This window comes from Chryseobacterium turcicum (assembly GCF_021010565.1).
GTDB lineage: Bacteria > Bacteroidota > Bacteroidia > Flavobacteriales > Weeksellaceae > Chryseobacterium > Chryseobacterium turcicum.
This window is the reverse complement of sequence record NZ_JAJNAY010000003.1, coordinates 57,672-115,342: the sequence shown is the minus strand read 5'-3', so window position 1 is coordinate 115,342 and position 57,671 is coordinate 57,672. Positions and strand designations below refer to the sequence as shown.

At 32.6% G+C, this 57,671-nt stretch carries 55 protein-coding genes and 2 pseudogenes (2 of these 57 cut by a window edge); 25 read left to right on the top strand and 32 right to left on the bottom strand.

The annotated features are described in order from the left end of the window. Positions 1-182, bottom strand: the 5' portion of a protein-coding gene (gene ilvD / locus LO744_RS20310; RefSeq protein ID WP_055133806.1) for a dihydroxy-acid dehydratase. It extends 1,495 nt beyond the left edge of the window; the window shows 182 of its 1,677 coding nt (coding positions 1-182); it begins with the start codon at positions 180-182; the stop codon falls past the left edge of the window. Then, the gene (locus LO744_RS20305) at positions 182-1,069 is read right to left on the bottom strand and encodes a branched-chain amino acid transaminase (RefSeq protein ID WP_034751611.1); all 888 of its coding nucleotides are present in this window, start codon (positions 1,067-1,069) and stop codon (positions 182-184) included. The genes ilvD and LO744_RS20305 overlap by 1 nt, the downstream gene beginning before the upstream one ends. Positions 1,070-1,437: 368 nt before the next feature. Between LO744_RS20305 and LO744_RS20300 the strand changes: the two genes are divergently transcribed. Both LO744_RS20300 and LO744_RS20295 read left to right on the top strand, forming a co-directional pair. After that, positions 1,438-1,755: a thermonuclease family protein gene (locus tag LO744_RS20300; protein WP_230672693.1), complete on the top strand. Its 318-nt coding sequence runs from the start codon at positions 1,438-1,440 to the stop codon at positions 1,753-1,755. 1,228 nt (positions 1,756-2,983) lie between these two features. Next, positions 2,984-3,379 carry a LexA family protein gene (locus LO744_RS20295; RefSeq protein WP_230672690.1) on the top strand — a complete coding sequence of 132 codons (396 nt, stop codon included), beginning with the start codon at positions 2,984-2,986 and terminating at the stop codon, positions 3,377-3,379. A gap of 12 nt (positions 3,380-3,391) precedes the next feature. On the opposite strand, the gene LO744_RS20290 is transcribed toward LO744_RS20295, so the two are convergent. Both LO744_RS20290 and LO744_RS20285 read right to left on the bottom strand, forming a co-directional pair. Further along, on the bottom strand, positions 3,392-4,306 hold the full coding sequence (locus LO744_RS20290; protein ID WP_230672687.1) for a helix-turn-helix transcriptional regulator: 915 nt from the start codon (positions 4,304-4,306) through the stop codon (positions 3,392-3,394). Positions 4,307-4,573: 267 nt separating this feature from the next. Then, positions 4,574-6,103 carry an ATP-binding protein gene (locus LO744_RS20285; protein ID WP_230672685.1) on the bottom strand — a complete coding sequence of 510 codons (1,530 nt, stop codon included), beginning with the start codon at positions 6,101-6,103 and terminating at the stop codon, positions 4,574-4,576. 46 nt (positions 6,104-6,149) lie between these two features. On the opposite strand from LO744_RS20285, the gene LO744_RS20280 reads away from it, so the two are divergent. Then, a complete protein-coding gene (locus LO744_RS20280) occupies positions 6,150-7,031 on the top strand; it encodes an IS982 family transposase (RefSeq protein WP_230672682.1) in 882 nt (293 codons plus the stop codon). 7 nt (positions 7,032-7,038) lie between these two features. On the opposite strand, the gene LO744_RS20275 is transcribed toward LO744_RS20280, so the two are convergent. The 5 genes from LO744_RS20275 to LO744_RS20255 form a co-directional block, all read right to left on the bottom strand. Beyond that, the gene (locus tag LO744_RS20275; protein WP_230672680.1) at positions 7,039-7,230 is read right to left on the bottom strand and encodes a hypothetical protein; all 192 of its coding nucleotides are present in this window, start codon (positions 7,228-7,230) and stop codon (positions 7,039-7,041) included. 55 nt (positions 7,231-7,285) lie between these two features. Continuing rightward, complete coding sequence (locus LO744_RS20270; protein WP_230672677.1) at positions 7,286-9,424, bottom strand: DUF262 domain-containing protein; 2,139 nt, start codon at positions 9,422-9,424, stop codon at positions 7,286-7,288. Then, on the bottom strand, positions 9,411-11,051 hold the full coding sequence (locus tag LO744_RS20265; RefSeq protein WP_230672675.1) for a DUF262 domain-containing protein: 1,641 nt from the start codon (positions 11,049-11,051) through the stop codon (positions 9,411-9,413). Before LO744_RS20265 ends, LO744_RS20270 begins: the two co-directional genes overlap by 14 nt. Next, complete coding sequence (locus tag LO744_RS20260) at positions 11,035-11,520, bottom strand: 3'-5' exonuclease (protein ID WP_230672672.1); 486 nt, start codon at positions 11,518-11,520, stop codon at positions 11,035-11,037. Before LO744_RS20260 ends, LO744_RS20265 begins: the two co-directional genes overlap by 17 nt. A 353-nt stretch (positions 11,521-11,873) precedes the next feature. Continuing rightward, a complete protein-coding gene (locus LO744_RS20255) occupies positions 11,874-12,962 on the bottom strand; it encodes a hypothetical protein (RefSeq protein WP_230672670.1) in 1,089 nt (362 codons plus the stop codon). A 107-nt stretch (positions 12,963-13,069) separates the two neighbouring features. Here LO744_RS20255 and LO744_RS20250 point away from each other — a divergent pair, with 107 nt between their 5' ends. After that, positions 13,070-13,273 (top strand): helix-turn-helix domain-containing protein, encoded by a 204-nt coding sequence (locus tag LO744_RS20250; RefSeq protein ID WP_230672667.1) that lies wholly within the window; start codon positions 13,070-13,072, stop codon positions 13,271-13,273. Between the two features lie 38 nt (positions 13,274-13,311). On the opposite strand, the gene LO744_RS20245 is transcribed toward LO744_RS20250, so the two are convergent. The 15 genes from LO744_RS20245 to LO744_RS20175 form a co-directional block, all read right to left on the bottom strand. Next, positions 13,312-13,755, bottom strand: coding sequence for a hypothetical protein (locus LO744_RS20245; protein WP_230672663.1), 444 nt, complete (start codon positions 13,753-13,755; stop codon positions 13,312-13,314). 148 nt (positions 13,756-13,903) lie between these two features. After that, positions 13,904-15,370 carry a hypothetical protein gene (locus LO744_RS20240; RefSeq protein WP_230672661.1) on the bottom strand — a complete coding sequence of 489 codons (1,467 nt, stop codon included), beginning with the start codon at positions 15,368-15,370 and terminating at the stop codon, positions 13,904-13,906. Then, a complete protein-coding gene (locus LO744_RS20235) occupies positions 15,367-15,627 on the bottom strand; it encodes a hypothetical protein (RefSeq protein ID WP_230672659.1) in 261 nt (86 codons plus the stop codon). The genes LO744_RS20240 and LO744_RS20235 overlap by 4 nt, the downstream gene beginning before the upstream one ends. Before the next feature lie 5 nt (positions 15,628-15,632). After that, entirely contained in the window at positions 15,633-16,202 is a 570-nt protein-coding gene (locus LO744_RS20230; protein WP_230672655.1) for a conjugal transfer protein TraO, read from the bottom strand. 5 nt (positions 16,203-16,207) lie between these two features. Beyond that, entirely contained in the window at positions 16,208-16,756 is a 549-nt protein-coding gene (locus LO744_RS20225; RefSeq protein ID WP_230672652.1) for a DUF4138 domain-containing protein, read from the bottom strand. A gap of 1 nt (position 16,757) precedes the next feature. Next, positions 16,758-17,783: a conjugative transposon protein TraM gene (traM, locus tag LO744_RS20220; RefSeq protein ID WP_230672650.1), complete on the bottom strand. Its 1,026-nt coding sequence runs from the start codon at positions 17,781-17,783 to the stop codon at positions 16,758-16,760. Further along, positions 17,783-18,475 (bottom strand): hypothetical protein, encoded by a 693-nt coding sequence (locus LO744_RS20215; RefSeq protein WP_230672648.1) that lies wholly within the window; start codon positions 18,473-18,475, stop codon positions 17,783-17,785. Before LO744_RS20215 ends, traM begins: the two co-directional genes overlap by 1 nt. 6 nt (positions 18,476-18,481) lie before the next feature. Further along, a complete protein-coding gene (locus tag LO744_RS20210; protein WP_230672646.1) occupies positions 18,482-19,282 on the bottom strand; it encodes a hypothetical protein in 801 nt (266 codons plus the stop codon). Then, positions 19,282-19,764 (bottom strand): hypothetical protein, encoded by a 483-nt coding sequence (locus LO744_RS20205; protein ID WP_230672644.1) that lies wholly within the window; start codon positions 19,762-19,764, stop codon positions 19,282-19,284. Before LO744_RS20205 ends, LO744_RS20210 begins: the two co-directional genes overlap by 1 nt. Positions 19,765-19,768: 4 nt before the next feature. Beyond that, on the bottom strand, positions 19,769-22,180 hold the full coding sequence (locus LO744_RS20200; RefSeq protein ID WP_230672642.1) for a TraG family conjugative transposon ATPase: 2,412 nt from the start codon (positions 22,178-22,180) through the stop codon (positions 19,769-19,771). Further along, positions 22,170-22,436 carry a hypothetical protein gene (locus LO744_RS20195; RefSeq protein WP_230672640.1) on the bottom strand — a complete coding sequence of 89 codons (267 nt, stop codon included), beginning with the start codon at positions 22,434-22,436 and terminating at the stop codon, positions 22,170-22,172. Before LO744_RS20195 ends, LO744_RS20200 begins: the two co-directional genes overlap by 11 nt. Next, complete coding sequence (locus tag LO744_RS20190; protein WP_230672638.1) at positions 22,436-22,729, bottom strand: hypothetical protein; 294 nt, start codon at positions 22,727-22,729, stop codon at positions 22,436-22,438. The genes LO744_RS20195 and LO744_RS20190 overlap by 1 nt, the downstream gene beginning before the upstream one ends. A 6-nt stretch (positions 22,730-22,735) precedes the next feature. Next, positions 22,736-24,379: a type IV secretory system conjugative DNA transfer family protein gene (locus LO744_RS20185; protein WP_230672637.1), complete on the bottom strand. Its 1,644-nt coding sequence runs from the start codon at positions 24,377-24,379 to the stop codon at positions 22,736-22,738. 184 nt (positions 24,380-24,563) lie between these two features. Continuing rightward, positions 24,564-25,463, bottom strand: coding sequence for a helix-turn-helix domain-containing protein (locus LO744_RS20180; protein ID WP_230672635.1), 900 nt, complete (start codon positions 25,461-25,463; stop codon positions 24,564-24,566). Further along, a complete protein-coding gene (locus tag LO744_RS20175; protein WP_230672633.1) occupies positions 25,456-26,025 on the bottom strand; it encodes a GNAT family N-acetyltransferase in 570 nt (189 codons plus the stop codon). The genes LO744_RS20180 and LO744_RS20175 overlap by 8 nt, the downstream gene beginning before the upstream one ends. A gap of 661 nt (positions 26,026-26,686) precedes the next feature. Here LO744_RS20175 and LO744_RS20170 point away from each other — a divergent pair. The 5 genes and pseudogenes from LO744_RS20170 to LO744_RS20150 all read left to right on the top strand — a co-directional run. Next, positions 26,687-27,469 (top strand): ParA family protein, encoded by a 783-nt coding sequence (locus tag LO744_RS20170; RefSeq protein ID WP_230672631.1) that lies wholly within the window; start codon positions 26,687-26,689, stop codon positions 27,467-27,469. Further along, entirely contained in the window at positions 27,450-28,244 is a 795-nt protein-coding gene (locus tag LO744_RS20165; protein ID WP_230672629.1) for a hypothetical protein, read from the top strand. The genes LO744_RS20170 and LO744_RS20165 overlap by 20 nt, the downstream gene beginning before the upstream one ends. Next, positions 28,245-29,489 carry a toprim domain-containing protein gene (locus LO744_RS20160; RefSeq protein WP_230672627.1) on the top strand — a complete coding sequence of 415 codons (1,245 nt, stop codon included), beginning with the start codon at positions 28,245-28,247 and terminating at the stop codon, positions 29,487-29,489. Continuing rightward, on the top strand, positions 29,482-30,498 hold the full coding sequence (locus LO744_RS20155; RefSeq protein ID WP_230672625.1) for a replication initiation protein: 1,017 nt from the start codon (positions 29,482-29,484) through the stop codon (positions 30,496-30,498). The genes LO744_RS20160 and LO744_RS20155 overlap by 8 nt, the downstream gene beginning before the upstream one ends. 790 nt (positions 30,499-31,288) lie before the next feature. After that, positions 31,289-31,453, top strand: a pseudogene (locus LO744_RS20150) (IS91 family transposase); the annotation flags it as partial. Positions 31,454-31,620: 167 nt separating this feature from the next. On the opposite strand, the gene LO744_RS20145 reads toward LO744_RS20150, so the two are convergent. Further along, positions 31,621-32,232 carry a recombinase family protein gene (locus LO744_RS20145; protein ID WP_034751495.1) on the bottom strand — a complete coding sequence of 204 codons (612 nt, stop codon included), beginning with the start codon at positions 32,230-32,232 and terminating at the stop codon, positions 31,621-31,623. A 124-nt stretch (positions 32,233-32,356) separates the two neighbouring features. Here LO744_RS20145 and LO744_RS20140 point away from each other — a divergent pair, with 124 nt between their 5' ends. From LO744_RS20140 to LO744_RS20120, 5 genes are all read left to right on the top strand, one after another. Next, entirely contained in the window at positions 32,357-33,784 is a 1,428-nt protein-coding gene (locus LO744_RS20140; protein ID WP_230672623.1) for a DUF4158 domain-containing protein, read from the top strand. An 83-nt stretch (positions 33,785-33,867) separates the two neighbouring features. Further along, entirely contained in the window at positions 33,868-34,140 is a 273-nt protein-coding gene (locus LO744_RS20135; RefSeq protein ID WP_230672621.1) for a helix-turn-helix domain-containing protein, read from the top strand. Between the two features lie 263 nt (positions 34,141-34,403). Continuing rightward, on the top strand, positions 34,404-35,990 hold the full coding sequence (locus tag LO744_RS20130) for a hypothetical protein (RefSeq protein WP_230672619.1): 1,587 nt from the start codon (positions 34,404-34,406) through the stop codon (positions 35,988-35,990). A 5-nt stretch (positions 35,991-35,995) separates the two neighbouring features. Continuing rightward, a complete protein-coding gene (locus LO744_RS20125; RefSeq protein WP_050378464.1) occupies positions 35,996-36,493 on the top strand; it encodes a hypothetical protein in 498 nt (165 codons plus the stop codon). A 74-nt stretch (positions 36,494-36,567) separates the two neighbouring features. Continuing rightward, positions 36,568-37,452, top strand: coding sequence for a T9SS type A sorting domain-containing protein (locus LO744_RS20120; RefSeq protein WP_050378465.1), 885 nt, complete (start codon positions 36,568-36,570; stop codon positions 37,450-37,452). A gap of 52 nt (positions 37,453-37,504) precedes the next feature. On the opposite strand, the gene LO744_RS20115 is transcribed toward LO744_RS20120, so the two are convergent. Beyond that, a complete protein-coding gene (locus LO744_RS20115) occupies positions 37,505-40,468 on the bottom strand; it encodes a Tn3 family transposase (protein WP_076452844.1) in 2,964 nt (987 codons plus the stop codon). Between the two features lie 154 nt (positions 40,469-40,622). On the opposite strand from LO744_RS20115, the gene LO744_RS20110 reads away from it, so the two are divergent. The 8 genes from LO744_RS20110 to LO744_RS20075 all read left to right on the top strand — a co-directional run bounded on the left by LO744_RS20110 (position 40,623) and on the right by LO744_RS20075 (position 47,985). Continuing rightward, a complete protein-coding gene (locus LO744_RS20110; protein ID WP_076452857.1) occupies positions 40,623-41,213 on the top strand; it encodes a recombinase family protein in 591 nt (196 codons plus the stop codon). A 134-nt stretch (positions 41,214-41,347) separates the two neighbouring features. Beyond that, positions 41,348-42,007: a DDE-type integrase/transposase/recombinase gene (locus LO744_RS20105; protein ID WP_230672618.1), complete on the top strand. Its 660-nt coding sequence runs from the start codon at positions 41,348-41,350 to the stop codon at positions 42,005-42,007. Between the two features lie 92 nt (positions 42,008-42,099). Then, on the top strand, positions 42,100-42,429 hold the full coding sequence (locus LO744_RS20100; RefSeq protein ID WP_139423225.1) for a hypothetical protein: 330 nt from the start codon (positions 42,100-42,102) through the stop codon (positions 42,427-42,429). Then, a complete protein-coding gene (locus LO744_RS20095; RefSeq protein ID WP_034751503.1) occupies positions 42,429-43,205 on the top strand; it encodes a GLPGLI family protein in 777 nt (258 codons plus the stop codon). Before LO744_RS20100 ends, LO744_RS20095 begins: the two co-directional genes overlap by 1 nt. Further along, on the top strand, positions 43,205-45,856 hold the full coding sequence (locus LO744_RS20090) for a beta-sandwich domain-containing protein (protein WP_034751506.1): 2,652 nt from the start codon (positions 43,205-43,207) through the stop codon (positions 45,854-45,856). The genes LO744_RS20095 and LO744_RS20090 overlap by 1 nt, the downstream gene beginning before the upstream one ends. Positions 45,857-46,088: 232 nt before the next feature. Next, positions 46,089-47,210 (top strand): pepsin/retropepsin-like aspartic protease family protein, encoded by a 1,122-nt coding sequence (locus tag LO744_RS20085; RefSeq protein WP_090002449.1) that lies wholly within the window; start codon positions 46,089-46,091, stop codon positions 47,208-47,210. Positions 47,211-47,353: 143 nt separating this feature from the next. After that, a complete protein-coding gene (locus LO744_RS20080; RefSeq protein ID WP_090002447.1) occupies positions 47,354-47,638 on the top strand; it encodes a type II toxin-antitoxin system RelE/ParE family toxin in 285 nt (94 codons plus the stop codon). A 38-nt stretch (positions 47,639-47,676) separates the two neighbouring features. Next, entirely contained in the window at positions 47,677-47,985 is a 309-nt protein-coding gene (locus tag LO744_RS20075) for a HigA family addiction module antitoxin (protein ID WP_090002445.1), read from the top strand. A gap of 356 nt (positions 47,986-48,341) precedes the next feature. On the opposite strand, the gene LO744_RS20070 is transcribed toward LO744_RS20075, so the two are convergent. The 3 genes and pseudogenes from LO744_RS20070 to LO744_RS20060 all read right to left on the bottom strand — a co-directional run bounded on the left by LO744_RS20070 (position 48,342) and on the right by LO744_RS20060 (position 52,069). Further along, positions 48,342-48,818, bottom strand: a complete 477-nt coding sequence (locus LO744_RS20070) for a hypothetical protein (RefSeq protein WP_115949231.1) — start codon at positions 48,816-48,818, stop codon at positions 48,342-48,344. Then, complete coding sequence (locus tag LO744_RS20065; RefSeq protein ID WP_157969142.1) at positions 48,811-48,978, bottom strand: hypothetical protein; 168 nt, start codon at positions 48,976-48,978, stop codon at positions 48,811-48,813. The genes LO744_RS20070 and LO744_RS20065 overlap by 8 nt, the downstream gene beginning before the upstream one ends. 131 nt (positions 48,979-49,109) lie before the next feature. Beyond that, positions 49,110-52,069 (bottom strand): annotated as a pseudogene (locus tag LO744_RS20060) (Tn3 family transposase). A 157-nt stretch (positions 52,070-52,226) separates the two neighbouring features. Here LO744_RS20060 and LO744_RS20055 point away from each other — a divergent pair. The 3 genes from LO744_RS20055 to LO744_RS20045 are packed head-to-tail and all read left to right on the top strand — an operon-like array spanning position 52,227 to position 53,291. Beyond that, positions 52,227-52,445, top strand: coding sequence for a hypothetical protein (locus LO744_RS20055; protein WP_123873365.1), 219 nt, complete (start codon positions 52,227-52,229; stop codon positions 52,443-52,445). Beyond that, positions 52,433-52,729: a type II toxin-antitoxin system RelE/ParE family toxin gene (locus tag LO744_RS20050; RefSeq protein WP_115949233.1), complete on the top strand. Its 297-nt coding sequence runs from the start codon at positions 52,433-52,435 to the stop codon at positions 52,727-52,729. The genes LO744_RS20055 and LO744_RS20050 overlap by 13 nt, the downstream gene beginning before the upstream one ends. A gap of 10 nt (positions 52,730-52,739) precedes the next feature. Next, positions 52,740-53,291 (top strand): recombinase family protein, encoded by a 552-nt coding sequence (locus tag LO744_RS20045; protein WP_115949234.1) that lies wholly within the window; start codon positions 52,740-52,742, stop codon positions 53,289-53,291. Positions 53,292-54,205: 914 nt separating this feature from the next. Here LO744_RS20045 and LO744_RS20040 read toward each other — a convergent pair. The 3 genes in view from LO744_RS20040 to LO744_RS20030 are tightly spaced (at most 45 nt apart) and all read right to left on the bottom strand, a layout consistent with a single transcriptional unit that may run on beyond the window. Then, positions 54,206-55,366 carry a PIN domain-containing protein gene (locus LO744_RS20040; protein ID WP_230672617.1) on the bottom strand — a complete coding sequence of 387 codons (1,161 nt, stop codon included), beginning with the start codon at positions 55,364-55,366 and terminating at the stop codon, positions 54,206-54,208. Between the two features lie 15 nt (positions 55,367-55,381). Continuing rightward, on the bottom strand, positions 55,382-56,065 hold the full coding sequence (locus tag LO744_RS20035; RefSeq protein ID WP_230672615.1) for a macro domain-containing protein: 684 nt from the start codon (positions 56,063-56,065) through the stop codon (positions 55,382-55,384). A gap of 45 nt (positions 56,066-56,110) precedes the next feature. Beyond that, positions 56,111-57,671: the 3' end of a DarT ssDNA thymidine ADP-ribosyltransferase family protein gene (locus LO744_RS20030; protein ID WP_230672614.1), read on the bottom strand. It continues 2,879 nt past the right edge of the window; only the last 1,561 of its 4,440 coding nucleotides appear in the window; the start codon falls outside the window, past its right edge; its stop codon occupies positions 56,111-56,113.

The following is a 57,671-nucleotide window of genomic DNA, read 5'->3' as shown; positions in this document are numbered from 1 at the left end:
TCTTTAGCCAAATCGTTGAGGTGCATGTTGCAGGGATTTCCTTCGTAACCCATACTCACAATTCCCACTTGTGCTTTTTGCAAATCGTCTTCGGTTAAACCTATTCCATAAAGCATGGCTTGTGCTGCAGGTTGGGTTTCATCTTGTGTGATGGTTCTACTGTATTTGTTGAGTGTTTTCATTAGTTTAAATTGAGCTGTTTTAAAGGTTCTCGTACCAAAAGTGAATAAGCATCTTGAAGTTTTTTACCTAAGGAATCATTCCAGTTTTTTGGAAATTGATAAGTGTCCACCGATAATATACCCACTACCTCGGCAGCCGTTCCGCAGTAAAAGGCACTATCAGCTTGAAAAAGATCTTCTCTGGTAAATTTTCCTTGATGCAGTTCCAGACCTAATTGTTCGGCTAACTCCAAAACAGTGGCTCTGGTGATGCCCGGAAGGATGTTTCCTAATTGAGGCGTGAATAGTTTTCCGTCTTTTTCAAAGAACAAATTTGCACCCGGACCTTCGGCTAAAAATCCATCGCTATCCAAAAGCAAGGCTTCGTCGAATCCATTGTCTTTTGCTTCGTTGGTTGCCAAAATCGAATTGACATAATGACCGCAGACTTTCGCTTCAATGTGGATGGATTTTGGATGTGGACGGCAATAGGAGGAAACCGTTAATCGTAGTAATTTTTCTCCCAAATACGCTCCCCAGTCCCAAGCGGCAATCATCACCGAAACCCTGGTAGGTTTTGACAAACTCATATTTTGTCCACAATACACCAATGGTCGGATGTAAGCATTTTTTAAATTGTTTTTTTCCAGTAACTCGTAAGTAGCTTGGACTAACTCTTGAACAGTGCAATCGAAAGGGATTTTTACCAATTCGCAGGATTTTTTCAAGCGTTCATAATGTTCTTCGGCTTTAAATACTTTAGTTCCATTTTTGGTTTCATAAGAACGAATACCTTCAAATGCACCGTAGCCATAATGAAGCGTTTGACTGTACAAATCGGTTGTAGATTCGTTAGCCTTTACAAATTTTCCGTCCAAAAAAAGGACTGTTTCGTTGTTTGAATACATATTTATTTTTTTTATTGAGTTGATAATTGATTTTTGGGAATAAAAAAAGCCTTTCCCGAAATGAGAAAGGCTTACAATTTGGCATAAAGCAGCATCTCTCACGGTGGCGAGCTAATAATAATGCTGATAATAATAGTGTTGTTATATGATTTCATTTTGTTCTTTTTAGTTTAATGTCAATAAAAAAAGCCTCCTGATTTCTCGGGAGGCTTTCAAATATATCTTTTAGATTATATCAAAATTATTCCTCCCCGGTATGTGAAATCACACCCGCAATAATAATAGAAGAAATATTAATTGAATTGTACATTTTTTTTCTGTTTTCAAGTGCAAATATAGCTAGTAATTTTTAAACCCACAATTTTTTTATGCTTTTTTTACTGCCAATCTCACTAATGGCTCAAAACTCTGCAAAAGTTATTGGTATCAAAGATGGTGATACTATTTTAGTTCTACTTAGTGATAAATCTCAAAAGACCTTAAGATTAGCAGAGGTTGACTGCCCAGAAAGCGGTCAACCGTTCGGAAAAAATGCAAAACAATATACAAGTGATCAGGTTTTTGGAAAAACTATTAAATTTATTCAAACAGATGTTGACAGATATGGAAGAACTATCGCAAAAGTTTATTATGGTAACGAAAAATATTTATCTGAAGAAATCATTAGGGCAGGTTTAGGATGGTAGTACTTTAGGTATTCAGCTAATAAAAAATTAGGTGATTTGGAAAATATTGCAAGAAATAAAAAGGTTGGATTATGGAAAGATTCTAAAATGGTTGCTCCGTGGGAGTTTAGAAAATTAAAAAATTATAATTAATTCTTATATTTGTGTGATTCTCATGGTTAACTGAGTTTCATGGTTATTAGTTTTTAGTCCTCGAAATAGTCGGGGATTTTTTTTGTGTTAAAAAAAATTTAACCGATGGCTCCAATCAAGCTGACAGAAGGCATTAACAAAGATGTTTAATCTCAGTGTCAACCCTTTTGTATATCAGCATTATTACTCTTAAATTTGTAAAATAAATGATCATAATATAAGGAAACTTAGTAATAAATTTTACCTTTTTGGAATCCGAAAATGCGCTTTGTATCTTTACAGTCTGAAAATACAGCCTAAAACAGCCAGAGAGAATTTTTAGTATCTTTGTAATACTGTCATCTGAAACGCCAATTTTCCAAGACAGTCAAACTTTTAAAATGTAAAAAACATATGAAATAAATCGTAGGTTCCACTTTTTGTATTCAAAAGCATCGTGCAGGGAACGCACTTTAATAATGCTTTTTGTCGGAGTATATATACTCAATTTAGGGTTAAGAAAATCAGTGATTACCAATGGAAATGATAACAATTTGGATTGTAGCGGTACTTTTATTTATATGTATCGTAGCAATCTGCTTGCTTTCACTAAAGAAAAAAAAGTTTAAGAGTACTCTTAAAAGTAAACTTTTTGAATTTAGTGTTGAAACAGAAGATTAGAAATAGATATCCGGAGCGCCGGATTAAGAATAAAAAAAAACTACCATCTGAAACGCCAATTCCCAAGGTAGTTTTTAAACTTTTAAAATGTAGAATCAAATGAAATAAATCAAAAGTTCCACTTTTGGCAAACATCGTGTACGGAACGCACTTTAATGATGTTTAGATGATTGTATAAATACAAATCAATATTTAAAGTTCAATATGAAACTCAGTGATTACCAAATTGCTGGGTTTCTTATTTAGTTTACAAAATTACAAAATTTTTTTTAAAAAAACTTAAAAATTATTTTTAAGTGGTTAAATCTCAATTAAACATTTATTGTATAAAAATTTAATTACGTCAAGTTCTGTCGTAGTGGGCATTTTGATTTGTTGCAGAAAACTTTAACGGAAATCATAAATTAACTTATAAAAATCTGTCTAATTTTGTAGTGTGAAAAGTCCAATTCAATTATTAAAATTTACGGATGATGATAATATTATTATCCCTGTTCTCCCTGCCAAAGTAAAAGCAGGTGGTTACGGAAGTTTTGAAAGTCCTGCACTTGATTTTCCTGAAGATACAATAGATCTTCTAAAGCTTCTAATAAAAGATAAAGAAACTGTTTTTTTTGCTTTTGTTACAGGCGATTCACTAAATGGAATAGGAATTTTTGACGGTGATATTTTAATAATTCAAAAAGGAATGTTACCGAAAGAAAACGATGTAATTATTGTTTTTTTAGATGGAGAATTTTACGTAAAAAAATACAGACCAAGTTTCAAAGAAAATTCATCATTAAACTTGAAAAAAGTAAATGATGGTCAATTATTTTTAAGCTTCGCTTAACCCGAACTCAGGTTAAATATTATAATTTTTAAATATCTCCCCAATCTCACCTAAAATTTTCTCCCGAAAATCCTTCGGTGCAACCACCATTACCCTATTCCCAAATGACAAAATTTCTTTTTTGAAATCATAAGTTGGAGATAATAAATATCTAAAGAAAGTTCTTCCTTTCTCTTCTTTCAAGATGGTTTGGGAATGATGGAGCGGTAAAGATTTGATATAATTTCCCTGTTCCCAGTCGAAGGAAAGAATGATTTCTTGTGGCTCGCCGTCGGCCGAGATTATTCCAAAACTGTTTTTGAAAGCTTCTTTTACGTTATATTGTTGTTTTTTAAACCTGGTGCTTTTTATTTCGAGATCCATAATTCTGTCCAAAGCGAATGTTTTGACAAAGAGTTTGTCAGCTTTATACTCATTAGCCAAAAGATACCAACGATGTTGAAACTCCTTTAAAGCATATGGTTCTACAGCACGTTGAGAAGTTTCGTCTGTCCAAAATTTAGTGTACGTGAAACTTAAAACATTTTGATGGAGAATGGCATGAATGATTCCGTGTAGTAAATTTAAACCTCGGGATTTTCTCGGTTCGAAAAACATGATTTCAGAATTGGCTTTTGCTTCCCTGTAAGCCTCTACTAAAAGAAGATTATCGAAAACAGATTCTTCAGCATTGGTGAGCTCTTCATTTTCAATAAAATAAATTTTCTTGCTGAAATCAAAAATAATTTTGATTCCCAAAACATTTTCCATCACTTCCCGATCCCGTTTGAAAGTACGTTCGGAGAAACTTAAATCTGCATGATCTTTTTCCTGAAACTTTTTTTCAAGATATTGGTCAATTTCCAAATAGGTAGCCCCACGATCTTTGCGGGTTCGTAGAAAATCCTGAATATATTGAAGCCGGAGCATTTGTTCTTGTTTTGCCATGGGTTGTTTTTTTAAATTTAAAATGCCAATATCATGATGTCTTCATCCAATACGCTCCGGCATCCACTGAGCGAAATGTACCGGTTGAAGTGAGTGCAAAAATAGTTTCTCCTCGCCGTTTCAGATCATAAAACTCTCCTACTTCTTTCGAACCGGAATATCTAACTGTTCAGGAAATCCCTGCGTTATCTGAAATTTCCAAAAGATAGAAATTTGCAGGTGAAATTCTGATGAGCTTAATTCCCATACTTGTTATCGTTGCCATTTCTAATTTTTTGAATGAATAAAGCCTATTGCAGAGTTTTGAGGAATCATCATTTCTTCATTACAGAAAGACTCAATGCCTTCGAAATTTATCGGTACATTATTAATGATCTGCTGTATCTCAATTTTACGGATAATATTATCAATTTGCCCGCCTGAAAAATCAAATTTTTCTGCAAGATTATTATATTGCCAACTTCTCAGTGTAGCAATTTTGGATTTCCAAATCTTTGCTCTCACTTCAGTGCCTGGTTTATGAAAGACTATTTTAAAAAGAAATCTTCTGTCAAAAGCAGAATCCAGGTTTTCTGCCAAATTTGTTGTCGCCATCAGTATTCCTGCAAAGTTTTCTAGCTCTTCAAGGAGGATATTCTGTACTGCATTTTCTGTCTGGGCAACATTCGATGAAGTCAACTCTTTTCTTTTTGAAATGATAGCATCTGCTTCGTTAAACAGTAGAATTGGTGTTTGATCACAATCTTTTGAAAATGTCTGATAATCTGTAAAAATTCGTTTGATCATTTTTTCACTTTCACCAAACCATTTCGATTTTGTCTGACTGATATCCACTTTCATAATCTGTCGTTTTGTTGCTTTTGCCAGCTGATTAACGACTTCGGTCTTTCCCGTTCCGGGGTGGCCATGTAACAAGACAGTAATCCCTTCTGGTAATCCCTTTTCTTTAAGTCTTTTCTGAGTTTCAACAAACTTTTCTTCCTGCAACAGATTTTTCAGAGTTTCCAATTGTTTCATTTCTTCTAAATCAAAAATGAGTTCTCTCTGAATAATGTCTGAGGGCTCAATGACATTGTTTTTTTTCTTTTTTTTGATAAATAATTTAATATCGCAATCATTTAAAAACTGAAGTGAAACATCCGTCAGTTTCATTTCTGTATCATTGAAAAAATCAGCAGGAACAATTTCAACCCAGTTATTTTTAACTAAAATGTGTTCTTCAGAGATAAGCTTTTGCATCTTATCAAATCTCACCTGCTTCATATCATAAATACCTTCTAATGCGCGTCCGATATCTGTTGTCTCGCTTCCAGAAATGGTTTTCCAAATGAGATAGAGGAAAAGATAAGTTTCTTGAATTCTGAATTCGAGTTGAGAAATCCTATTGATAAGCGGCAAATGCATGTTTTTTTCAATATGAAATTCTGTTTCTCTAAACAGTGTCATTGTTGAAATAATGTCTTCATCCCTTTTCGTTCCCAAATCATAAATTTGTTCCAAAAGCTCTGTAATGCTTGATGCTTTTTTGGCTTTAATTTGTGGCAATGGAAGACCTTGTAATACGGCTTCAGTTATTTTTTCTTCCACTGTATACTGATCTCCAGCGCCTGAAATTTTCAATCTCCGTTTCGATTTCTCTTTATGGAAAAGACCTTTCTTGCAGAGATTTTCTAGCTCCTCATGAAACTCCAACATTCGCAGCGGATTACAGCCAAAGTAATCACTTAAAATATTAAGATCTGCCGTATCACCTTTATAATTAAAAACCCGTAGTGCATTATAAAAAAGGTTACTCATAATACGAAAATTTCGTATATTGTATTGACTATCAATCTAATACGTTATGAATGACCTAGATGCAATTTACGATTTTATTTTAAAGGAATTAAGAAAATTAACCATCAAAGAAAATTTTTATTTCAAACCAATTAAACCAAAATTATCTGATTTAGAGCTCATTGCAATAAATATTTCTGCGGAATATTTATCGATAGATTCAGAATATCAGTTGTTTAGATACCTCTCTAATTCAAAACTAAAGGGAATGATTGAGAGAAGTGTGTTTAATCGCAGAAAAAGAAAGCTTTTCTTACACTTGGAAAATATTAGAAAACTTATGGTTGCTAAATTTAATGAGATGGAAACCACTTTTATTGTAGATTCGATGCCTTTAGAAATCTGTAAAAACGCAAGAGCGAACCGCTCTAAAATTTGTAAGGAAAATGAATTTTCGTTTCCCAGCAAAGGTTATTGCGCTTCTCAATCGAGTTATTATTATGGTTACAAATTACATGCTGTTTGTTCTGTTTCCGGAGTTTTCCAAAGTTTTGATATTTCTACAGCAAGCATTCATGATATTCATTTTTTGCAAGATATCAAGCATCAAATGAACAATTGTACGTTGATTGGAGACAGGGGTTATTTATCCACCCAAGTGCAAACAGATTTGTTCAATTATGCGAATATAAAGCTGGATACACCCATGAGAAACAACCAAAAAAATTATCAAAAACAAAAATATATTTTCAGAAAATCCAGAAAAAGAATTGAGACTTTATTCTCTCAACTTTGCGACCAATTTAAAATCAGAAACAATTACGCAAAATCTTTTAACGGTTTTAAAACAAGGGTATTGAGCAAAATAACAGCATTAACTTTCATTCAGTTTGTAAATGTTTTTGTTTTCAGTAGAAAAATGAATAGACTTAAAATTGAATTAATTTAATAATGCACTACGAGTAATTAAAAGTAAAAACCATTGCAATAAAAAAGGTCTGCACCTCGGTTGTCTTAAAATATTGGGAAAGACTATCAATCTCAGCTTCTATACTTTTGAAGAATGATTCTTCCAAATGACAAGCTTTTGCTTTTTCATAAACTTTCCCGATATTTTCAAGAATTTGCTTTTTTGTCGTTGTCTCCATGTTCTTTTTTTGACAAAGGTAGATGGGGAGTTGGACAAGGGGTGGCGGGGTATATTTATATTAAAGTTTTTAATTTTCGAGTAATTCTTGTGGTATTTTCCTCGATTTCTGATTGTGTTATTGTTGATTTTTTATCCTGCAGCATTTTCATCAATGGATATTGGCAATAGTCAAATTTTCCCGTTTTATTATTGTAATAACTCGTTCCAAGAATTAAATTACCTATAGAATAATCTTGTATTTGATTTTCAGACATTGTATTTTCAACTTTTATCAAATTAGGTTTCTCCCAAAATTGTGCAATACTTCCATCAAAATACATCTCATTGTCATTATCTAAAAACTCTAAAATTGCCCATAATAAAACTCTTTCGTAGTGGCCAATCTTACGGGTGTCTTTAATTAGATCTTCAAATTCGACTACATTTTCGCCATGTCGTAAAACGGTAGTTTTAAAAAATTCTTTAAGCCTATCGTTAAAAAACTCCAATAATTCTTGTTCTGAAAGTGATTTGAAATTTTTCCAAATTATTTTGAAATCAGTATGAAGAAATAATTTTTTATCCGAGTTATTACGCATACAATAGCCCCATCCATCCACGGTTCGGTGCTCAAAAACACCATCATTCAGGTATAGAATTAATCGATAAATATTTCCGAGTTTAATATTGGTAGAGTAAGTAAACTGCTTCGGATTTATTTTTAGATAAGCAGTGTAAAATTTTTCTAAATCAGAAATATTTAAATTTTCACTAATGGCAAAAAGAGGAAATAGATCTCCCATGAAGTCAGGATGATCCTCCCATTTGTTAATTAAGTTTTTATGCTCTGATAGTTGTTCTTTTGTTTTTTCTTCATCATTATACCAAATGTTAACTGGAATATTTGATATTCTTTCTATTGAATTTTCGATAGTATTAAAAGTTAGAATTTCCTGTAATGAATTAGAAATTTCTATTATTTTAAGAACATATCTCCAATCCAAATAGTTGTTCTTTCTGTGCTTTCTTTTTAAATCAAAATAATTTTTTCTTAATCTTCTGAGGAATTCATAGATAGATTCTATATCCTCAAATTTAACAATGAATGCTAGCAATGGTAACAAAATATTGTGCACTCTTTCTAAATTAAGATTTCTAATATCAACAATATTTAAAACATTGTTTTTACCATTAATGTAAGTGAATTGATTTTGAAATTTTTCAATTTCGAGTAACGAAATAATGGTTTTCAAAGCTTCAAAATAAACGTTAATATTATTTAAATTGCCCTCATTATCATTTTTTCTTAATAGAAATTTAGCTTCCTTGATGATATCAATATTGTCTTGCTGTTTCTTTATCTTAAAATACCACGTGAGAAAATCATTCACACCTTCATCTGAAATGTTTTCATCTTTTTTTTTGTTTTTCCAAAACCATGTTTCTCTTTCTTCCCATTGCTTTGCCAATTCTGAGTTTTGTGTATTTCCTAATAAAATTGGTTTTATATTTTCTGAAACTGTAAGACTTTTCCCAGTTGTATTGATTATGACAAAGCGCTCTTCTCCATGCTTTTTATCTTGAACATTATAATATTGAATTTTAATATTTTCAACCACAAACTGACAAAAATCTGAAGTTAAATCTGCTGATTTACTTTCGATAATTTCTAATGCTGATATCATGCTTTTTGTTGAAGGATCTAAAGTATATTCATTAAAAAACCAAGCCTGATTTTTTATGTCATAGACTTTTAAATCATTTTCCTTAATAAAAAACTCATTAACTAAGTCTCTCAGAAAGAATACTGTAGTTTCTCTCACTGCATATTGTAAATAAGGTTCTTGATCGTCATCCAACTCTTCAAAATCAGAAATTAGACAATTTTTCAGGTATGTTTCTTGAAATTTTTTGTGCAGCATTCCAATCAAAAGATACAAAGTTGTGACTCTTTGTTGACCGTCTGTAAGATAGATATGATCAGTAGGATTTTCATAGGCGTCGATCTTGCCAAGTATAATCTCAGATTTATTGTTATCAAACTCTTCAAGTAGCGTATCTAAGAAATCATTGACTAAATCTTTATCATTATTTTCCCCATGGGACTTATCGCCCCAACAATAATCTCTTTGAAAATCTGGGATTATAATTTTTCTATTGGAGGTGGAAAATAATTCCTTTAATGAATATTCTTGTGTATTAATTAAATTCATAATATTTATTCAAGTATTTGATGGTTGATGTTTTGTTGGAAATTATTTCTATTTCTGTCCAACTTGACTTCGAAAATGTAGATATTGTATGTAGGAGATTTCTGCTTGAAAATGTAAGAGATGTATTAAAATAGGTGTCTTTTTTCTCAGAGAAATCTTTCGCCCCAAAAGAAGAATTATCTTTTCCATAAAGTAAGACCAAGTTTCCAATACAATGAATACTACCTTCAATATAATCATCATTATTAAAGTCAAGAATCTTCATTTTCGACTTTGGAAAAATATGCTCTAAAGATCGATTTTGCCAGATTGAAAAATCAAATTTTCTTTTAAGTTTATTATCCTCCAAAATGTTTAGAAGTAACAAAAATCGAAATGCGAATTCTTTTCTAGAATCTTTGTATTCTCCATCATTTTCGTTCCAATAAACATATTTTTCGTTAACTAGATCAATTGCTTCTCTAGCTTTTCTATTTTTGACACATACATATTCTTCCGTCTCTAAATCATTAACTTTTTCAGTTGTATTGTTTATAATTTCGAGATGTGTTGATCCTATCAAAGACCATTTTGAATATTCTTCCAATTTAATTTTATCCGTGTTTTTTGCATCTAAAAAATAGCGTAAAGAGCTTTCTCTCGAGTTGCTGGTTTTAAGTATTAAGCCTAAAAAATTATGACTTAGGGGGTTATTATATAAGTCTTCAAAGGTTTTTTGAAGTTTTCGAAGACCCTCAAAGTGTTTTTTCGCACTTATACCATCAGATATAAATTGAGATTTAAAGTTGTCAAATGAAAAATCTTTTGATTTTTTATTTTCACCACTTATATTCCAGTATGTTATTAAGAGATAATACAAAGGATGATGATTTCCCGTACCAAAATAATCTTTTATTTCATCTTGGTTCCACCAATATAGCCACTTATCCCAATTTCTGGCTAATCGTCCCCGATCTTCATTAATTTTCCATTCAATTCCGAATTGCTGTTCTTTATTCTGATTAATGTTGTTTTGAATTCTTGATGATTTAATAAGTAAATCAGATTTAATTAATTCTTCATCTTTCATTATTGCTTTCAAGCCATTTAAAGCAATAAATGTATTTATGGCTTTATCTTTAGAAATTACATTGTAGAGAAGAAAGACATTATTTTTAATAAACAATGAAAAATCTCTAAGGTCGAAATTTTCGTCAAGAATATTTTTGATTTGAATAATAGCTTGTTTGAAATAATAAATATCCTGACTATCATCTTCATCTGGAGAATATGCGGACTCTAATAAATAATTGTTAAGCCACTCATGACTGTCCTTACGAACATCATAATTCAATTTATTTTTTATAAAATCTTTATCTTCTAAAAATGCAAATAGAAGGAAAAGAGAAGTTGTTCTTTGCTGTCCATCCACAAGAATAATTTTTCCACTTTCTTCTACTACTGTCACAGCCTCAATGAAATACTCTTTAAGCTCATTATCATAAGCTTGTCTTAGAGATTTTATAAAATAAGTTATTGAGCTTTCATTTTTTTTATCTTTTACAGACCATTTATAGCCACGTTGATATTCAGGAACAACAAACTGTCCTTTTTCAAAGTAAGATTTTATATTAATTTTGGTTCCCATTTCTCAAATGTATTAAAAACAACTCCGCACAAGCTTTCGCATCGCTCAGTGCATCGTGGTGGTTTAGTGAAATATTATACTGACCACAAAGTGAAGCCAGATTTTGTTTAAAGATTCTGTAAGTACAATGTTTATCGTATGCAGGGGCAGTCATTCCGTAATATTCCAGCGTCTTTTGAAGTACCGGAAAATCGAAAGACAAACCATTGTGAGCCACAACGGTTTGTCCTTTAATAAAAGGTTCAATCTGATGCCAGATCTGATTGAAAGTAGCAGAATTTCTTGTCATTATCGGTGTGATTCCATGAATCTCAGTAAATCTTGGCCAATAATAATTATCTGGAGGCTGAACGAGAAGGTTAACTTCATTGGTTACGACTCCGTTCTCTACGCGTACAAGCCCAACCTGACAGATCGTGTGGCGAAAACCCTGCGCGGTTTCAAAATCGATTGCTGTGAAGTTTTTCATTTATAATGCTGGCTGATGTTTCTTTGTTGGACTTTTTGAACACGAAAGCGAGGTTAAACTCGATAAGCTGGAGTATTTAGCTCCACAACACTTACAAGTGTATTGAGATTTTTCAGAGCCTTCGTAAAGGGCGTGTTTTTTTCCTTCAGGATTTTTTGAACACGATAATGAAGCTAAAGAAGATACACTTGAGTAATTGCTACCGCACCATTTGCAATAAAATTTTGGCATAGTTTAGATTTTTAATTTTTTAAAATTGAAGTCGCTGATTTTCATTTATAGTTATATAAATGTAGAGTGCAACCCTGCCAATCTACGGCAGTGGTACATAGTCAAAAAAATCAGGCTTTTATTTACTTAATCTTTTTCCAAACAAGATTATCATCTTCATTCTTGGCAATTCTTAAAGGCGTAAAACTTTTAAAATCTGTGGTTTTATATTCGATACTCATTGAAGGAGCGGTGCTAAAGTCATCTACTGTATACAAGCCTGTTGAAATAACATATTCTCCTATTTTATTTTTCTCAATAGTGTAGAAAGCTCGAGGCTCTGTGCGCCATCCTGTTTTTGCATACTTTGAAACCTTTTTGTAAAAATTATCATCAAAAGAGTCAATAGTTATTGGTATTATATTGTCTCCGGTAATTTTGTAGCTATGAAAACTTCTGCCTTCTGCCGTACCTGTTTCAGTAGCGTAAGTAAGTATTTCTCCAGGTAAACTTTCAAAAGCTGAGGCCTCTCCTGCTTCATTCGAGGGATAAGGTAAGTAATTGCCAAAACCAATACTAGAACTGAAATTTTTTTGTAATAAATATCGAAATTCTTCGGAAGTTTCTTGGGTGGCAAATTGTTGATCCAGTGTATACAGAATCGTTTTCAATCCGATGCTTGTAGATTGATCATTTTCAAAATTTTCTTTTTCGACCGCAATTAATTCTTCGTATTCTTTTTTAAGTTGTTCGGGAGATTTTTCGGCTTTATCAAAATAGGAACCCATCTGAACCTTCAAACCTTCAAAGAATTTTTTCTTTTCCTCTTTATCTCTAAATAGTAACGTTTTGGCAATAAGACTATCTGTTTCTTTAGGATCAATATTCAGGTATGCATTATAGTCTTCTAAATATTTGTCCCAAGTTGTACTTGGTTTAAAAACTTCATTATCATTACTTACAACTTCTCCACCATCATAATGCGAAAGAATAGTATCCGTGAACTTTTTTAAAATGATATCAGAATAGTTTTTATAATTAAAAACGTCTTTCATATCCTCAAAGTAAAGGGCACGGAAATATTGTTTATAGAATTCACTTTTTTCATTTTCAGGTACTGTTTTGTGTATTTCCTTTAAAGATTTTGTGGAATAGTTGCCCGAAAATTTTGATTGTTGAGCAAGGACGAATGTGCTGAAAATTACAGCTGACAGCAATAATAGTTTTTTCATGGAATAAATTTTTCTCAAATATAGCAACATGTCCAATATAAATACTATGGGATAACGTAAAATGAGATAAATATTTAATTCATACATTTATACAAAAAAATAAACTTGTGGAAAATCGTGATCTTGAAATTTTAAAATGCTTAGAAAGAGGGCTGCAAATAAATGAAATAGCACTTTATCTGCAAAAAGAGAAAGCCATAAAAGTGAGCATAAGCACTATAGAAAAAAGATTGACAGCAATACGCAGGCAATATGGTGCTAAAACATTATTTCAGCTTGGAGCTATTTTAAAAGCGAAAAAACTGATTTAAAAAAATCAGTTTATGTAAAAGAATAGATGAGTTGAAAATTATTCAGTCAAAGCTTTATACCTTTCACCATAAATCACAGCATAACCCGAATCTTTCAGAATATGCACTCCCATTAGGTCATATTTCCCTACAGCATAATTGCCGTTGGTGCCATCCAAATATTGAATGAGTAACGTATAACCATATCTGGATTCTATATGCTGTTCTTTTCTGGGAATACCTTTTTCATCACAGTCAATCCAAAACTTAATCTTGATTGGAGCGGTCATATGAGGTTGAAAAACACCTTCTCCGTTTTCGTAAAGTTCTACAATAGGTTCTCCCTTTTTTTCGTAGAGATATTTCCCTAGAATTTCTTTTGGAAAAACTTTACTGACGGTATATGTATCTCCATTTAATTCAATTTTCTCTACTTTTTTTTGAGCGTGCGAAAAGAAGATTCCTATCATGAGGAAATGTAGAATAATAGATAGTTTTTTCATGTCTGTAATTTTAATAAAGTTACAGTAAGAGGTTATTATCTAAAATACCTACTTAGTGGTATTTTTATAAAACAAAGGCTCAGAAAAAATCCAAGCCTTTGTCACCAAAAAACCAAACACAATCTGTTGAATGTGAGAAGATATTATTTTAATAATTCACAAAATTAACATCTATAGGAACTGTCTGGGTAATAGATGTTCCATCGGAAGCGAATACGATAATTTTAAGCGTTCCATCAACAATCGGTATTGCTGTATCGGTGAAAGAGAAATTATTAGAGCTTAGTAAAAACTGTGCAGGAACCGTTGTGTTATTATATTCCACAGTATTATTTCCGCTGTTGAAGTTTTCCTCATACGTAAATAACCTTGGAGTCTGCGCAAAGGTAAATCTATATTCATATTTTATCTGAGTAATTGAATTAGATCCACCTGCCTGAACTTTAAAATTTTTCATGTACTCTTTTGAATGCACCCGATATCCATTATTGCCACCTGAAGGATAGAATTGTCGGGACATCGTATAGCTCCCCGAGGGTGTTCCTATAAATTCTAAAGGTGCCTGAACTTGTACAGTAAAAGATTCAACATCACTTTCATTTCCATATTCATCTTTAAACTGAATATTGTAGGTATAGGTTCCTGAATTTACAGCATTGAAATTATAGTTAAAACTTCCAGTAGAAGTTAAAGCATAAGGAATATAGATGTTGTTTGTGTTCTGTATACCGGTCATATTATTATTTGAAGCAGAAGAAATCCATGTTTTATAGCTCACAGATGAATTTGAAGTAATGGGTGTTTTTTTTACTATACCAATTAATGACATGGGAGAATTTGGGACAACGGAAGTTGAATTGATGTTCATTGATTCGACAACAATTTTTCTTGCTATTATGGTTTGCTGAATATCATAATCTTTGCTTACAGTGCTGTTTTTAACAGTGTAATTCAGCGCACCCTGACCTATTTGGTTTGTCTTCAGAACGATGTTGAAATTATCAATATTTGGCAGAGGATAAAACTGACCTATTTGAGCATCTACTCCATTTAGCTTTATACTACCATTGTTCGAATTATAGTCATTAAACTTGATTTGGTATCCACTCGATAATTGCCCTGCGCCAGGAACAATTTTCATTAAATAATTAGTTTCATCACCTTGATAAATGTCAGCAGTTCCACCGATGTACGTAAGAGCAAACTCAGAAATCGAATATTTTAGTTCAAAAGATTCTTCTGCAGAAAATCCTTTAGAATTTTGAACGGTAAACTTCAGTTGATGTATTCCGGAGACATTACCGATATATTCAAAAATATTATCTTTTGAGGTCAATGTATATTTTTGATTAGCATTTAAAATTTCCCCATTTAATTTTAATACACCATCCAAATTGGTTGTGAATTTTATGGAGGTTTCAAGCGAACTAAAATCATAGGTTGGATTTACATTAAATTTTAACTGGTTTGTCTCTCCTACTGCTTTTTCAATGAAATTTTCGTCACGGTCAATGCTAAACGAAAATTGAGAAGAACTAGAATCTTCCAATTCACGATCACTTTGACAACTGACTATACATACTAGAGTGCAGAAAATTAAAAGTAGTTTTTTCATATTTCAATATTTTTGATTTTTTTAAATAATAATGCAGTCGCAATGAGAGAAAGAATAAATAGTAATCCGAATCCGAGAAAGGTATTTGTAACATTTCGGTTATTCAAGAAATCTAATACTTCTTTTTTTTCAGTAAGAATGGTTGATGTGTATAAGACGTAGGTCAGAAAGCCGAGGACTGCCCACAGAATTGCGGAAAGTAAGCCAAGGCATGAAACCCAAATAATCTCGATGTAATTTTTTCTGTTTTCCATCATAAAGTTTAATTTAAATAGACTTTTAAACCTCCGAGTACTCCGTAGCTTGTTTCGGAAAAATTTGACTTGAGGTCATAGTACTGATTGTAATCTACGGTGAAGCTTACATTTTTATAAATTATTAATTCCGCTTCCAAACCGCCGTTAATTCCGTAAGTAATTCCTTTAACCTTTTCCGGAATTTCAGCTTGATATATGAGGTCTTTACTTTTCCCTCCGTTAACGGTTTCGTGTGCAGCAAAGCCACCCAAATATATATTAAGAAAGAATGGTGACAGATTTTCAAATGACCATCCTGCCTGAGCAGAAATTCCGATTTTTTGATACGGCAAAATCTGGGAATCAATGTATCCCACGCCATATTTTTGGTAAAATATTTCAGCTTTACCTAAAAACCCTTTTTTACCGATTACTTTTGAGTAGCCAGCTTTCATCATAAATGAAGTTTGATCAGTTTTTTCGGTATCAGGCATTACTCCAAACGATGCTTGTAAGGCATTCTGATCAGCTCTTCTGCCTTGGGAGAAAGCCAGGAAACCAATCAGTAATAACGTTGTTGTGAATATTTTTTTCATACTTATTAGTTGATAAATTCTGCTTTTGATATATATTGTGGTTTTATTTCAAGTGAAATTGTTCTCTCTCCTTCTAATTCGTTCATTATTAAAATGATATTTTTATCATCAGAAATTGTAAATTTTTCAAAGGCAAAAACAACTCTCTTAGTTGATTTTTTATCGATGGATTCGGCCTCAGTTTGATATACAGGGACATATATTTTTTCATCTGCTTCAATTTGTTTCACACCATTTCTAATAGGATTAGACAAAAATGAGATGCTTTCAATGTCATAATTAATGTTGGTGGTATTTCTGAATTCCGCTAAAACGAAAATCTTTTTGTCACCTGAATAAATACCTTTAATAAAACCAAGCATTCCTCTGGTGTAGAAAGAATTTCGGTTGTTAATCCAACCTTTTTTCTTCAATATTTTTTCAGAAATAGTAATATGTTTCTCGGTTGCTGAAACATTAGTGTTTTCTACTTTTACCGAATCTGAAATAGTTGCGGTTTGTGAATACGCTTTGCTTATCGTTAATAGAAAAGCAAAAATTAAGATTTTTTTCATATTAAATTTTATATAAAATGATGCATGAAATGTTTGGGGTTAATTTGATATTTGATTTTCGATTGCTGCTGGTATTTTGAATGGCATCGTTTGCAATACCACCAATGACTGGAACGCTCCCAATCGTACTGTTAATAATGGATGACGTTCTGCCAGATGACTGTTGTTCAACTCCTGAAATAGGTAATCCTTCCATGCCGTCTGAGCCGTAGAGCTGCATTTCTACTGGAATAATTTTGCCATCAGCTTTTATGGTGGTAAACTTTACCATTAGCCGGTTGTTTTGTTCCTGGGCAACGCCTGTGACTATCTGACCTTTTTTTGTCGTTACATCATTAATTTTCGCTTTTTCAAGGAGAACAAATGAAATAGATTTCCCTGTATTGATAAAGCCTTGAGACAGAAGTCTTGCTTTAATCTGCATGGTTTTTTTCTCCTGTTGAAGGTTAGAAATGTCTTCTTCTCTGTCAATGTTTTCTGCTAATTCCTCTAAGCCTACCAGCTCTTTTTTGCTGTAACGTTTGGTAGATTCTCTTTTTTCTGCCTTAGAAATACCTAAAGTATTTTGGGGTTCTTCATAAAATTCAGAATCATTGTTTTTCTCATTTTCGTATTGATAACTTCTGCGTGTTGAAGCTCCTCCTCCCCTTGCTGAACCTGAATAATTGGTTTGAGAACTTTGAGGCGAAGAATAGTTTGGTTCATAATATGTTTCAGAATTGATTTCCGCTTGTTCTTCCGTGACTGGTTCTGGTTTTGATGTTCCGAAAATCTCATCTATCGCCATATTGATATTGCTTGAGTCTTTACGATCCATTTGGTTAGCTTCCAGTCTACTATTGTAGTTCTTACCTGCTTTGGCATCCGGATTGGAAAGTTCATCAACTTTTTGAATAGTATCTTCGCTTTTTATGAGATAAACTGCTGAGAACATTCCTACACCTAAAACTCCTACTATACTGTATGCAATAATTTTTCGACGCTGATCTTCAGATTGACTTTTCCAGATTTGTTTAAATTTTTCCATTACTCAACGACGGGTTTAGGCTGGTTACTTTTAAGACTGTCAAGGTTTTCCTGTTCATCATCAGAAGGTTTTTCTATTCTGCTTAATGATTCCTCGAAATTTGTGATCAAGAATCCAAAAGGATTAAAGGGATAGTTGATATGAACTTTTGTCATTCTCAGTTTAATATCAGCTTTAAAAAACTCTTCGTTGTTACCATTAATCCTCTTAATGATAACAGAAAAATTAACCAAAGGGTTTTCTTCAACCTGACTTATCTCCCATGAGTCCGGTATAATTTCGGCCTTCTGAATTAGACCGTTGATACTTAAAAAATTAGAATAGTAATTTTTTCTTTCTTTGTCTTTTATGATTTCAGTGGGCTGTTTGTCAACTAACCACAGTAGTTTTTCCTTCTTATCTTTCAGGTTGTACTGATCTAATTCGTAGAGTTGTTTTGCAAAATATTCGGCATTTGACTGAACTACTTTTATTTTATCTCTCTGTTCATCCACTAACGACAAGGGTATTAGATCGCCACGATTGTTGATCGTGTAAATTTTAGTGGTACTGTCGCTGTACACAACTAGAGAAAAGTAAGTGAAGCATATAATTGAAATCACCGATACAATCAGTATTGCCCAAACAGTTCTTTTGTTTTTATTGAGATCAGTGTAGAGATTTTTCCCCACTGTAATCTTTTGTTCTTTCATAAATTTTTAGTTAAAATATCCTCTTACTTCTTTTGTGACCAATGCAAAAAGACCAAGCTTTACCATGAAGGCAATAAGTGAAGCTCCAATAGTGTAAGCAAACAGATATCGTAAATCTGTATCGTAGTTTATCGTATGAAAATCTAATCCTATTTTATCCTGTATAAATCCGTAAATGATTGATGTAAATTCAATGATGGCGACATAAGCAATTCCTAAAACAAAAAGACCGATGTAGATTTTAATCCAGCGGGAAAACATTTCTTCGAAACCTTTTGTGGTAGACAAAGCAATTGCAAACGGAAAAATAAATTTGAAAAGCTGCAAAAGGAAAACTCTTTGAATAAGATACATTCCTACTACTGCAATATCTAAAACAGCTAATATTTCCTGTGTGAATGTCATTAGACCTGTAGTTAGATACAGTGGCATCAGCGAGGTGTAATACGACATTTTATCGATCGGTCCCATATCATCTGCCAACTGATCAAGTTGCAGGAGATATCTTTTCACACTGTCGTCATACAGTGGTTTTTGATCTGCAACACTAATGTCAATATTTGCGAAAACTGTTTCAATAACATTAACAACCCAATCACTTCCTATAATCAATAATCCGTATCCAATAATACTTATGATTCCACCTATTTTGGGCATTTCAGGGTTTTCGGCAGTCTGTAGAAAGTTTCCGAATATCTTAAACAGTAAAAGAACCATTGCTAAAGATTTTGCCCCGATAATGGTATAGGAGAATAAGTTGTTGGAAGAAATGAGATTGTTTAAATCTGTTAACCAAGAATAATCCATTAATAACTCATTTTTACCAGTTTAATTTTGATTGCGGTATTTGCTGAAGAAACTTTTTCAGTTTCTTTTTCCAGCAAATTTATCCTCTGGCTGTCATCCATTTTGAAAACACCTTCTTTTAAAAGAGCCTGAACAGTTTTCACAGAACCTGAAATTTGCTGTAGACTTCTGGTAACTCCACTTACATCAAATTCTTTTCTCTTTGCGATTTCAACAATCTTTTTAGCATTTTTGATGGCTTCATTTTGTTTTGCAATAATATTCTGCAGATGTCCCATTTGCTGAACATAACCATTCAATTTCTGGTATTTTTCATAGCCAGACTTCATGACTTTATATGTTCCCTGCAGTTCTTTTAATTGTTTTGCAGAGCTCACCAATTGCTGAGACATCGTGTAATTGGCAGTTGCATCGGTTACAGCGAGTTGGCTGTAAGCAAAAAGACTTGCGGTAAGTGCCATAGCACATAAGATTTTCTTCATAAATTTAATTTTGTGATTGTATGTATTGATTAATTGCAGTTTCCATATTCTGAGTTTGTGAATAAATAGTCATTAACTCTTCATTCTTAGCACCTTCGGTTTGATAAGCCCAATAAACTTTCTCTGGTACCACTAGTCGGTAAACCTGATGATGGTTTCCACGCATGATAAAAACTTCAGAATATTTTTCGTTTCCTTCAAATTTTGAACTGAGAGAACTCATCTGATGATAAGCGTGCTCGCTCATCCCGAATCTGGATTGTAATGCTCTGTAATCTTTGGCGTTCAGCACATATACAACTTGAGTATTTTCGATAATGGTTTTTGCAATCTGTCCTTTTTCTCCTTCGTCAGGTAGTTGTGAAATAGATTGTAGAATAATGCCGATTGAAGCATTCTGCTTTCGGCCGGCTTGGTAGAAATATTCAATTTTTTCAAAAACACCTTTAAATTTGAACTGCTTTGCGACTTCATCAAATAAAATATAACCCTTCGTGCTTTTATCTTTCCAGATAGTTTCCTGAATAACCGAAGAAACCAATTGAAGCATTATTGAAAGTAAAAGTTGATTATCTTTAACTTCATCCAGCTCAAAGACAATGAGATTCTTGTCTTTTATTCTATCTAGGTCTGAATTGTCCTCTGTTTTGTATAGAAAGTCATAAATTCCTCCGTTTTCAAACTCGCTCATTGCGAATAGAAACTCCTCAATGTTGAAAAAATCTGATTGAATATTAAGATCATTCAGAATATGATCTTTTGTGTCTTTTACTGCTGTTACAAAATTTAAAAGACTTGGATTCTCAATCCCAGATCTATAATAAGCCTCAATGATTTTTCGCAAAGCAGTTTTTTCGTTCTCAGTCGCAGGCGAATCTCTTTTATAATGCGTTAACACGATTTCTGCAAGTTCAAATGTTTTTTGGGAACTGAGATTATCACCTTGCAAATCAAAAGGATTTAATCCTATAGGTTTACCTTCTTTATATCTCACAAAAACACTGTCTTCAGGATACAGAGCTGAAAACTTACGGTAAGATTCTCCCAGATCGATAATTACTATTCTTGCATTTTCTTCGTAAGCATGGCGAAGAATATGGTTCGCAGTAAATGATTTTCCACCTCCAGTAGGAGCAAAAATCATAAAGTTTCTTGCATTCATATATCTCTTTTCTTCATCCCATTGATCAACCAGCACCGGAATATTTCCTATTCTTGAATTAAAAAGAATTCCTTTTTCGTCATTTTTGTAATGAGAACAGTTGTTAAGGAATAGAGTTGCGGTGCTCAGATTTCCGTAGAATAATTGTTTTTCTGAAAGACAGTGTGCAAACAGATAAAAAGAATTGGTGAAAATTGAGTTTAGAAAATTCCCAATAGCTTGTCGTGGTTTTACATCTACACTTTTAAACTTTTCAATAATTAAATTTCGCCTGACTTTTAAATCCGCCTCATTTTCGGCAGAGAAAAGAATATTAAAATGCGCTTTGATGATTCTCTCAGAATCGATATCATCAGCAATTTGGTCAGTAAGAATCGTAAGCTTTTTAGCATTAGCTTTATTATTAGGATCAAAGGAAGAAGATTTTTTAAGTAAATCCAGTCGATTTCTCAGTTTATTAAGTTCTTTCTGATTATCCTCGAAACAAATAATCTGATTGTAAACGTGATCAAAATTCAGTTCAAAACCAAAGAGATCACCGATGTTTTGAAAAAACTTGTATTTAGGCGTTGAAAAGTTCTTGTCAACATATAAATCTTTAAATGACTCCGGCATTTTTTCTTCATCTTTTGTACTTAGTGCGGCAAGTTTTTTATTTCCAATTTGTAAATAATCATCTTTCAAGATGCGATCTGCAGTACAGTCATTCTGGAAATTATTAAAATAAAAATCATAATATTCAAGCATTTGTTCCTTACTGAAAGGGCTTAATGTGAAAGCTTTTCCTGCATTGATTTTACCGGTATTTAAGAAACTCACGATTTGTTCAACAGTTGTTATAAACTGATTGATTCTGTCATCAAAACTCCCAAAAACCTTCCTGTTTAAACGTTTAAAAGGATTCGTGATATTGGTATTTAAAATATTTCCCGGAGGAAGAACGAGAAACACAAAACATTGATGATTCAGTAATGGCTTACCTCTAAAGTATTCCTTGGTTGCCTTCTGCAGATAATTTTCTCCTGGATAAGCATCGGTGTCGAGTTTTTGTTCTGTGAAAATATCCTGTTTTAAGAAGACTGAACCTGAAGGCATATCCTTCAATGTTTGATTCCAAAGTTGATCTACAGCTTCGTAATCTTCCTCACCCATGGCATATTTTTCAATCAGTTCCAATTTGAAACCCATTGCAAATACACCATTGGTTCCCACAACTTTGTTTTCGTTTGCATATAAAAATAATTTATTCGTCATTGCTGAATTCTTTAGGTAGCGTTTCATCGAAAAGCCATTCATTGATCGATTTGTTGGTAGAAAGCATTAGTGAAACCAGATATGTACTCCCTATTATTGTAGCTACTACAATTATTTTTTGAAAAGAGACTCCATTCAAAAAAGAGAGTAGTGAAAGGACGGTGATGGTAGCAGTAATAATAAAACCAATTGTATTGAGGCCATAAATAGTTGGTTTTTGCCTGTAACCTTTTAGATTTTTTCTAATTCCTGACATTATACCTGAAGATTTCCCACGTAAGAAACAAGACCTACAATAGCTCCTAGAACTGCAGCAAAAATCACAATATTAGTCAGTCCTTTTTTCCAGTCTCCATTTTGGCTTGCGAAATGACCAAGATTGGATAGAATAACCACAATAAAAATGCAGACTGCGATGTAAGGAAACACGCCTTTCAGTTCGTTCGCTAGATTTTGGGCGGGTCCTTTCAGATTGATACTTTGTGCAGAGAGATTTAATGTTTGTAGCATTAGCAAGCTGATAAACGCTTTCTTTAAGATTCTTTTCATTATATTTTAATCAATTAATAGTTTTGCTTCGTCAATGATTTGGCTGAAATTTCTTTCCAGCATTTCCTGGGTTATTTTCTTCCTTATCGGTATTTTACCTTTTTCGATTTTCGGTGGTTTAAATTTTACGATGTCGGTATTTCCATCCGATAAAAAAGCAAACTCTCCCACTTTCAGAGAATTGAATCTACTTGCCCGGAATTTTGAAACTTCTTTTTCTCCTATAGTTGTACTTGTTTCACCAGTACTGAAAAGACTTACCATTCCTTTTGTAGAAACAGATTTTGTCTGTTGCTTTATGAGTTCAAAAAAAGATTCGTAGAATTTTGAAGTATCAGGGTCATTAGATTTACCAAAGAACTGGGTTGAAAGATTGGCAATGATTTCCTTAAATCCATCTCTGCCATATTGTACAGTTCCCTGTACAATATCCTGAGCACAGTACACAACAGCAACTCCAAAGCTTCGCATGGTCGCCGGAATTTGTGCCATGTTTAAAAGTTTAATGGTCGGAGCTTCATCAAGCAGAAGAAATGATGGCTTTCTCCCTCTCACCATCATTTGCTTCGTAATAGCATGGATGATTGTGGCGTTGATAGGACTTAAAAACCGACTTGATTTAGGTTCATTTATAACAGATATGACACTGTTATTTTTTTCTGAATTGATGTCAAATGAAATTTCATTTCCACTGAGGACCCAAAAAGCTTCGGGAAAAGAGATCTTTCTGAGAGCGTTGGCCAAAGTAGAAATCACTGAAGCCGTCTGTCTTTCAGACGAAAGCCCCATGATAAAAGCTGAGCCTTGAAGAGCAACCCGTTCATTATCTGTTAGAAAATCTTTTAGTTTTCCGAATTTATTTTCAGTTTCTTCACCACCTAAAGCTGGCGTTTCAGACTTACTGCTAAAATCAATCCCGAGGATAAAGCTAATGATGTGTGGTAATGTGCAATATTCTGGATGAGTGAATGAAAATTTTAGAATTACACTAGATAGAAGTGATGACGCACTGTCTTTAAAAAAGTCATCGCCCTTCCCTACTCCACTGTTGATTAGGTTATCCATGATGACCGTAACGATTTCATTGACGTCTTTTTCTCCGTTTAAAAACCGTGGATCTATAGGATTGACTCTGAAACCTATTTCCGGTTGATGTATTGCGATAATTCTAAGTTGATTTCCGAATGCTGGAATTGCTAACTCGGTCAATTCTCCGTCTTTAAAATCATAAATGATTCCGGAAAATTTTTCTCTGGAAAAATGTAGAATCAGATTGTGGATCACAGAAATTGTTTTTCCCGAACCTGCAGCACCAAAAACAGCAACCCCTCTTTGAACTCCTCTCAGTATTTTAGTGCCTTTGTTGGTGCTAAATTCCACATCCCAAATCGGGTCTGTCTTAGCTGGCTTTAGTAGAAGAAAAGTTATTGAGCCAATAAAAAAGCTTGGAGAGAATTGATAGAAAATAATAAATTTTAAACTATCAATTTTCCAGTAAGCAAAAGCTAAAAATGAAAAATAACTAAGTGTAAAAAATGCTGTAGCAAAATAAGATTTTGATTTGAAAAGCAGATAGACCAAAGATGACAGAAAACCTAAAGTGGTAATCAAAATCATCCAGTTTCGTAAGCTTAAATCAATAATTTGCATTCGTTTTTCTTTGCTGCAAACATATTGCGGTCAAGAAAAAAACAAAGACAAAAGGATACTTAAATAGTGACTTATTTTAGTAAGTGCTTACCCTTATTTGTTACAATGTGCTGAAAATGAATGATTTTTATTTCAGCTTGTTTAGTTGGTAAATTTAAACTTCATCGGGGATTTTAATCATTATTTAAGCAACAATGGATCTTCTTAAGCCCTCACTTAATTCTTCAATATCTTTTTTGCTGGTAAGATCAGTTTTTTTATAGATATTGGAAAGATGAGTTGAAAGTGTTTTTTCGGAAATGTTTAATTGATCACTGATTTGAGCATATTTCAGTTCTGGATTTTCCAATATCATTTTTAGTATTTCGGTTTCTCTGTTGGTTAAATTTTCAAATGAAATCGCTTTTTTGAACTCCTCTTTTCTTTTGTGGTAAAAAAAATAATCTACTGTCACGAAAAAAATACCAAGAGAGAAAAAGCTTTGCTCAATGAATTGGTTATCTCCAAATATAATGATTGTAAAAGGTAAAGAGAAGAGCCCTAAAAACCCCATGATGCCATTAAAAGAATGTACTTTTAGATAAATATTTTCTTCTGCCTTTATTCTTTTGTAAAGTTGATTGACGAAGAATAAATTAGCTACCGAAAGGGCAATTAGAAAGAAAGACACAAAAAATACCCTTGATTGATCAATTGATTTGGTGATTGTATACGGTAAAATAAAAAGTAAAACGAATAAAAGGAGTGAAACCATTCCCACTGTGTTGAGAGGTATATTTTTTTTGTGAAATTCAACTTGATATTCTTTTTTTATAAAGACAAGAAAATGATAGGCGACTGAAATGCCAACTGTCCAGGCTACGATATTTTGAGGCATAATAGCAATAGAAAAGTTCGGATCAGGAAGTAAGCCTTCCACCAAATTGTAAACTAATCCGGAAGCCCATAATGCGGTATATTTTAAATAATAATTGCGATCTGGCTTTTTCCATTTCTGGATGCTATTAATTATGCCAATAAAGAGTAACGTAGTGAACAGTGAAATGTAAATAAAAGTTGAAAGATAGATTTCTGTACTAAACATTTTTCAAAAAATATAGTGGATAATCGAGTTGGTGTGTTTCGTTGAATATTGCAAATCCGTTTTTCTGGTAAAAATTCAGATTTTCGGTTGTTGTAGTTTCAACAAAAATAAAATCGTCTCTAAATTGCTGCAAAGATTCATTGAGGAGTTGGCTTCCTGCTCCTTTGCCCTGCATCTCAGGGATTACTCCCATTAACCAAAGATGGATGTATTCGTGTTCCGGATGATTCTTTTTAAGCAGATTTTCAAGCTTCAATACTTTAAAAACGTTGCTGATCCCAATGCATTTGAAGATTAACTTCAATTCGAGGTAGAATCTTTTTAAACTTTGCGGAGGATTATCTAAAAATAATATAACGCCTTTTCTGTCATTACTAAGAAAAACTTTGCCATATAGAAGACTCAAATCAACTTGATAGCTCATTAAAGCTTTTAATTTTTTGTAGCGATTTCCATTCTCATTTACAACAAAGTTGATAGAATTTGGAATTAAAACATTGTAAAAAGATTTGCATAAAATATCAATTGCAATATCTCTTTCTTGGTGAGTACCAATAATCATAATAATATTTCTTTAGTTTTGGTGTGACTAAATAATAGTTTATTGTTTCCAGAGAAACTGTTGGGATTTTAGTTTTTTTTGAATAGCTGTTTGCTGAAAAGTCAAACCAGATCGGCATTACAGATTGTTACAAAGATTAACAACTGCCGATTCTAACTATGCCGTAAAAGTAATAATTTATTTTTTAAGTACCAACTTAGTATTCAAATATTTAAAACAATATAAATAATTAAAATATTACATTGTATAAATTGTATTAATTATGTATATTCATATTTTTACTATTTTATTAATCCTAAAAATTGAAATGTAATTAATTAGTGAATCTATAAAATATAACATTGCATATATTCCTTAATTTGATATATTATTAGATAATTTTTTGCTAATATTTAAAATTTATTAAATACAATAAATAGTCTATTTGGTAAAAGTAATATATTCTTTATATTAAAAAGAGTTTAATTTATTTTTGAGATAAGGAAAGTATTTTTAAATGTTCTAAATGAATGAAATGTTTAAATTGTAAAAAGTTTTTAAAATATATAAGTTAGATAAATATATTAAGTTATACAATACATTATTTAATATAATTATTTGTTTTAATGATTGTGTATGATTGTTTAATTGTGTAAATTTGAAATATCTATACTATTTGTTTATGTCGATTATTTCAATTATTACGCAAAAAGGAGGAGTAGGGAAGACTACTACCGCAATTCATGTAGGAGCTGCATTGTCTAAGAAAAAGGGAGTAAATGTGCTTTTAATTGACTTCGATAGTCAAAAAAATCTTTCAATGGGTTACGGTATCGAAGATGACTATCCGTATACAGTGAAAAATTTTTTAGATAATACCGGGGAATTCAGACTGAAACACCATGGCAGTTCTAATGTGTATATTCTTGCAGGCGACGCTTTGCTGGAAGAAGAAGAGAGTTACAACAGGGATACGCTGAAAACAAATTTAACAAACTTGTTAGAGCAGATGCCCTTTGATTATGTTCTCATAGATTGTCCTCCACGTCCTTTGATGAAAAAACTGACTTTAGGTGAAATGGCTCTGTGTGCATCGGATTACGTAATGTCTCCTATTGAAGCTGAGCAATATTCTTTTGCCGGGATTGATAATTTGCTTCCTGCATTTATGAATATAAAAGAAAAGCATAATCCTAATCTTGAATTTTTAGGTTTTTTCTTTAACAAAGTACTTACAAATACGGTTAATTTTAGGAAGTACAGTGAAATGATTAAGCAAGAAGAGGAAGCGAAAGACTATTTCTTTAAAACATATATTCGACAGGATATGAATATTGAGAAAGCAAAGCAGGAAGGGAAAAATATCTTCCAGGTGAATTCCAGCAGTAGAGCTGCGGAAGATTATAAGAATTTAGTAAAAGAGATTAAATCTAAAATAAAGAAGTATGAAAGCGAATCTGTTTAAAAACTTTAAAACCTTAAAGCAAAAAGAAGAGGAGTTAAAACCTGCTGAAGATGAAAAAGTGGATATTGTCTCCGTAAAAGATGAAGAAACTGTTGAAGTAGTTATTGACGAGGTTAAAAAACAAGAGCCGAAAGAAGTTGTAGAGAAAGTCGAAGAGACGGCGCCGAAGGTAGAAAAGGATTTGGTAAATGAAATAAAGAGGCCTGTTGAAAAGAAAAGACCTGTGAAAAAAGAAATTTTGGAAGCAAAAGCCGCTTTGGCGACTGCTCAAACCAATAAAACCTCTTATGCGAAACAAATTACAGTAAATCAGACGAAACGGTCTTTTACCATCTTTTTAAAAGCAGATTCTCTGGAGTTTCTCAAAGATTTGGTGTTCTACAAGGCAACAGAGGAAAGGTTAATTTTTTACAACCAATCTGAAGCTTTTGTAGAAGCAATGGATTTGATAATTCCTACTCACAAAAATATTGTTCCAAGACCAGATTTTATCCGTGAACAGGAGAAAAACAAGAAAGGCGGTAGAAAGCGCAATTCAGATGAAGCTTATGGAACAACAACTACTGTTTACATTCCTGGAGAATATTTCGATTTTATAAAAGATGTTACTTACAATAAAGTGGTAAGTGGGGATCTTTACTATAAAGACTGGGATCTTTTGGAAGAAAGCATTCAAAAATTGAAGAAGAAATACGGAGACAAAATCCAATCGAGACCAGATTACATCAGAGAAGACGAAAAACTGAGAGGAAGAAAATCGAAATCAGATTCTTAAATGAGTTACACTTTAGACTGGGAAAGAGTAAAAAGAGAAGTGGATATTGAGCAGTATTTTCTGTTCAAAATGGGAAGCCTGTACAGTTTTGATAAATGCAAAAAAGCGTATGTGCTTCATCAAAATGGAAATCACGGAGACATTATCCGTTTTTTTCATCATGAAAGATCAGGTGTGAAGATGTATTATTCGATTATGAATCAAGATAGCGGAGACATTATCCAGTTTATCAAAAAAAGAATTTTGAATAATACTTCAGCTTTACCGGGAGAAATCAACCAAGAACTGCGCTTGTTTTTAGGATTGGGTAATGATGATAGTAGAATAAAAGTATCAAAAACCTATTTTGCTCAAGTTTCTGAAGAGGTCGAGCCGACTCATTATCAGATTAACGGAGACATTATCCAAAAAATAAGTCTTCATTGGGAGTATTTGGAGCAGTACCGTAAGTTCAATCGAGATACTATACTCTCTGGAGTTTTTCAAAATACATTATTTACTTACAGGAAAGATAATACAACCAGTTTATCTTACTTTGTGAAAGATATAAGTGGCGACGTGGTTGGTATACACAGAGTTTTTACGGGAAAAGGAGATTATTTTAACAAAAAATGGTTTGATGTAAATTCAAAAAATTCAATTGGATTTACGTTTTCTGAAAAACCGGAAGTCACGGAGACATTATCCGTTTTTGAAAGTGTTTTTGATGCAATGAGCTATGCTGAAATTTTTAACCCGGCAAATACGCAGTATTGTTCTTCCAACGGAGAGCTAAGTTTCAGTAAAGCGCAAAACATTAAAGAATACTTTACCTCTAATAGCTTTGATAAGCTGGTTTTAGGCAATGATAATGATATTTCCGGAGTATATTTCAACTTGAACATCGTTTCAGCATTTATCAAGGAGATTCAACAGGTAAGAAAAACAACCGAGACAATAATTTTGGATATTGTCTCCGTGGAACATAAAAACTTTAATATTTTAAAACAGTTTTTCCGCAGGCTAGAGTATATTCCCACAAATTTCAGAGATAAAGATTTGGAAATGACATACTATACGGAGACATTATCCCAAAATAGTGCTAAGTTCATTTTCATTATTGGCAATACCAAAGATTCCATTCAATTTTTCGTAGGTTTGCTGTTAAAGATTTGGAGGCTTGACGAGTTTGTGCGTATTCATCAGCCTTTCAATAAGGACTTCAACGAAGATCTCATTCAACAAAAAAGCCTTTCAAATGAGTAAAAAAGATGGTCAGTCACCCATGAAAAGAGAAACACTAACTTCAAAACAGCGAAAAAAAGTTTTGATTTCAAATGATTTCCGGGAAGTGCTTATTTCTCAGGAAACGTCTATCATTGAGCAGCGTATTATTACGATGATTCTTTCTGCAGTGAAAGATGATCAGGCGATGTTTATTACTCCAAAATCTTCTTTAAATACTGCTACAGATAAGCAATTGACTTTTGATGACTATTTCGAAGGCTGGGCTCACCAGGGCGTTGTAGATTTTGCAGTTTCCATTGCAGACATCAATCCTCAGCGTAAAATGAAAAACTCTGCTATTCAGGAAGCATTGGTTAACATGACTAATATCAATTGGTTACGCCTTAAAGATGAAACCATTAATGGATATAAAGCAGTTCCTTTCATCCTTGAACCAAGTTGGAACAAGAAACAAATATTCTTTAAGATGGATAAGGCCGTAATGCAGCACATGCTTAATATGAGCCAGTATTACTCCATTAAAAAAGATTTGTCATTCAATACATCAACCAGCAATACTTTGAGGTTTTTAATGTGGTTGGTGAAGTTCAACAAGAATGGAGGAGTGATTAAAGAATACACTCAACTTTTGAAGGAGCTTTCTATCCCGGTAACTAAATATGAAGGCAATTACCGCTTTGAAAGGGATTTTCTTGTTCGTGTAAAAGCAGATTTGGATAATTTTAATGATATCAGTTTCAATTATTCTTACAAAGAAGGACATTATCATTTTATTATTTACGACACTCAAAATGCAGTAGGAATAGACCAAAAATTCCCTACACTGGATGAATTACAGATAGATAGAGCATTAAAGTATCTGAAGAGACAGCGTGCACTCGACGATCAGCAGGTGCGCATAATGAGAAAACTGTACGAAGTAAGAGGCTATCAGGAATTATCAAAACATTTAAAACGTAAGATTGATGTAGATGTGAAAGGAGAAGCCTACATTAAAGCTGTTTTTGCATTGATAGAAACCATTTAGGATAATGTCTCCGTATTTACGGATAATGTTTCCTATATCTTGGATATTGTCTCCGTTAAAAAAGATAATGTCTCCGTTATTTTGGATATTGTTTCCGTAAAGCAGGATATTGTCTCCGTAAATTTAAGAGTTAAAACGCTGTAAGATACTTTAAATAAAAGGAATACGCTTTTTTCGAATTGAACCCTTAATTATATTAAAATAATAAACATTTCTAATTTTATAAAAAAAATAATAAATGTTAGTAAAAATAAGGGGAAATTAAATATTTATTAGTCTTATTTTCAATGTGTTGTAATTTTATTTTTATTTAAATTTTTCTTCACAAAACCGGATAATGTCTCCGCCTGTTTGAGAGTTCATAATATTTTGTAGAAAGTAGATAATGACTCCGTAATTGACTTATTTTGATATTTGATACAAATTAATTGCAAAAATCCTAGATTTATATAAATATATAAAATAAATTATTGTGTGTAAGTATTTTATTTAGTATATTATATTTAACTATTTGGTAATCTAATACGTTATGAATATAATTTTATCTTTTTAAATTAGTTACAGTAGAAAATAGTGCGTTTAATGGTCTTTTTATTTAATATAAAAAAATCTTATTACATGGTAATCTAGTACGGAGACAATATCCAGTTTTTGCCAATTTTGATGAGATTAAAAGTGTATAAAGAGATTTTCGCTAATGTAATTACAGTTCCTAAGAGCGGGAATCAGCTTTGAAATAGTTATATTCTTTGAGTAAAAACAAAGGTTTGAAGATGGGAATGATTGCTGTTTTACGATGCTTATTTTGCTTAAAAGATTTGTAAAAATTCGGCATTATAGTTTTTTGAGCGGCACCTGGAAGCGTGGAAGGTTGAAAAATCTGCAGCATAATTTAGGAATTTCACCCAAGGAAAGACCGCCACGAATACTGTTTTTACCTAAATGCAGCTGTTGCAATTTTCAATCTTCGCGGATCTCCTGCTTCTTAAGAAATAGGTTTGTTTCATTACAGCTAACGTCCAGGCGTTTGGCGAAGTAGGGGGCGGTCGACGAAAAGTAAAAAAAACAGGGTTAAGGATAAAATCTATTAAAATTTAATTTTTAATAGATAAATTTATAAAACTAATTTGGGGAATCCTGTATTTTATTTTTTTTTATCCAGTTATGGAGGTTCGCCGGAGTCGAATTATAGCGTTTTGCTATAAATTTTTTGGTAGAACCATTTTTAAGTAAAGCTTCTATTTCCAATTTGTGAGTATCAAGTTTACTTTTTCCTGGTCCTTTTGGTCTACCTAATTTAATTCCGTTTGCTTTTTTTGTCTGCAGCGCTTCTTTTGTTCTTTTGGAAATCAAGTCCCGTTCAATCTCTGATACCATAGAAAATACCATTGCCATCACTTTACTTTGTATGGTATCGTCAAGTTGCCAGTTTCCTTTGACAGTATAAATATTAATGCCTTTCTCTGTCGCAATAGAAATAATTTCCATGCATTCAAGCATACTTCGTCCCAATCTGGAAAATTCATTTAAAAGGATAGTATCTCCTTTTTGTAAATCCTCTATGATCTCACCAATTTTACGTTTTCTCCAGTGAATCTTTCCGGAGATTTTTTCTTCTACAAAATCTACTTTACCTAAAGATTTGTCATTCGCTAAAAATAAAATTTCTGCTTTATTTTTTTCAAGATCCTGGTCAGCTGTTGATACCCTTAGATAAGCTACATTCTTTGACATAAAAGCTATTTTAAAATTAAAGGTATAAATATTAAATTATTCTATATAAAAAAGTAAAATATAAATATGTATTTTTATTTAATTATAACTTTATTGAAAACGGTCATTTTTACAATGTTATTTTATGGCTTTAAGAAAATCTATAACAGAACAAGAATTTACTTCATTAATAAATATTCCTCAGTCTGGAGAAGAACTTATAAGGATCTATTCTCTTTCATATGACGATATAATTTTCATTAAGGCATCATGCAGAGGAAAAACCAATCATATTAGAGTATCAGTTTTACTTAGCTACATGAAATTTCCCGGAATTATTATTCCTACTGTATTTATTCCAGATGAAAGAATATTGGATCTATTATGTAATCAGCTAGAAATAGATAAAAGCCACTGGAAGGATTATGATAATTTGGCTGAAACTCGCCAGGATCATATAAATATTTTGAGAAAAAACTATGGATATGAAAATTTCTCTTCAACTTACTATACTGATTCTCTATTCAATTTAACAAAATTTACTTTACAAACAGATAAAGGAATATTAATTGCGCAGCAGTTAGTAAAATTTTTGAGAGATGCTAAAATATTGATACCTAGAATATCTGTTGTACAGAAAATATGCTCAGAAGCCTTAATTAATGCAGAAAAGCAAATTCATGATACCCTGAGTTCTGTATTGTCCAATCATCAAAAACAGTTATTAGATACTCTTCTCAACTTACAGGAAAAAAGCAGCATCAGTCAACTAAATTGGATGAAGCAATCCCCACAGGCGGTCAATTCAAAATTTTTATTGATGCACATAAAGAGGTTGAAAACTATTAAAGACATTGATCTTCCAAAAGATATTGGTAAGGATATTCATCAAACACGGTTGTTGAAAATAGCCAGAGAAGGCAGGCAGATGACACCACAACATCTAAGGGATTTCGAAGAATCCCGGAGATACGCAACTTTAGTCGCAATACTTCTGGAAACCAAAGCTTCTATTATCGATGAAATTATAGAAATGAATGATAAAATCATCGGTTCTTTGTTCAGATATGCCAAGAATACACAAGCTCAAAAAATGCAGGAATCCGGAAAATCCATGGGAGAACAGCTCGGTGTATTTTTTAAAATTGGATGTAAATCGTCAGCAAAAAGTAGACATTATATATTAAAAAGTGTTTTCATAAAAAGAGTAATTTTAATTATGGCAACACCGAAAAAGAAACCGACCGAGAAATTCGTAAAAGATATTCGGCAGAACACCCGCAGAATATTCACTGCAGAGCAAAAGATTTTAATCGTGATGGAAGGTCTTCGAGCTGAGACTTCCGTAGCCGAACTTTGCAGGAACCATAATATTGCACAGTCGCAGTTTTATGCCTGGAACAAGGAGTTTATGGAAGCAGGAAAGAAGCGTCTCAATGGAGATATTGCTCGCGAGGCTACGAGTGATGAAGTATCAGATCTGAAGAAGGAAAACGCACGTTTGAAAGAGATCGTAGCTGATCTGGTCGTTCGCTATGATATTGTAAAAAAAAGTTTAGACAGGCTGGATTAATCGATAAATACAGGAAATATATGAGATTATCAGCAGCCGAGAAATACGAGATCATTCAAACGGTGACCAGGAGTGAAATCGGTGTGAAGCGAACCTTGGAAAGTTTTGGAATCGCCAGAAGTAGTTTTTACAAATGGTATAAAAGCTACCTCGAATACGGCTATGATGGCTTGGAAACTACGAAAAGAACAAACCATAGACAATGGAACAGCATTCCTGAAAGACAGAAAGATCTGGTGGTAGAGATCGCTTTGGAACACACCGAATTGTCTGCAAGGGAACTGGCCTACAAAATTGGGGTCAGTCGACGAAACGGAAAACATAGCACGTTAATGATGGAATCTATTAAGTATTGATAAGTAATTTATTATAACTATTCAGTTAACGAATTTTCATTAAAGATTTGAGTATAAAAAATCAGTATAATTATTTATTCTGAAATTCAGTTTTTATTTTATATTTAGCTAGTTAAAAATTTATAATAATGATAAAACAAAACGACAAATTAAAACTGAGGCAATTATTTCTTTATGTCCTTTCAATAGGGTTAATTTCCTTTCAAATTTCGTGTAAGGACGAATTAGCAGAAGTCCAAAATGAACAAGCTTTTAAAGAGGAATTGAACAATACTCTTTCAGCGAGAACTTTTTCGGGAGATTCGATTATGTTAGAGAATCCATATTCTACGGAAAATATGACAAAAGCTTTTCAAACCATAAAAGATAAAAATCCTGAATATGGGTTCGGAGAATTTGATATTCATACCACTCATTATTATCTTAAATTTACTCCTGAAAATGAAGAAGAGGTGGGATTACTAAAACGGGACTCTACAATTCATTATTTTGATTATAGGTTAGATGCAGAGTATAGAGAAGGATACTTGGAAAATAGAAATCCAGATAGAGATACTATTTCAGTATATTATACTGCAGTTCCTGTTGGAAAAATTCTTCCTAACGTAAAACATGAAATTTTAAGTGAATTATATATTCCTGAACAGGATCAATATTTTGCTGATATTAAAGATTACAAAGAATATGAGGTAACGGGTAGAGTTGAAAATAAAACAGATCTTTTCAATAATCTTTTATTTTCTGCTTACGAACAAACAGGTAACGAGAATGAGTTGCTGACAGAAAATTCAACCCCGCAAGCGAGATGGATTTTTGGAACTAAATGGTATCCTAGTGGAAGCATACGCGTCCAGGATGATATAGCCGGGTTAAGACCCGTAACCGGCGCTCAAGTTTTAATGCGACAATGGTTTACTGTTGCACAAGGAATAACAGATGGAAACGGAAATTTTTCCACTTCTTCTGTTCGTGGAAAAGCTCGATATGTTATTCAGTGGGAAAGATATAATTATAGCGTTCGTGATGGATCTTTTTTTCAGGCAGAAACACATGGTCCCGATGTGAAACAACAGTCTTGGCATCCTATCCTAAATGGAGGTAAAGATGAATATCACGCTTTAATACACCAAGCAGCCCATGACTTCTATTATGGAAATAGATTTGCTCTAATATCACCTCCAATGAATAATCATTTTTATAATTTTGGCAGACAGACTCAGATAAAAATTGCAGGTAGATTATCAAATTCTGGTCCTACATCTTCCTTTTCTCATTTAAGAAGTGAAATTACATTTGGACTTTCAGCTCAGGTTCATATAAAAGATTATGGAAAACCATCTGATCAAGTATATGGGACTACAATTCATGAATTAAGCCATGCTTTGCACTCTGTAAAAGATAGATCATCTTATAATGATATTGTGCAAGATTCTTTTTTATCTGGAAATACACAAGTGAGAAAAAGAAATCGTAGATTATTGGAGAGTTGGCCAACTGCAGTGGAAATTCTTATGACTCTAGAAAGATATAGGATAAGATTTAATAATCCAAATTATTTAGTTTATCAAAATCTTACTTTAAATTATCAAAATTATCAATTTAGAACTATCGCAGCAGAGAATTTATATACTTCTGGGATTTATGATATGACAGATACTGTTAATCAAAGAAGGATTTTTGGAGCAGGCTATCCAATGGATCAAGTAGATGGATATACAATTAAAGAGCTGGAAAATGCTTTATCAGGCGCGAGATATTGGAACGACTATAGAGATAAAGTTAAAGCAATGTATCCTAATAAACCTACTAGACCTTTTGTAGATGAATTATTTGCTAACTGGCAAGATTAAAAATAATGAAAACACTACTATTACTAAGTTTTGGTTTGCTTACGATATGCTGTGGAACTGATCAGGGGGAAAGTATTGATTATACATATAGTATATCAAATAATGCTGGACAAAATATCAAATTAGTACCTTACATAAATGGTGTTCCTGAAATGGAAAATGCCATTACACTAGCGAATAACGAAAAATTCACCAAAAAATATACGTATAAGCCACCAGGTGCAGCTGGCTTTAATATGACAGGATTGTTTAAAGCAACAGCAGCTGGAAGTATTACTCATGTAGGTGTAATTTACAATAATAACCATATAAATCTTTTTACTGTATTCTCAGAACAGTGTCCAACATGTGCTAATATTCCTAATAATCCCTATCCGATTATTTATAATGAAAATATTAGAAATTTGTTTAATATAAGTTTCAATGATGAACAAGTAGAAACTTATTCAATAACTTCTGAAGATTATCAGAATGCTACTGATTGTGGTGGCAATTGCTATTAAAGAAAAAGATTAAGAGTCCGTTTCATACCTAGTAAAAACGGACTCTTTTTTATAACAAATAAAAAATTTCAAATATGGATAAAAAACTACTTTTAATTTTTGCAATAACCTTAAGTCTATTTGCTTTCAGTCAAAACATTTCTTTTGAAACTTCTGAAGGATACACGTTAGGAAATCTTCCAGGCCAACAGGGCTGGTCGAGATGGGGAGGCGTTACTACGAGTAGTGCTAAAGTGATAAATACCACAGCATCAATTGGTTCAAACTCTGTGACTGTTACAAGTAATAGTAGTGGTACCAGTGGAGGGGTTACAAAAAGTATTTCTGGTTTTACAAAGACCGAATATTCGTTTGATTACAAAATTTCTGCTGTTGGATCTTCAGAATATCATATGGTTGTACAAGATCTTGACGATAATATCGTAGGCGGTTTCAACATTGAGCCAAGTCAAGGCGGACTGCTTGTATATAACGGAGTTATAGACGATGGTGTAGCTACATCTGTAAACATTTCTGCAAATACGTGGTATAATTTTAAACTAATTGCAAATTTGGCAACACACACCGTAACTTATTATTTAAACAATATCTTACTCGGAAGCCAACCTATTTCAAATAGTGTTATGGGGTTTAATGTTCTCAACTTCGTTTATGATAACGAAGGATCTGGTTTTACAATGGATAACATTAAAATTTTAAATGCTGATCTTCTTTCTACTTCGGAAAACAATTATAACGATAAAATAGATGTTTATCCTAACCCCACTTCAGATTTCATTAATATCAAAATAAAAGAAGTCGTAAAATCAATTGAAATTTTTGATCTTTCCGGAAAATTGATTTTAAAAGATGTTTCCGGGAAAAAAGAGATCTCTATTTCACATTTACAAAACGGATCATATATACTGAAAGTAAACACAAAAGAATCTGCGTACACTAAAAAGTTCATTAAAAACTAGAAATATATAGTTTTTTATAATCACTCTTATCTTAATGTGATAAGAGTGATTATTATAAAGAATTTCTTAGCGATCTAAACTCTCCTTTTTTAAACTTGATACGATCTTCCCAAACATAGTCTCCGGTAAGGTGAATATGTTCCCATCCTAAAGGAGAAAGGTGTTGAAGTAATTCTTCATTAATTTCTTCGCCCTGTTCTTTCAGGTGCTGCACTGCTTTTTCAATATAAACCGTATTCCATAGAACAATAGCAGCAGTAACCAGATTAAGACCGCTTGCCTTATACCGTTGATTTTCAAAGCTTCGTTCTCTGACTTCTCCAAACCTGTTAAAATATACAGCTCTTGCCAAAGCGTTTCTGGCTTCACCTTTATTAAGTCCTGCGGTAACTCTGCGTCTAAGTTCCGGACTCATGTACCAGTCGAGCATAAATAAAGTTCTTTCTATTTTACCCAATTCTCGTAATGCTACAGCCAGTCCGTTCTGCCGTGGATAACTTCCAATCTTCTTGACAATCAGTGAAGCCGTAACAGTTCCATTTTTTATGGAAGCAGCCAATCTTAGAATTTCATCCCAGTTTTGAATAATCTTTTTACTGTTGATGGTTCCTCCTATATGTTCTGATAACGCAGAATAGCTCGTAGATGTTTCAGGAATAAATAACTTCTTATCATTCAAATCTCTGATTCTTGGAGCAAATTTAAATCCCAGTAACTGCATCAAAGCGAATACATGATCGGTAAACCCCGAAGTATCCGTATAATGTTCTTCTATCTGCAGTTCAGATTCATGATAGAGAAGCCCATCCAAAACATAGGTTGCATCCCTTACTCCTACATTGATAACCTTGGTATGAAAAGGTGCGTATTGGTCGGAGATATGAGTGTAAAACTGAACTCCGGGACTGCTTCCATATTTTGGATTAATATTTCCGGTTCTCTGCGCATAACTGCCTGTAGCAAACCTTTGACCGTCCGAAGAAGATGTTTTGCCCTCTCCCCAGTAAGAAGAAAATGAGTGATCGGATTGAGTATTGATAATTTTCGCTAAAGCTGAAGAATACGTTTCGTCTCGGATATGCCACGCCTGAAGCCATGAGAGTTTTGCATAGGAAGTTCCCGGAGAAGCTTCCGACATTTTTCTTAAACCTAAATTAATGGCATCTGACAGTATTACAGTGAGTAACAAATTTTTGTCACTGGCTTTATTTCCGGATTTCAGATGAATGAACTGATCTGTAAAGCCCGTCCACTGATCGACTTCTTTCAAAAGATCTGTGATTTTAATAAGAGGAAGCAGACTGTATATTTTTTTTGCTAAAACTTCAACTTCTTCAGGAACTGTATTTTCAAGAGGTTTAATCTTTATTCTGTCATTAATAATAGAAGATTCAGGGAGTTCATTATTTTCAATGAGCTTACATACTATTTGTATTTTATTTGAAAGAAGTTCCATTCGCTCCGAAAGAAACTCTTCTGCATTCAATGCTACATCCAGAGGAACTTGATTTTCATCTTTCATTTCAACGAATCTGCCTGCAGGAATAAGATAATCTTCAAAATCTTTGTACTGTCTTGAACCCTGTACCCAAAGATCACCGGAACGCAAATGGTTTTTCAGTTCAGAAAATATACATAGTTCATAAAACTTTCTATCTATACCGTTCTCTGTAAATACCAGTTCTTCCCATCTTTTTCTGATAAAACCTGATGGAATTTTTTCCGGTAGTTTTTTTATTTTTCCTTCATACAGGTCAATCAAGATACCTACTGCCTTTAGAATATCTTCTGCTACAGGGGCAGAGCGGAGTTCCAACTCTTTCAGAAATTCTCCACCATATTTTTTTATCGTAAAGTATTTATCGGATATAAAATAAAGAGAGTCAAAATTTTGTTTAGCTGTTAAGTTCTTGGCTTCTGAAATACTTTGAGCCAGAGCGTCCCATGAAATAACTGACTCAACAGCATCGAAAGGATCTTCTCCTGTTTCCTTGGCATCCAGAAGTGCGCTGCCAACTTTAAAAAATATACCGAGCTGCTCACCCATGGATTTTCCGGAATCCTGCATTTTTTGAGTTTGCGTATTCTTGGCATATCTGAACAAAGAACCGATGATCTTATCATTCATTTCTATGATTTCATCGATGATGGAAGCTTTGGTTTCCAGAAGTATTGCCACCAATGTTGCGTATCTCCTGGATTCTTCAAAATCCCTTAGATGCTGTGGTGTCATCTGTCTTCCTTCTCTGGCTATTTTTAGTAATCGGTTCTGATGAATATCCTTACCAATATCTTTTGGAAGATTGATCTCTTTTATTGTCTTCAACCTCTTTATATGCATCAGTAAAAACTTTGAATTGACCGCCTGTGGGGATTGCTTGAGCCAATTTAGTTGACTGATGCTGCTTTTTTCCTGTAAGTTGAGAAGAGCATCTAATAACTGTTTCTGATGATTGGACAATGAAGAACTCAGGCTATCATAAATTTGCTTTTCCGCATTAATAAGAGCTTCCGAGCAAAGCCTTTCAATTGTTCCAGTTGCAGGGAGTAAGATTTTATTTTTACGAAGAAATTTAACTAATTCTTCTGCCACAACAAATCCTTTATCTGTTTTGAGAGCTATTTCTTGTAACAACCCTTTGTAGACCGTATAATCTATGATTGTAAATATTCGAAATCCATAAACAGATTGCAGTATGCTTATATATTCTCTCCTTGTTTGCTCTCTTTTTCCATAGTTTTCCCATTCTAAAACATTTATTCCTAGTTGACTGCTAATAAACTGTAAGATTTGTCGATCAGGATATAACTCAGGAGCTAAAATAATCCCTGGATGTCTCATATAACTGAGATTAACTGCAAATCCCAACTTATTGGTGTTTGTTCTACAATGATTTTTTATTATTGAAAAATCATTTTCCGATAAAGAATAGTTGATGATTAATTCTTCATCAGTTTCTGGAATTTTAATTAACTCTTTTATCTCAAACTCTGATAATACTTGTTTTCTAGGCATAAAAATATTTTTTCTTAAGTAAAATAAAACGTCCGTTTACTTGTACTTTTTTGTGTTTTCTGAAAATTACGTTTTAAAATAAAAATAAGTAAAAAAAACTAGTATAATAAATTGAGTATATTTATTTAAATTTTTAATGCAATTATCTATACTTATGAAAATTGGATATATCAGAATATCAACACAGGATCAAAATTATAATCTGCAGGAAGACGCTTTAAATAAATTAGGATGTGAAATGATTTTTAAGGAAACAGTTTCCGGAGCTACAAAGGAAAGACCACAACTCAAAAAATTATTAGAGCAAATTCGTAAGGGTGATGTTGTAGTTGTTTATAAATTAGACAGACTTGGAAGATCTTTAAAACACCTGTTAGAAATTGTCGAAATATTAAATTCTAAAAATGTAGCTCTACAAAGCTTGCATGACAACATAGACACTACGACTCCGCAAGGAAGATTATTTTTTAATATTTCCGCATCCTTTGCAGAATTTGAAAAGGATCTAATCAGGGAAAGAACAAAAGCAGGCTTGGAGGCAGCACGGGAAAGAGGTAAGAAAGGAGGTCGCAGGAAAGGATTAAGTAAGGAAGCTCAGCAAAAAGCTATTATTGCAGAAAATTATTATAATGAGGGGATAAAAAGTGTCAACGAAATTGCTGCCGACTTGAAGATTTCAAAAATGACAATGTATAAATATTTAAGAGAAAGAAATGTGGAAATAAAGGTTTACAATAGAAAGTAATTTATTCAGTCTATAAAAAATAATTATTTAATAGATTCTATCCTTAACGTGCTATATTTTCCGTTTCGTCGACTGACCCCAAAATTACCGATGAGCAAGATGTTTTTATTTCAGAATCCAGTGTTTACCGTATTTTGAAGCAAAGAGACTTAATACCGGCACCGAATCATTTTCTTCTTTCAGCAGCAAATGAGTTCAAAGACAAAACGGAATTTGTGCATCAAATGTGGCAGACAGATTTTACCTATTTCAAGATCATTGGCTGGGGATGGTACTATTTGAGCACGATTTTGGACGACTATAGCCGCTACATCATTCACTGGGAGCTGTGCGACTCGATGAAGGCCGAAGATGTGAAACGAACGGTGGACACGGCCATTAAAAAAGCGAAATTAAAGACCAAAGCTAAACCTAAACTGCTCTCAGATAACGGTTCCTGCTACGTCTCCGGTGAACTGAAAACCTATCTTAGAGATAATGTAAAGATGAAGCAGGTTCACGGAAAACCAATGCATCCGCAGACTCAAGGTAAGATTGAACGTTATCACAGAACGATGAAAAACGTAGTGAAACTAAATCATTTTTATCATCCCGAAGAACTCATCCAGGCACTGGAAAAATTTGTAGAAAACTACAATAACAAGCCCTATCACGAGTCGATAAATAACCTCACTCCAGCAGATGTGTACTTCGGAAGATCAGAACAGATTTTGGAAAAAAGAAAGCAAACAAAAGCGGAATCCATCCGAAAAAGAAGACAAATATATAATCAACAAAAATTAGTAAGTTTATAAACCGAAAATCCTCCTTAAGGATTTAAACTAAAATGTCTAAGTTGGTTTGAAGACGTACAAATATTAAATTTATGAAAAAAACTATTTTAGCGTTGTTTTTAACAGTTGGAATTTCAGGGATTGCTTTAGCGAATAATTCAGTACCTAATGTTTCTGAACATAAAATGGAAACAAAAGTTGTAACGAAGGAAAAAGGAGACAAAAAACAAGTTACAACCTACAACTATGTGAATGGAGTGTTATTTTCTTGTACAATTGCAACACATACAAGACAATACGATACTTGTGGAAATTACGTAGGTACAGTTAAAGAATCATACGAAGCTTATGGAAGTGGTTGTAGTGAAGCGGGTGAAGGAGGGTTACTAATTAAAGTAACAAGAATGATGACAGGATTTGGCGATTGCCCTGCAAATTATTAATGACAGCATATATTAAATTTATTATGATTTTGTTCTGTGTTTTTTTCAAAGCACAGAACAATTTTATTGTTTACAATAAAATCATAGATGATGCTGGTGGTAATGAAAAAATTTATGAAAAAAATATACTTGTTTTTCAAGATAAATGGTCTATTTTTTTTAGCTACAGAGGAAGTTTGGAAGAAGTGAATGATTTTTTGACTAATAGTGAAAAAATTAGGAGCAGCCAGATTATAAAAAATTCACTGGATGAGAAAAAATTTTATATAAAAGATAATTCTTTTACTAAGGAGATTCTTTTTACGTTAGACAACTATCAAAAAATTGATTGGAATATTATTCAGAAAGATACGGAAATAATCTTAGGATATAAATGTCATAAAGCTTTAGGGAAATTTAGAGGAAGAGATTTTATTGCTTACTTTACAACCGATTTGCCAGTTGATTTAGGTCCTTTAAAGTTTAGAGGATTACCTGGTGTAATTTTAAAAGTTTCAGATAAAGATAACTTGTTTACCTATGAAGCTGCTAAGATTGTATTAAATTTTCCACAGAAAATTGACATTAATTCTAAACTTCTTTTCTCATTTCCTGAAGAAAAGTCTAAGTACATTGATTATAAAGAATATATAAATATTGAAAATAACTACTTAAAAGATATTAAGTCAAAAGTTGAAGCAAATAGACCAGCTGGAACAATAGTAGTGAGTTCTTCCAAAGAAAGAGACTTTAAGATAGAAAAATCTTTCGAATGGGAAGAGTCTAAAAAGCCTTAATGAAGTATTTATGTTTATTATTCATCATATTATTTCTTAAAATCTCTGCTCAAACAGAGATAAAAGGTTTAGTATGGTCAGAAAATAAACAGGCGGTTTCAAGAGCCAATGTGATTCTTACCGATTCACAGGATAATATAATAACTTTCGTCTTTAGTGATAAAGACGGAAGTTTTTTGCTTAATACGGATAAATTCGGAAATTTTAATCTGAATATTTCTGCGATGGGCTATTTTTCTAAGAAATTCCCTGTTTCTATAATTAAAAGAGGTGAAAGCAAAAATTTTAAAACCATTATTCTTGAGACTGATAAAGTAAAAGAAATAAAGGAAGTAGTTATTAGCAGAACTTCGCCGATCAAGATTAAGAAAGACACTATAGAATATTCTGCTAAAAATTTTTCTAATGGAACAGAGCAAAATGTAGAAGATCTCTTAAAAAAACTTCCGGGAATTACTGTTCTTAGTGATGGTAAAATAAAATTCGGAAATAAAGAGGTTTCCAGGGTGATGATAGAAAATGATGATCTTTTTGAAAGAGGTTATCAGACACTTACCCAAAATATGCCTTCCAAACCTTTAGATAAAGTTCAGGTTCTTAAAAATTATTCAAAAAATAAGCTTCTCAAAAATATTGAAGCTTCAGAAAGTATTGCCCTTAATCTTACATTAAAAGAAGATGCCAAAGGTAAGTGGTTTGGAAATGTTTTGTTAGCTTCTACAAGTTATAAAGAAGATATGCGACAGGGAAAACTCAATCTGATGAACTTTACAAAGAGACAAAAAATCTATTTTCTTCTGAATGCCAATAATTTGGGTTTAAATGAAATGAAGGGTGTAGAATACTTAACCAATCCAAGCTCGGATAATGATGTTGAAAATGTTGGAACCAATATTAACACACTATCAATAATTAATCTTCATCAAAAAAACTTTCAGTTTGATGATAAGCGCACTAATTTTAACAATGATAAGTTAGTTTCACTTAATTATATTTATAATTTTAAAACCGATTGGAAATTAAAGTTTGTAACTATTTTTAATGAAATAGAAAATAGAAACTATATCAATTCTTTTTATAAATTTAATTTTAACGGTTTAGATTTTATTAATAGTGAGGATAAAATATGGAAGCAAAATAACAGAAATATTGTTGGGAAGGTAGAACTTTCAAAAGACTTTAAAAATAACTCAAACTTACAATTCTATAATAAAGTTTCATCCTTAAATGAAAATAATAATAATATTTTTCTTTTTAATGAACAGTTGAATAATCAAATTGGAAAGAATGAACTTTTTGCCAACGAAAATAGATTGACTTACACTAAGAAAATAGATTCATCCAAAGCTTTAGTAGCAGTAGCAAGATATATTTTTCAAAACCGGCCATATGATTTTACTGATGAAAATGATGTTTTTTCTCAAATACTAAACAATCCTGATGCTCAAAAAATAAATCAGATTATTGATTCTAAAATGAATTTTGGGGGATTAAAACTTTCTTATCTTAAAAAGTATGCAGAAGAACACAGCCTGGAATTACAGTTAGGAAACGAGTTCAGAAAAGATTTTTTAAGCTCAAACCTTCATATTTTTAATTCAAATAATGAAGCGATAAGTTTTGATAAATCAGAGTTTATTAATCATACAGATTATGTTCAGAATAATGTTTTTGCTCAGATTAAATATAACAAAAAAGTAAAAAATTGGAGCTATGGTTTTACCATTTTAAATCAAATGATTCATTCTGATTTAAATCAAAATAAACAGAATGGTTTCTATGTTTCTCCGTTAGCAAATATTGGTTACCAAAACAGAAAAATAGGAAATTTTAATTTGAATGCAGGAAGGAAATTTTCCACAGTCAGTATCAACGATGTTTATACTAACTATATCTATCAGGGAAACAGAAACTTTAAACAGAGCAATGTAAATTTTGCTGTTTTGCAAGATTGTAATTTAGGATTTAGCTACAACGTGGGAGAGCAAATGTCTCAATATCTTAATTTCAATATTAATTTTTTCAAAAGTGGAGATTATTTGTCTAATAATATGATTGTAAATCCTAATTACACTTTTAATCAAACAATTTTGGTAAAGAATAATAGCAATTTATCTGCAAGCTTAGAATTAAGAAAATACTTAAAGCCTATAAGATCAAGATTGAGTATTTTAAGCTCTTATATGCAATCGGGCTATGAAAATAGTGTAAATAATCAACCTTTAATAAAAACTAAATTTATCAATTGGAAGGCAGCTTTTGAAATGAAATCAGGCTGGACAAAATTTATTAACTATGAATGCGGTTATGAATGGGCATTCAATACTATTTCTTCGAAAGTGAATTCTAACAAATACATAGATCAAAAAGGTTTTTTGAACCTTTATTTTACTATAAATTCACAGTTTAGGATTGAGTCTCTTGTAGAATATTATAAATTTGGAAATACAGCTCAAAAAACTACTCAGTTTTGGGATATTAAAGCGAACTATACTTTAAAGAAGTATAATATGAGTATTTTTATTCAGGGCAATAATCTTTTAAATTCAAACAGTATTCAGAGATACTCAATAAATAATATAAGTGAGAGTTTATACACACAAAGACTGTTGCCACGCCATATAGTGTTAGGTATTAACAAAAATTTCTGATTAATATATAAAATCTATTCAAAGCAAAAAATATGATAGATTTTATCCTTAACCCTGTTTTTTTTACTTTTCGTCGACTGACCCCAGACAGGTTCAACTACTGTGACAGGTACCGTGATTGTTAAGTGGACTTGGTAATTTTAAAGAAAGATTCATTTTGAAATCAAAGGACTGCCTCACGGGCAGTCTTTTTTTTATCTTATATTTGCTTAACACCTTAGATAAATAAAACATGAAAAATATTAAAAAGCATTTATTTATAGTTACATTACTATTGTTTTCTTCATTTTTTAATGCTACAACAATCCCTTTTGAATTGATTGATGGGAAAATATTTGTACCAGTAGATATTAAAAAACAAAAGCATTATTTTTTGTTTGATACGGGTGCATTCACTATTATTTCTTCGGAACTAAAAGGCAAAATCAACGAAAAAAAGAGCAGTATAATTTTTGAAGCTAGTGATGCACATAACGTGAAATCAAAAATGGATGTTTTTTCAACAAATGATTTGATAGTATCCGATTTAAAATTTAAAAATGTAAATTTTTCCTTTACAGATGTTAGTTGGATGACTGGTCGGGCTTGTAAAAAAATCAGTGGGATATTAGGTGCTAATATGATGAAAGGTAAAATATGGCGTATTGATTTCAAAACAAAAACAATTAGCGTATTTGATAAGTCGTTAACAAATTCACCCACTTCAGTTACTATACCTTTTTCCGAAGATAATTTTACAAGTGTTCCTAGAGTGAAAGGAAAAATAAGAAATCAAGATGCTGAATTCATATTCGACTCCGGTTCCGGAATGGGCATTACACTTAGTCAAAATTTATATAATTCAATAAAAGACAGTGATTTTTTGACTTTTGAAGGCTTGTTATCACAAGGTTTAAATAGTGTAAACAAAGGCGAGAGACAAGTCGATTTAATGGAAATAGAATTTAACAAGACTAATTTAAAAAATCAAATTATTGATAGTAGCTCTGATCCACTAAATTTGATAGGTATTAGATTTATAGAAAACTATTTGGTTGATCTTGATTTTATCAATAATAATATTATTTTAAATTCAACAGATAAAACTCCTGAATATAATAGTTTTGGTATTTCTTTAGCTCCTATTGATAATAGTTTGATTATTGTAAATAAACTCCAAATTCCTTCATTATCAGAATTAAATGTAAGTGAAAAAATTCTTAAAATAAATGATATTGATGTATCTAAGATAACTGCAGAAAAATACTGTGAAGTAAGAAAAATATTAGATAACAGCAAAACTATCACAATAGAAAACGAATCTAATAAAAAGTTTATTCTAGAAAAGAAAAATGTTCTGCTTTATTTGAATTGAAAACTAAAATAGTTATAGGTTTAGTCTATCTATAAAGTTAATAGAAAATATTATTAATTTGGATTTCTCAAGCGTATTGCGTAACTTTACACTTTCTTAAAGTAAGAGAAGTTTAATAAAATAAATTAATAATAAATGTAATAATGATTAGCTCTTTTAAACATAAAGGTCTGAAGAATTTTTGGACCAAAGACGATGAAAGTAAATTACCATCTGAAATGGTAGTTAAGATAAGGATAATATTAGACCTTTTAGATAATGCAGAGGAAGTTCCCCATGACTTTGAAGCTTTTAAAAATTTAAGAATACATCCACTTAAAGGAAAATTAAAAGACTTTTGGTCATTAGATGTAACAGGTAATTATAGAATTATATTCAAATTTGAAAATAAAAATGTTTATGATTTAGATTTACTTGATACTCATTAACTTAATAAAATTTTAAAATCAAATAGAAATCGAACATTATGAAACCTATAACTCGTGCAATTAAGCACAATACGCATCCCGGAGAAATTCTTTCCGAAATGATTTTCAAAACTAATTTTTTGACTGTTGAAAAAGCTTCACAGCTTTTAGGAGTAACTCGTCCAAATCTTTCCAATATTGTTAATGGAAAAAGTGGAATTAGTCCTCTCATGGCAATCAGAATTTCAAGAGTTTTTGGTGGAAATCCTGGGATATGGTTAAGATTGCAGTATGCTTATGACTTAAGGCAAGCAGAAAAAGAGTTTGAAGAAAAAGATATTCACTTAGATAAATTTGAAACTGCATAAAGCAGAAATTTAAAACTTGAAAACTCTGGAATTAATTCCAGAGTTTTTTAATTTATTCGTGTGTTTAATACGGGCGTTTATCATGGTCACTTTAAATTGAAACCAGGTGGTCAATATCACTGGAATTTACAATAATAAGCAAATTATAAGCACAAAAAATCCGCCTCAGTTGTTACTGAGGCGGATTTTTTTATTAAATGTATTTATTTTAACAAAAGAAAAGTGTCTGCTCCATCACCATAACAATGATGTAAATCTGCATAATTGGGGTCAGTCGACGAAAAGTAAAATTTTGTACGTTAAGGATAAAATCTATTAGATTTCAATATTTAATAGTTTAAGTAAATGTTTCTAATTTAATCTTGATTTGTTAGATCATCTATGTGAACAATCTCTCCAGAATGGTTGAAGGTTACTATTTCATCAAATTTATATTCTACACCATTAATTTTTTGAGTTCCAATTAACCTATATCTAACTTGGTCACTTTCGGGAAAATAATGTGTCAATCTCCATTCCTCTACGGTTATATATGGTTTATAAAACCAATTTTGAAACATATAATATAATTTAATATATGCTTTTGATGGATTTGAATGTCCGTAAAAATATTCTACATCATCAGAGAAAAAAGGTATTATCCAAGGATATATATTATCAAATCTTTCTCGAATATGTCTAGATTCAATAAATCTTGCCGCTTGTAATTCATATCTATCATCTGTAAAATTATCAGCAGCATAATAATCTTTTGAATAAAATTCTAACTTTAACCATAAACTAAGTACAATAATGATACTAACAAAAATGTATATTTTTTTCCCCTTACTCATTATTTTTTTTCATATTAAATCCTACAATTGCACATATAATTCCTAAGCTGGTTGATAGTAAGAATGGATTTCCCATCTGACTATTAGCTAAAGTAGAGTAAAGCGCCAAAATTGCAATTCCAAAAATATTTCCAAGGACAAAACCGACTATTGCTAACAAGATTTTCATAAATACCCTAAAATTTAAAATGTTTACTAATTTAGATAAATTCTACATTTTTTATTATAGTTGACCTATTATAATAATATACTTTCATAATATCAGCATAATTTAATGATTGACATTGCTTGTTACAAATTTCTCAAAGCTCTAAACTCTCCTTTTTTAAGTTTGATTCTCTCTTCCCAAACATAATCTCCGGTAAGGTGAATATGTTCCCATCCTAAAGGAGAAAGATATTGAAGTAACTCTTCATTAATTTCTTCGCCCTGTTCTTTCAGGTGCTGCATGCTTTTTCAATATAAACCGTATTCCATAAAACAATAGCAGCGGTTACCAAATTAAGACCGCTTGCCTTATAGCGTTGATTTTCAAAGCTACGTTCTCTGACTTCTCCAAACCTGTTAAAATATACAGCTCTTGCCAAAGCATTTCTGGCTTCCCCTTTATTAAGCCCCGCAGTAAATCTGCGCCTAAGTTCCGGACTCATGTACCAGTCGAGCATAAATAAGGTTCTTTCAATTTTACCCAATTCCCGCAATGCTACAGCCAGTCCGTTTTGCCTTGGATAACTTCCAATCTTCTTTACAATGAGTGAAGCTGTAACAGTTCCATTTTTTATGGAAGCTGCAAGCCTTAAAATTTCGTCCCAATTTTGAATAATCTTTTTACTGTTGATTGTTCCTCCTATATGTTCTGATAAAGCAGAATAGCCCGTAGATGCTTCAGGAATAAATAGCTTCTTATCATTTAAATCTCTAATTCTTGGGGCGAATTTAAATCCCAATAACTGCATCAAAGCAAACACATGATCGGTAAACCCCGAAGTATCTGTATAATGTTCTTCTATCTGTACATCAGATTCATGATAGAGAAGCCCATCCAAAAGATAGGTAGCATCCCTCACTCCTACATTGATGACCTTGGTATGGAAAGGCGCGTACTGATCGGAGATATGAGTATAAAACTGAACTCCGGGACTGCTTCCATATTTCGGATTAATATTTCCGGTTCTTTGCGCATAGCTTCCGGTAGCAAACCTTTGACCGTCCGAAGAAGATGTTTTGCCTTCTCCCCAGTAAGAAGAAAATGAATGATCGGATTGAGTATTGATAATTTCCGCTAATGCTGAAGAATACGTTTCATCCCGGATATGCCACGCCTGAAGCCATGAGAGTTTTGCATAGGAAGTTCCCGGAGAAGCTTCAGACATTTTTCTTAAACCCAAATTGATGGCATCTGACAGTATTACAGTAAGTAACAGTTTCTTTTCATCAGCTTTATTTCCGGATTTTAGATGAATAAATTTGTCTGTAAAGCCCGTCCACTGATCGACTTCTTTCAAAAGATCGGTAATTTTAATAAGAGGAAGCAAACCGTATATTTTTTTTCCTAAAACTTCAGCTTCTTCAGGAACTGTATTTTCAAGAGGTTTAATTTTTATTCTGTCTTTAATAATAGAAGAGTCCGGAAGTTCATTGCTTTCAATAAGTTTACAAACGATTTGTATTTTATTTGAAAGAAGCTCCATCCGCTCTGAAAGAAACTTTTCTACATTCAAAGCTACATCAAGAGGAACTTGATTCTGATCTCTCATTTCAGTAAATCTGTCTGCAGGAATAAGATAATCTTCAAAATCTTTGTACTGTCTTGATCCCTGCACCCAAAGATCTCCGGAACGCAGATGGTTCTTGAGTTCAGAAAATATGCACAGTTCATAAAACTTTCTATCGGTACCGTTCTCAGTAAATACAAGTTCTTCCCATCTTTTTCTTATAAAACCTGATGGTAGCTTTTCCGGAAGCCTTTTTATTTTTCCTTCATATAAGTCGATCAGGATAGCCACTGCCTTTAAAATATCTTCTGCTACAGGGGCAGAACGGAGTTCTAACTCTTTCAGAAATTCTCCACCATATTTTTTTATCGTGAAATATTTATCGGATATAAAATATAGTGAGTCAAAATTTTGTTTAGCCGTTAAGTTTTTAGCTTCCGAAATACTTTGAGCCAGAGCTTCCCACGAAATAACCGACTCAACAGCATCGAAAGGATCTTCTCCTGTTTCTCTTGCATCAAGAAGTGCATTTCCAATTTTAAAAAATATACCGAGCTGTTCTCCCATAGATTTTCCAGAGTCCTGCATTTTTTGTGTTTGTGTATTCTTTGCATATCTGAATAAAGAACCGATGATCTTATCATTCATTTCTATAATTTCATCGATAATAGAAGCTTTGGTTTCCAGAAGTATTGCTACCAATGTTGCGTATCTCCGGGATTCTTCAAAATCCCTTAGATGCTGTGGTGTCATCTGTCTCCCTTCTCTGGCTATTTTTAGTAATCGGTTTTGATGAATATCCTTACCAATATCTTTTGGAAAATTAATATCTTTAATTGTTCTCAACCTCTTTATGTGCATCAGTAAAAATTTTGAATTGACCGCCTGTGGGGATTGCTTGAGCCAATTTAGTTGACTGACGCTGCCTTTTTCCTGTAAGTTGAGAAGAGCATCTAATAACTGTTTCTGATGATTGGACAATGAAGAACTCAGGGTATCATAAATTTGCTTTTCTGCATTGATTAGGACTTCTGAGCAAAGCCTTTCAATTGTATTGATAGAAGGAAGCTGTATTTTATTTGTCCTTAAATAAGTGATGAATTCCTCAGCTATAATTACAGCTCTATCTGTTTGTAGTGCTTTATCATGAATATATTTTAAAGAAGCTTCCTGCTCAAATTCACTATATGTTTTGAAGCCAAAAATTTTTCTGATTAATGTAATATGCTCTCTTCTGGTTACATCCCGAACAGCGTATTTTTCCCAAACAGATTGATTAATATTAAGTTGTTCGCAAACATATTGTAATAGCAAAAACTCCGGAGTTTCGTTAGATTTTAAAACCTTGCCTGGAAACCGTAGATAACATAGTTGTATAGCAAACCCTAATTTGTTTGCAGTGCCTCTACAATTTTGCTCAATAATTATAATATCAGATTCCGCAAGAGTATACCAACGTATGATGTCTTCTTTTAAAGAAGGAGACTCAATTAAATTTTCTTTCTCTTTTTCAGATAATATTTTTCTTAAAGCCATAATTTCAAATTATTCTTTGCACAAACGATCCTTTTTGCAACAGAACTCAGAATGTTCGGGAAGCATGAATTTTACAGTCGCAAAAAAGTATTGCAAAATAAAAATATTTTGCGATATGTTTGTGCGAAATTTTTATCTTTGTGTAAATAATCTTATCATGAAAAGTATTGTTATTTATCCGGATAACCCAAAACAATTCTCCGTTATTGAAGCTTTTTTAGAAGAAATGAAAATCCGTTTTAAAAGCCAGGAAGACATTATAATTTCTGAAGAAATAAAACAATCTGTCTTAGAAGGTATAAAAGATGCAGAAGAGGGAAGGCTCATTTCAAGTGAAGAAGTAAGAAAAAAAGCGGAGGCTTTATGTTCGAAATAGAATGGACTGAAAAAGCAGAACGTTTATATCTGGAAGCTTTGGAATTTTGGATCAACCATAACAAGTCTGCCACTTATTCAAAGAAGATCGTAAAACAGGTTTCTGAAAAAGAAGATTACATTGCCAATAATCCATACGCAGGACAGGAAGTTTTTGATATTTCTGGTGTACGTTATGTAGTTGTCCTTAGAAAATTTTTAATTTTTTATAGAATCAATAACAAAACAATTCAAATTCTTTCCTTTTGGGACGGACATAAAAATCCACAAGATTTAGAATTATAAAATACTATCTATGTTAATAGGATATGCCAGAGTCTCCACTCAGGAGCAGGATAATTCGGTTCAGATTGAAGCTTTGAGAAAAGCCGGTTGTGAACTTATCTTTGAGGAAAAGGTTTCCGGAGGAAGATGGGATCGCCCTAAACTTAAAGAACTTCTTAGCCATCTTCGCAAAGACGATATTGTTATTGTCTGGAAGCTGGACAGGCTTTCCCGATCACTGAAGGATCTTCTCTTCTTGATAGAACAGATTGAAGGTAAAAAATCGGGATTCCGAAGCCTTACAGAATCTATTGACACAACCACATCTTCAGGAAGAATGATGATGCAGATGGTAGGAGTTTTTGCGGAATTTGAAAGGGAAATGCTTAAAGAACGTACTAAAAAAGGACTTGAACACGCCCGAAAAGAGGGAAGAATCGGGGGGAGAAAACCTAAACTGAAAGAAGTCCAAAGAAAAGAAATAAAACATCTTATCCAATCGGGACGAAAAACAGCTCCCGAAGTAGCCAAACTATTCGATGTTCATCCGGCTACTATTTACCGACTAATTAAATCAGTTTAATCTATTAAAACAAAACCTTTTAATAGATTTTATCCTTAACGTACAAAATTTTACTTTTCGTCGACTGACCCCAAATAGCTGCTTATAAATAACTTGCTCTTTCCAGTGCTGTAGAATTTTATGACTTTTCTAATTTTACTCATGTCTGTTATTTTATTTGCCATAATCCGCTTTTTTTAACGAATGTATGACGCTAACATCATGAAAAAATCAAGTCGTTTTTATCTCAAATATAACCCAAATAACAGGTGGTCATTTTAAACCGAAAAGTGGTGGTCACTTTGCTCCGAAATCAGTGGTCAATTTACTCCGAAATTAGGTGGTCAATTTGACCGTCTTTTCCACTTGGAATACCGGAATACTGCTGTGCGCGGTGCCGAATGCGGATAAACTTCCACTACAAATTTCTTCCAAAAAAAAGAAGTTTATCGGCTATCGGCACATGGGAAAGCGATGGCAAATCCCTTTCAATTAACCCTACCCTATTGTGCTGGAAAAATAGCGGTATGGAGGGTAGTGAAAAAAATGCTGCAGCGATGGCAAAGCGGGCAAAGGGAAAGTGATGGCATAAGCATTTTCTTCGCTGCCCGGAATACTGCTATGTGCGGTGCCGAAGTGCATATACTGCCACTAAACTTTCCGCTGAAAAAAAAGCAGTATATGGACTGCAGGAACATGGGGGTTTTGTGACATACTTTTCAACTTGTGGGCTGTTCTATCGGAACATTACTTGTCAATTATAACTACGCGAGCGGCTGGAAAGTGGTGGCTGGTGGCGGCTTCGCCGCTACCAAAGGAAAGCATTTAACATAATTTCCATTATGTTACTTGCTGTGGCAGAGCGGGGATTGATAGCTCCTACCCTCAAAAAAAATAAATTTGACACATGATTAATGTGCTACCAACTTTTTCTATTAATATTTTGTTTGCTTTAGAAATTCTCTTAATGTTATAGTCGTAACACCAAAACCTTTTGCTTTAGCTTGCAGGCCATTGTCTGAAGTAAGTAGAATGGGATTTTCTGCTAGGTGTTTTAATGCTACGGACAAAATTAAGTTATCTGGAGATTTCTTGTTAAGATCATCCGGCAACAAAGTTATATCAGCTATGTTCATTTTAACATTTCGCTTATCTAAACCTTCATTGATTAACTTTAACGCTTTCTGAACATTTCTCTTTTTCTCTTCTGTAAGTGAAATTTTCAAATAGTCAAGTTCGTCAATTACTTTTGCTGAAAGGACAATTTGATATTGCTTGTCAATTTTGGTAATTATTTCAGGACAATCTATAAAGACGTTCGTATCAATTATATAAATATTTTCTTTGTCTTTACGTATTTCCTTTTTAGGTTTTTCAAATTTTGAGAGATCAATCTTACCAATTATTTTTAATTGTGATGCACCAGGCACTTCAGTGGATTCTTCACCATTATTATGATTTTGAATGTATTCATGAATTTTATTTGATAGAATGCTATATTTCTTGGCATAGACTTCGGACAACTTCAATAAATGGGTATCTTCGCAATATACCTTTTCACCATTCTGATATTCAAATAAATGTTCCAAAAATGGTATTCCTCCAGCATCTCTGGTGTAACTTGCAACATCACATTGATAATAAACAGATGAAAGATATAAAAACTGCTTAGGTGGCAGTTTCACAATATTGCTTTGTTCCACAATAGTATTATATGCATCATCTAAAGAAATTTTTGATTCCATGTATTTTCCCAAGTTTCCTGCTTTAAGTAGGGCATTGTATAAGCCTACTTTTTCACCAGATAAATCAAGCTCGGTTTTATATTGCTCAATCAAAATGATTGTATCAATAATTTGATTTTCTCTGTTACCTTTTTTAAAAGCTACTGACTTTCCAATGTCGTGGAGAAGTAAAAATAATCGGAACCAATCTTTTTTACTTTCGTCGAAGTTATTACTGAAATATCTTTCAAACTGATTATAAACATTAATTATATGCTCTCTTATTACATAGTGCCGCACACGGGCATTATACAAAGGAGTGAAAAATGGAACTTTACGACATATATCTTCGATATGATTATTAGCATTCATTACCATTAAATTTCATTATTTTATATTTTTATGTGGCGCGTTTAAGACATAATTAAACGCTTTTTCTAAAGTTTTTTCTCCTATACCGTCATAGTTTGCTAATGCAATCATAGAATTTATTTCCCCATTTTGAATTATTTCTGTTATCTTTTTTGCATATTGAGCCTGTATGCCAGTTTCCGCTTTTACCGTCTTTTCATCTAACGACATCCATTTTATTTTGAACGAAGCAAATAAATCATCCTTTGCATTGGGGTCGTAGTCATATATTTCAATATCAATGCTACACTTTTTTAAATACTGATCCATAAGAATTTTCACTTCATTTGTATCTAAGCCTCCGTTATGTGTACCAAGTAGAGGGAACGCAATAGATGTAATTCCTTTCGCTTCGTAGGTTTCAACGAACTTTTGTAAACCTTGCTCTATCCATTCTATTTTGCTGGGATATTTCCAATGGAACTTTGTCGGGAAGTTTAAAATCCAGGGTGCATTTTCTTGTTTAGTATACAACCACAATGAACCTGTTTTTATCAATTTATTTTTACAGTGCTCTCTGTATTCCTCGTACATTTTAGGGTATCGGAGCCTATGCACAAAAGCAATTCCTTTCCCCATTACGCCAACACAATTTACAGTATTTACAATGGTTTGACACTTAGTATTAAAAATATTTCCTTTTATATGTTTTACAGCCATAATTTATCGGGTATTGTCTTGAAATTTAAAAGAGATTGAAGTGTATCACTTTGAATACATAAACCAATTTCTGCCGGATTCATCTATAAAGTTTAATTGAATGTTCTGATTTATGTTTCCGATAGAAACGAAAGAATTGAAAAAGATCTTGTCTTTGTCTAATTTACTAACGTCGCCTGCAAGAATTTCCAATTCTTTGATGTTGGATGTTCCGTTTAAAACGAAATAGCCCTTCCCATCAAACTCCGATTTGATGTGCAATTCCGATTCCTCTTCTTCAATTCTTACTCGTGGATTTTCATTGTTGTAATAAGTTCTATCCACAACAATTTTTGAAAAAATATCTTTTTGCTCACTTCCCAATAAATTTATGAGTAGTTTTCTGTCTTGTCCCGAAGGACAAACAATTTCAAAATCGGATAAGTCGTCAAAACAAAGTTCATTCTTTACCAAAAACTCTTGTTGAGCATAGTTTCGGTATCTGCTGTAATCGTTTTTTGTTGCGTATTGTTGTGGCGTATAATATAAATCCTCAAAACCGAATTTATTAATCATTTCTTCGATGCTTCCAAACTTTGTAGCACTTGTTTGCATATTGCCGTTACTTACGCAACATTCTTTTTCATGTTTAAATAAAACCTCTTTTAGAGAAAACCTAAAGAAGATTGGAATCGGGCATTTGGGAAATCCCAGACCTCTTGCTTTGTCATACCATGAAACCCAGTTTCCATTACTTTCATATCCGTCATTTATACTTTTTCCCAAAAACTCATTGTAAAACTGGGTTGGTGTATGTGGTCTGAAATAAAAGCGGGCAAAGTCGTGAGCATCGTTACGCAAATGCACAACATTTCCTGCCGCATCACCTTTTATGTTTGCTTTATTTCTGCTTTGAATTTTTCTGTTTTTAATTATTTCAACCGCATTGTCAATATGGGAAAAGTGATAAACATTGCCTTTCCATTCCGACCGTTGCTGTTCAATTCTATCAATGAAATTTAAAGTGGGATTCTTACTTATTTCAAACGATACATAATTGCCTAAAAGTTCTTCAACACGTTTGTTAATTTTGAGCGCGGTCCAATTCCAATACTGCCTAAACTCCTGAATAATTTGTTCTGTAAAATCTATGTTGGTGTTTGCGGAAATTAAGTTCCAGTCTAAATACTCTTTAAATTTATTTAATATCTCAACCGTTAACCGAAGGTTTCCAGATTTGCATATAAAATGCCAATTCCATTTATCAGCAAAACGATCTATAAGCCCAATGTCTGAAAAATTTATTCTCGGATTTTCAGTAATAATCTGCCAATCCCACTTCGATTCAAATTTACTGAGTAATGCTTTGGTGGGTAATAAGCTTGAATGTTGCGAAAGATGTTTCCAATCTAAATCAAAATCTTTGGTAAGAGTTAGTATATCGACGGTGGGGTAAAAGGTTGCATGACGTGACACCGCTTGCCAATTCCATAATTTTGATTTTGTTTTCTCAATAAATTCCGCTGTGAAAACAAGATTTTTGTTTCCGGATAAATTATACCAATCCCAGTCTTTTTCTATGAGTTGCAAAAGCATCTCATTGCTGAATTCAATATTTTTTCTTTGC

Bases quoted from the DNA above. Each gene is read 5' to 3' on its own strand.
- LO744_RS20305 (WP_034751611.1), bottom strand. From the start codon at position 1,069: ATGTATTCAAACAACGAAACAGTCCTTTTTTTGGACGGAAAATTTGTA.
- LO744_RS20300 (WP_230672693.1), top strand. From the start codon at position 1,438: ATGCTTTTTTTACTGCCAATCTCACTAATGGCTCAAAACTCTGCAAAA.
- LO744_RS20290 (WP_230672687.1), bottom strand. From the start codon at position 4,306: ATGGCAAAACAAGAACAAATGCTCCGGCTTCAATATATTCAGGATTTT.
- LO744_RS20285 (WP_230672685.1), bottom strand. From the start codon at position 6,103: ATGAGTAACCTTTTTTATAATGCACTACGGGTTTTTAATTATAAAGGT.
- LO744_RS20280 (WP_230672682.1), top strand. From the start codon at position 6,150: ATGAATGACCTAGATGCAATTTACGATTTTATTTTAAAGGAATTAAGA.
- LO744_RS20275 (WP_230672680.1), bottom strand. From the start codon at position 7,230: ATGGAGACAACGACAAAAAAGCAAATTCTTGAAAATATCGGGAAAGTT.
- LO744_RS20270 (WP_230672677.1), bottom strand. From the start codon at position 9,424: ATGAATTTAATTAATACACAAGAATATTCATTAAAGGAATTATTTTCC.
- LO744_RS20265 (WP_230672675.1), bottom strand. From the start codon at position 11,051: ATGGGAACCAAAATTAATATAAAATCTTACTTTGAAAAAGGACAGTTT.
- LO744_RS20260 (WP_230672672.1), bottom strand. From the start codon at position 11,520: ATGAAAAACTTCACAGCAATCGATTTTGAAACCGCGCAGGGTTTTCGC.
- LO744_RS20255 (WP_230672670.1), bottom strand. From the start codon at position 12,962: ATGAAAAAACTATTATTGCTGTCAGCTGTAATTTTCAGCACATTCGTC.
- LO744_RS20245 (WP_230672663.1), bottom strand. From the start codon at position 13,755: ATGAAAAAACTATCTATTATTCTACATTTCCTCATGATAGGAATCTTC.
- LO744_RS20240 (WP_230672661.1), bottom strand. From the start codon at position 15,370: ATGAAAAAACTACTTTTAATTTTCTGCACTCTAGTATGTATAGTCAGT.
- LO744_RS20235 (WP_230672659.1), bottom strand. From the start codon at position 15,627: ATGATGGAAAACAGAAAAAATTACATCGAGATTATTTGGGTTTCATGC.
- LO744_RS20230 (WP_230672655.1), bottom strand. From the start codon at position 16,202: ATGAAAAAAATATTCACAACAACGTTATTACTGATTGGTTTCCTGGCT.
- LO744_RS20225 (WP_230672652.1), bottom strand. From the start codon at position 16,756: ATGAAAAAAATCTTAATTTTTGCTTTTCTATTAACGATAAGCAAAGCG.
- traM (WP_230672650.1), bottom strand. From the start codon at position 17,783: ATGGAAAAATTTAAACAAATCTGGAAAAGTCAATCTGAAGATCAGCGT.
- LO744_RS20215 (WP_230672648.1), bottom strand. From the start codon at position 18,475: ATGAAAGAACAAAAGATTACAGTGGGGAAAAATCTCTACACTGATCTC.
- LO744_RS20210 (WP_230672646.1), bottom strand. From the start codon at position 19,282: ATGGATTATTCTTGGTTAACAGATTTAAACAATCTCATTTCTTCCAAC.
- LO744_RS20205 (WP_230672644.1), bottom strand. From the start codon at position 19,764: ATGAAGAAAATCTTATGTGCTATGGCACTTACCGCAAGTCTTTTTGCT.
- LO744_RS20200 (WP_230672642.1), bottom strand. From the start codon at position 22,180: ATGACGAATAAATTATTTTTATATGCAAACGAAAACAAAGTTGTGGGA.
- LO744_RS20195 (WP_230672640.1), bottom strand. From the start codon at position 22,436: ATGTCAGGAATTAGAAAAAATCTAAAAGGTTACAGGCAAAAACCAACT.
- LO744_RS20190 (WP_230672638.1), bottom strand. From the start codon at position 22,729: ATGAAAAGAATCTTAAAGAAAGCGTTTATCAGCTTGCTAATGCTACAA.
- LO744_RS20185 (WP_230672637.1), bottom strand. From the start codon at position 24,379: ATGCAAATTATTGATTTAAGCTTACGAAACTGGATGATTTTGATTACC.
- LO744_RS20180 (WP_230672635.1), bottom strand. From the start codon at position 25,463: ATGTTTAGTACAGAAATCTATCTTTCAACTTTTATTTACATTTCACTG.
- LO744_RS20175 (WP_230672633.1), bottom strand. From the start codon at position 26,025: ATGATTATTGGTACTCACCAAGAAAGAGATATTGCAATTGATATTTTA.
- LO744_RS20170 (WP_230672631.1), top strand. From the start codon at position 26,687: ATGTCGATTATTTCAATTATTACGCAAAAAGGAGGAGTAGGGAAGACT.
- LO744_RS20165 (WP_230672629.1), top strand. From the start codon at position 27,450: ATGAAAGCGAATCTGTTTAAAAACTTTAAAACCTTAAAGCAAAAAGAA.
- LO744_RS20160 (WP_230672627.1), top strand. From the start codon at position 28,245: ATGAGTTACACTTTAGACTGGGAAAGAGTAAAAAGAGAAGTGGATATT.
- LO744_RS20155 (WP_230672625.1), top strand. From the start codon at position 29,482: ATGAGTAAAAAAGATGGTCAGTCACCCATGAAAAGAGAAACACTAACT.
- LO744_RS20145 (WP_034751495.1), bottom strand. From the start codon at position 32,232: ATGTCAAAGAATGTAGCTTATCTAAGGGTATCAACAGCTGACCAGGAT.
- LO744_RS20140 (WP_230672623.1), top strand. From the start codon at position 32,357: ATGGCTTTAAGAAAATCTATAACAGAACAAGAATTTACTTCATTAATA.
- LO744_RS20125 (WP_050378464.1), top strand. From the start codon at position 35,996: ATGAAAACACTACTATTACTAAGTTTTGGTTTGCTTACGATATGCTGT.
- LO744_RS20120 (WP_050378465.1), top strand. From the start codon at position 36,568: ATGGATAAAAAACTACTTTTAATTTTTGCAATAACCTTAAGTCTATTT.
- LO744_RS20115 (WP_076452844.1), bottom strand. From the start codon at position 40,468: ATGCCTAGAAAACAAGTATTATCAGAGTTTGAGATAAAAGAGTTAATT.
- LO744_RS20110 (WP_076452857.1), top strand. From the start codon at position 40,623: ATGAAAATTGGATATATCAGAATATCAACACAGGATCAAAATTATAAT.
- LO744_RS20095 (WP_034751503.1), top strand. From the start codon at position 42,429: ATGACAGCATATATTAAATTTATTATGATTTTGTTCTGTGTTTTTTTC.
- LO744_RS20090 (WP_034751506.1), top strand. From the start codon at position 43,205: ATGAAGTATTTATGTTTATTATTCATCATATTATTTCTTAAAATCTCT.
- LO744_RS20085 (WP_090002449.1), top strand. From the start codon at position 46,089: ATGAAAAATATTAAAAAGCATTTATTTATAGTTACATTACTATTGTTT.
- LO744_RS20080 (WP_090002447.1), top strand. From the start codon at position 47,354: ATGATTAGCTCTTTTAAACATAAAGGTCTGAAGAATTTTTGGACCAAA.
- LO744_RS20075 (WP_090002445.1), top strand. From the start codon at position 47,677: ATGAAACCTATAACTCGTGCAATTAAGCACAATACGCATCCCGGAGAA.
- LO744_RS20070 (WP_115949231.1), bottom strand. From the start codon at position 48,818: ATGAGTAAGGGGAAAAAAATATACATTTTTGTTAGTATCATTATTGTA.
- LO744_RS20055 (WP_123873365.1), top strand. From the start codon at position 52,227: ATGAAAAGTATTGTTATTTATCCGGATAACCCAAAACAATTCTCCGTT.
- LO744_RS20050 (WP_115949233.1), top strand. From the start codon at position 52,433: ATGTTCGAAATAGAATGGACTGAAAAAGCAGAACGTTTATATCTGGAA.
- LO744_RS20045 (WP_115949234.1), top strand. From the start codon at position 52,740: ATGTTAATAGGATATGCCAGAGTCTCCACTCAGGAGCAGGATAATTCG.
- LO744_RS20040 (WP_230672617.1), bottom strand. From the start codon at position 55,366: ATGAATGCTAATAATCATATCGAAGATATATGTCGTAAAGTTCCATTT.
- LO744_RS20035 (WP_230672615.1), bottom strand. From the start codon at position 56,065: ATGGCTGTAAAACATATAAAAGGAAATATTTTTAATACTAAGTGTCAA.